This is a genomic window from Yersinia massiliensis CCUG 53443 (assembly GCF_000312485.1).
Classification (GTDB): Bacteria; Pseudomonadota; Gammaproteobacteria; order Enterobacterales; family Enterobacteriaceae; genus Yersinia; species Yersinia massiliensis.
The window spans coordinates 1-57,671 of sequence record NZ_HE997653.1 but is presented as its reverse complement, the minus strand read 5'-3'; the positions used below and the strand labels follow the sequence as shown (position 1 = coordinate 57,671).

Genomic DNA, 57,671 nt, shown 5'->3' with positions numbered 1-57,671 from the left:
AAAAAATAGCATTACGATGAACACTCATAACCTCCCATCGTTCTTATAAGTCAACATGATGCATAACAACTTAAGGGAGACATCTTGGTTCTGTCGCATTAGCGTAGGTCAGTCAGTAAAAGTTGCGTTGCCGGTTATTTAGGCAGCCAGCAGATAGAATTGTTGTGCAGGTGACAGTCCCTCACTTTGAGGATAATGGCACTGTCCTTTACGTATCATGTGCACTAACTCAATGCCCGTCAGTATCGTCTGTGCCCGTCGAAACGATTTGAAGGTTCTGTCGCGTTAGCGTAGCTCAGTTAGCAAAAGTTGCGTTGTCGGTTATTTAGGCTGCTAGCAAATAGAATTGTTCCGCGGCTGACAGTCCCTCACTTTGCAGGTGTCGATATTGCCCTTTGCGTATCATATGAATTAATTCAATGCCTGCCAGTATCGTCTGCGCCCGGCGAAATGATTTAAATCCCGTCATCAGTCGGGTTCGCCGCTTTATATTTCGATGGTCCTGCTCAATCAGATTATTCAAATATTTGCTCTGCCTGATAGTGATAGTTTCATCTTCGGCTTTATCGGCATTAAGCGTCGCCAGCGCTGCTGTATTGGCTCCACTTTTATCGATAGTGACCACTTCAGGTTCATTGTGGTACCGGATGGCCTTGCGGAAGAAGCGCAACGCCGCTGCCGCATCCCGTTTGGCCGTCAACAGGAAATCGATGGTCTGGCCTGCAGTATCCACCGCGCGATAGAGATATCTCCACTGCCCTTTGATTTTGATATAGGTTTCATCCATGCGCCATCGACTGCCCACAGAGCGTTTATGCCGGCGGAAGGCCTTGTCTAACAAGGGCACCAGGCGAATAACCCAACGATGAAGCGTGGAATGGTCAACAGCAATACCGCGTTCAGCCATCATTTCTTCGATATTTCGCAGGCTCAGGGCATAAGCCAGATACCAGCGAACACATTGTACGATGATATCAACGGGGTAATGCAAGCGTTTGAAGGCGTTTCGGATCAGAGGCATGGGTAGGCAACATCTTTAAAAAAACAGCATGTTACCTGATGATGTCTTAATGCGACAGAACCCGAATTCTTACGCCTAGCCTATCACACCTAAGTGTCATTTCGTTTATTGCGTTTTTCGTTTATTTCGACTAATCTGTGCATGACAGCTTCTTAAGATTGAAACTGAAACTCAAAACTGAAACCTTTAAATTGGATACTAAAATGACAAACTCAATTCTTGATAGCCTGAGCCTTCCAGCTCAAGGGGAGATTGAGGCAGCTGTACGTGGACAAAGGGAGCTTGCTGCCTACCTCTCCACTAAAATGGAAACACAAAAAATTTCGATTCAGGATGCAGATAACAACACTCACCAGATTGAGCTTCCAACATCGTCATTGACTTTGCTTATGTCTATTCTGGGAGAGTTGGCTGTTGGAAACGCGGTTCAGGTTGTTCCTGTACATGCTGAATTAACAACGCAGGAAGCTGCCAATATTCTGAATGTTTCGCGCCCTCATATGGTGAAACTCTTGGAGAACGGGAAGCTACCTTTCCACAAAACAGGTCGCCATCGCCGCGTACTTTTCGCCGATTTGATGAGATATAAAGATCAGCGAGATAATGAAAGCAGCAGAGCAATGCTGGAATTGGCAGACCATAGCCAGGAGCTTGGATTTTACTGATGACTCACTCACCTTATCCCGTAGTCTTAGATGCTTGCGTTCTCTACCCATCCTTACTACGGGATTTATTGATGCACCTGGGGCTAACCGGACTGTATCAGCCTAAATGGTCGACCATTATTGAGGACGAATGGCAGCGAAATTTGATTAAGAACAGACCAGACTTAAAACCTGACCAAATCAAACGAACCGGGGAGCTAATGAATCAGGCCTTACCTGATGCAATGGTTATAGGCTTCGAACCGCTTGTTGGCAGCATCGAACTTCCTGATGTTGACGACAGACATGTTGTGGCCACAGCCATTTTCAGCAATGCTGAAATCATCGTTACGTTCAATTTGAAAGATTTTCCGCAGACATATTTGGATAATTTTTTTATTGAAGCGATACATCCAGATGATTTTATTACTGATTTGTTCGATTTGAATCAGGCGCTTGTACTGTCAGCCGTAAACAAGCAGCGCCGCATTATGACAAAACCACCGAAATCGGTTGATGAGTATCTTGATACCCTACTTCGTCAGGGTTTACCACAAACAGTAAAAGAACTGAGTAAATTTCGCTCTCTAATTTAGTCCGCTTGGTGGTCGTTTCGGCCACTGGCTAAGTCTTAAGTATTTGCAAACATGGATTACCGTCATTTTAGATAAGCCTGCCAGGCGTCGCCGCCGGTCATTGCTCATATGAGAAGGATATTCCTGTCTGTAACTTTAATATTTCGAAAAATTCATTAATAGAACGCTTCTTTACGTTCAGCCGCTTTCACTCCCGTGATAGAGGTCCTATTTAAGTATCCCTATACCGAACTAGTGTAATCCGGTACTGTATTAACCTATAATACCAACCCTAATCAGACTGGTATCACAAAAGGACTCAAACAGTACCATGACAATGTTTGTTCGTGCTTACCTGCGGGCCTCGACCAGTGAACAGGATGCGCAACGTGCTCGCGACATGCTTGACCGTTTTGCTCATGAGCATAATGTTGTCATCTGCAACTATTATGCTGAGAATGAATCAGGGGCACACCTTGACCGCCCTGAGCTTTTTCGTTTGCTCAATGACAGCCGCGCTGGTGATGTATTACTGATTGAGGATGTTGATCGTCTGTCTCGTCTCAAAGGGGATGAATGGGAAAAATTGAAGGCGATTATTCGTCAGCGGGGCGTCTGGGTTGTGGCTGTAAATGTCCCTACGACCTGGCAGCATCTTTCCCCGAAGTCTAATGAATTTGATAACCGAATGTTTGCGGCCATCAATGATATGTTGCTCGATATGCTGGCCGCAATTGCTCGTCGTGATTATGAGCAACGTCGGGAACGCCAGCAACAGGGGATCATAAAAGCAAAAGCGGCAGGGAAATATCGGGGACGCCAGATTAACAAGGCTCGTTATGATGCCATCAATCGATTGTTGTTGAGTGGTAGTTCCTGGAGCCAGGTTCAAAAAACCATTGGTTGTAGTCGGAGCACTATCAGCAGTGCCATCAAATATGCTGAAAGACAGAACAAAGTTAGTCCCCTCCTCCAGATAACGGACGCTCCTGCCCCACTTTCCATGACGCTGTTTGTGTCGATAGAGAATGGCAGCAAATTTACCCGAGGGAAGAAAAAGACTCGAGAGTTGATAGACTGGTTCATTGAGGCTGAATTTGACGGCCAATCGCTAGGGGGGAATGAATATCGGATGCCATTGACCGCCGAAAACGATGAGCAGATGAAAGAGCAGGTAGAGTATTTGTTCAGTGAAATTAATATGATAGCGGATGTCCGTAACTGTCTGGTCATTGACTGCCTACTTACCAATGACCAAACGGGCTTGGGATGGGATGATTGTGCCGGTTGTTGGCAATAAGTCGGTGTAACACCCGGCATATTATGTATGAGCTAATTTATGTACTCTTCCCTCTTTCAAGTTCTCGTTTCAAAGCCGCTAATGCTCGCTTGAGAGTTTCGCCTAATGGCTCATCAATAATATCAGCGATGCGGTACAACTCGTCTTTGGTCTCTTGCTCACCCTTAATGTTGATTTGTATATTGCGTCCGGTTTTAAATCTCCGCTTTGAGCGTTCGACTGGGGGCGTTGGTGGTGTTGACTGGCGGCTGACAAAACCGTGTTCGTTGGCTAGCTCCTCAATTTCTGCGTTGCTTTGCCTTGGTTTCTGCTCGGCTGCTGATTTAGGCTCGAAATTCTTCAAGCTATCCAATGGATCTACACGACTCATAATGTAACCTTGTCTTGTTGCTGTGATGCATCTGAGGTAATTCTTGCTATCACTTCTCGAGTGAAGGCCTCTGCATTTTCAATTGCTTTATCTACATTTGAAACTTCGTCACGGGGAAGGGTTTCAAGAGGTTGGCGGTATGAAAACATCGCTTTGAAAGCGGCCCGTTCATTTAACTCTGTCTCAAAGAAAGGAATTCCCCCGGCTTTAAAGCTTTTACGGATATGTCTTGTATCCCGGCTCTGGATTGCGGCCGACGTACGTGTGAACAAAACAGCGTAAGGTAGTTTGTAATCAGGTTTATGCTTCTGAATACCACGTTCATGAGCCCTGATTAACCCAAAGGCTCTGCTAGCCTGTTCGGCGTCCAGTTGCGAGCCTTGTGTAGGTACGACTACAAAGTCTGATTCTGCAATCGCATATGCAACTATGGTCGCTGCTGTTCCCTCTAGGTCGACGATTACGAAAGGTGTTTTTGTCGCGGCCTCAGCGATAGTCTCACCGATCGTTTTATCCGTAACGTCTGAGATAATGGTCATGTTTTGTGGAGTATCTCCTCCCTCTGACCAGGTTTTAATAGGGTGGTTCGGGTCGGCATCAATAACGGTGACGGGAACGCGACGTGCGATCTGCATAGCTAATGCTAAAGCTGATGTAGTTTTCCCTGCCCCCCCCTTCGGTGATACGAAAACAATAACAGGCATACTTACGTCCTCTCGTTAATTTAGAATTCCTTTTTGAATTCCAAAAGAGTTCCATTTGAGAATTCTGACATAATTCTTTTCGGAATTCAATTAAGAATCCTTTATTGAATTCTGTAATGGATTCTTTATGGTTTTCTTTCTTGTAACCTGAATGAATTCAATGATGAATTCAAATTAAATTCATAAAAGAATTCATCATTGAATTCATGAAGGGATTCCATAATGGTACTTTTTCGGTGTTGGATGTGAATTCCTATAGGAATTCTTTAATGGTACCTTTGTTGGTTCCAATATGAATTCTTAACGAGTTGTATTTTAATTTACAATATAACTATGATATATATGATTTTATTTTTTTATGTCGGGGGAAGGGGAGGGCGTCATTTATATTCGCCTATTCTATGGATGTACAACGAATACCAGAGCCTTAAATCTTAGCCGTCGGAATTTCATTCCAATTAGTCGTGTATGCAGGAGAAAGCATTTCCCGTTTCATCTTCCAACCTTTATCTATTCCTTGCCCCGCAAACCACACCTTTCCTATCCCTTCTCGGTTTATGCGGTCGATAACTTTCATCAACTGCTCACTGTTGGCTCTTGGCGGTGTTTCGTCAAACATATCTATCTGACCAGGGCGGCTACAAAAATCATTCAGGATTATCCCTGCTTTTTGGTATCGATACCCATCACGCCAAATTTGCTCCAGTGCGCTCATCGAGGCTGCCACAATATCTCGTGTGTCCTGGGTGGCCAGCATTAATCGATGATTGGCATTGTTGCTGTAAAACGGTTCATTCGAATACGGACTGGTACGAATAAAAACACTGATATAACGGCAATATTGCCGTTCCTGCCGCAGTTTTTCCGCCGCTCGCTCCGCGTACTGGCACACCGCCTGGCGCATATCCTGTAAGGTTGTGATACGTTCCCCAAAACTCCGGCTGCATATGATTTGCTGTTTAGCGGGGAGTGCATCGATGGAAATACAGGGTGTGCCATTAAGCTCCCTCACGGTTCGCTCAACGACAACACCCAATGTTTTTTTTATCAGCTGAAGGTTGGCGTCAGCCAGCTGCAACGCCGTTTCTATGCCCATCGTCTTGAGTTTGATACTCAGCTGGCGACCAATGCCCCAGACGTCCTCGACCAGTAAAAGCGCCATCAGCTTGCGTTGCCTCTCTCTGTCTGACAAGTCAACAACACCGCCGGTAGCAGGCCATTTTTTCGCACCGTGGTTGGCGAGTTTGGCCAGAGTCAGAGTCTGGCCAATGCCGATCCCGGACAATAAGCCGGTTTGTTGAAATACGGTATCTCGCACGCGCTTCCCGTAACTGGCCAGCGGTTCACAATGTTCGATACCATCAATCCTCAAAAATGCTTCATCGATGCTATAAACCATCATCGATGCGGCCATCGATTCCAAAATAACCATGGTTCTGGCACTGAGATCTCCGTACAGCGAATAATTTGAGCTAAAACAAGTGACCTGGTGACGTTCTATCAGCGCTTTTATCTGAAAGTAGGGCGCTCCTCGTTTAATCCCCAGTTGCTTGGCTTCTTTATTGGCCAAGACGCAATTCCCGTCATTATTACTCAGACAGATAACCGGTTTCCCCTTAAGGTCAGGCCTGAAGAGTTGTTCCACACTGGGGTACATAGAATTAATGTCGCAGAGCAGGAACATACGCACCTCACTTAAAGGTATGAATGGCGTGCATAACAACGCCAAAAATGTCCAGATCATCGGGGTCAACATAGATTGGGCTGTAAGCGGGATTCATGGGTTGAAGGCTGAGCCGGGGATGAAGACTCAGCCTCTTAACCGTGAATTCGCCATCGATGGCGGCGATCACAATATCGCCATGTGCCGGTTTCACCGCTTTATCTACAACCAGCAGATCCCCAGAAAGAATGCCCGCTTCCGTCATGGATTCACCTTCAGCCCGTACAAAGTAGGTGGCGCTGGGATGACGAATGCATAAGTCATTTAAATCTAATGTTTTTTCTATGTAGTCGGAGGCTGGGGAGGGATACCCAGCCAGGCACATTTCGCCAAAAAGTGGGATCTGAAGGTGAGATCCTGTTTGCGCTGCAATGATTTCTACTTTCATAGCCAACCTAATTTAACTGTAATTATATACAGTTATACTGGTCGGAATATTCTGGGGTTGCAAGTAGGCAGTGTCGTCTTTTTTCTAGTGTCCTGTTTTGCGGTTGGAAATAGTTTCCTTTGGTCTTATCCACAGAATCGGTGGGTAACTCTGTGGAGGAAAAAAGGATATTTGGCCGTCCGGGCGGGCTTGTCATGCTGCGCACAGAGCCAGCGATGCTGTCTCTGCCCTGCGGGTTTCCATCCCATGACGCAAGGGCAACACCGGCTTGCAGATGGCCCATGGCCATCGCCGCTTTTACTGCCGGTAAAAAGCCACCGGCGCTAATGACGCCACACCGTTCCGCTGTGTCGGGTGTGTTCATGCTCGTCTGGCACTCAGTCCGCTATCCCCCGGTAAGCTCTTTCGCGGAGGGCTGCTTGTAGCACCCACACCAGGATAAATACAAGGGTAAATGGCACGCCGCAAGCGTCGCCCTTGTATTTCCCCTGCCGTCGTTGCTACCTCGCCCTTTGCCGCGACTGAACTGACCGAGAGATAGGATTAAGCACTGAGAGGGGAGAAGCAGCATGAACACACAGAACGTCAACGTCAAAACCGCCACGCCAAAACATCCCAAAAGATATGGGGAAGGGCAAAACAATCACGCTAAAACACGGGGCGTATTACGTCAGGCGTTAGAGGATGCGATTGGAGAGGTCGCGATGGCAGAAGAAGCACACATCCATTATGGAGAGCCGTTTGGTTTTAAGGATGTTATCCATTATTGGCTATCGGGTTTTTTCAGCAGTTTCAAAAAGCAGTAATAGGTGCCGGACGCGAGAACGTCCGGCAGACACAAATCAAAACCGCAGAGGTATTAACCATGTCAGTTACAGAGTCTAAAGCAAAATCAGTCAAGAAATCCACCCGTAAAGTGCCAGCGGCCGCACATGACGCACAGGCATTGGCTCAGGTGCTGGAACAGACGGCCATAGAGTATGTTCCGTTGTCCCGTCTGGTCAAATCGCCACTGAATGTGCGCCTTATTCCCTATTCTGTTGAGAGCATCACCAGCCTTGCTAACACCATTGTGTCTATGGGGTTGTTGCAAAACTTGGTGGCTCACGATCTTGATAGCGGTCTGATTGGCGTTGCCGCAGGGGGCCGTCGTTTGGCTGCGCTCAATATGTTGGTTGAACGTGGGGAATATCAGCCTGATACACCGGTTGCCGTTAAACGTGTACCGCAAGAACTGGCGGTTGCCGCCTCCATGACAGAAAACGGTGAACGTAAAGAGATGCACCCCGCCGAGCAGATTGTCGGCTTTAGGACACTGGCAGACGAGGGGAAAACACCGGCTCAAATTGGTGACTTGCTGGGCTATAGCTCACGTCATGTACAACGTGGTCTGAAACTCGCCCATCTGGCCCCTGCTTTGTTAGAGGCACTGGCAAAAGACGAAATCACCCTCGAAAAGTGTCAAATTCTGGCACTGGAAGACAGTCAGGAACGACAGGTGGGTGTATGGGAACAGGCACAACAAGTATTCGGTAGATCACCACAGAATTACCAACTGCGAAACTTGATCACCGAGCAGGAAGTCAGCATCAAAAATAACAAGAAGTTTGCTTTTGTCGGGAGTGACGAACTGGCGGCTGCGGGGGCTGTTGTCCGTACCGACTTATTCAGTGATGAAGACGAGGGCTGGATTGACCGCGCCTTACTTGATCGTCTGACACTTGAAAAGTTGGACGCTATCGCGGTGGCTATTCAGGAATGTGAAGGCTGGTCATGGTGCGCTCACCAAATGGACCCTATCGGTCATTGGGGCGAGGATGCGCGTCAATATAAGTTAGTGTCAGACCCCACGCCAGTCTATACCGAATCGGAGCAATCCCACATTGACACCTTGACGGCGGCGCTGGAAGCCACTGAAACCTACGATGATGAAAATGACATTCAGCAACAGATTGAAGACGTTGAATCTGCTGCTTCAATTCGTGGATGGACGGCAGAGCAGAAAACACAAAGCGGGGTAGTGGTATCGTTTGATAGTGGCGATTTGACCTTCCAGCGTGGGGTTATTCTACGCGAAACAGCAGTATCAAGTGAGCAACAGCAAGACAATATTACGCCTATCCCAGCGACCCAAAAAGAAAAAGGGTTGTCGTCAGCATTGATCTCCAGCTTGTCCTCCGAACGGACATTAGCGGTCATGGCGGCACTGGTACAAAATCCAGCGGTGGCATTAGCACTACATACTCACTCAATGGCCCTCAAAGTGTTCTTTGCGGAGTATTCCAGTTCCGTTCTAAAAACCCGTCTGGAAATTAAACGGCACACGTTATTGAGCAATGCTCCCGCATCGGAAGAAGGGGAAGCCCATCGCGTACTGGAGAATCTGCATAACCAATGGGAGGCCCGTTTACCCGAAGACTGGCAACTGGATTTTTCGTGGTTGCTGACATGGGATCAAGCCGAAGTGATCGCACTGCTGGCCTATTGTGTCGGTCAGTCACTGGATGCGGTAGGGTGTCATGCGAATTCGGGCGGCAAAATCGGCAATGAGCTGGTATCGGTCGAAAACGCGTTAGCTTTCGAACTGCGTGACTGGTGGCAACCGACCCAAGAAAACTATTTTGGGCGTATCAGCAAAGAGCAAATGAGCCAAGCATTAACCGCCATTGGGAAAGCGCCGCAAGCCGCCTCTGTGCTCAAAATGAAAAAGGGTGATGCAGCCCATTTAACGGCGGTTGAAATAGCACAAACTCGCTGGGTGCCGGAATGTTTGCTCCCGCTGGATGAAACCGTTTCGCTCTCTTCCACTGATGATTCAGCCGCTGCCTAATCGGAGATGTCGCCCGAAAGGGCGGCATAACATCATGACCCAAGAAGAAAAATTCACATTATTGAAGCTGCAAGCCTTTACCTCGACCGATTTTGAGCAGTACCGCGAACGGGGCGAGGGTTTTCGTCAAACGTTGTCCAGTGCCATCATCGCCTGTTTATCATTGCCGGAATACTGGGGTGTGGATTGCGAGTTTAGGCAGGAATGGGGCGGGGAATATCCGGTTCATTTACGCCTGAATAGCAAGATGGCCCCGACAACCCCGATTGAGTTAGTCAGTCCAAGCCATGGATCTCCTTACTGGTATGGGCGGCTGTGGTTTAACGGCGGTGAGTCAGTGGCATGGTTCTACAGCAGTGATTGTTTTGAACCTGATGCTATCAGAACGGCACTGGATACGCTGGCTGAATACATTCATGCCGGATATACGCAGCCAAATGAATTGGCGGTGGCGTTACGGCTGGGAGGGCATGTCGTATGATCCCAACCAATATGTCACTGGTTCCCGTCAACTCATACCAACGTGCCGCCATACAAGCCATCATGGCGGTAGAAGAAAAGAGACAGCGGGGCAGGCGATTAGGCCAATATCCCTACGCACGCGAACTCTTTCGTTATCTCTGTGGGACTAAAGGGAAAATATTGGCCTCGGATGTGCGCAGGGCCGCCAGTAATTATGACCCCAAAAATCGGGGAGGGCCGCCAAAGGCGCAATTTATCAGGGCACTGGATACCCTTATTGGGAGTCGAGGAGAAATGTGTTCACTGCCCCTTTTAACCAGTGATGGATATCTGTTTTTCCCTGAAGTGCGTTATCGCTTGCGTGAACGTCAATATCGCCAGTGGGACGTCAAAGCGGCACGCAAGGCCAATAACATCACTCGCGAGCGCCAGAAAAAACGTCGGCGTTACCAAACACAAGTCGCGCAAGCTGAAATTGACTTAGCATTTATCACGCTCAGCGAGTTATCGGCGTGGTACGAGCGGCAAGCAAAACGAGGCATCAATGATGATGACTTGTTTGACATGGTGCTGGCACGGGGGCTGCGGTTTGTGAATATGGACAGGGCAACATGGTATGGTTCGACGGATTTAGGCTGGCTTTTGGCCGATATCCGCGCCGAACTGGCGGGAAGGAGCACGGTTGAGCTGTGGCTGGATTCGTTGATACGACCCAATAAATTAGGGAGGCCGCATGGTCGGTAAATTGGGCGAATGGCGCTATTCCCTACGATGGTGTTTGCCCCATCTTCCCAGCCCCAGAGGGAAGATATTGATGTCTGAGGTGGTGCCTGCGGGTGATCCAACGCCCGCCAGTATCATGGACTTGTTTGTTCCCAGTAGCGGATATGCGGTGTGTATTGATTTTCTTGATATTCGCCCAATAAAACGGTGGACGCCAGAGCGTAAGGCACAAGCCCGACAGCGTAATATGCGGCGCAGGATCATGAACGCTGCCCCACTCTTGGCTGATGAGCTGATAGCCCGTGAGTTAGCCGCCAGACCGGAATACTTCAACGGCCAATAAGTTTCAAGGCTGCTGTGGCTTCGCCACGGCGGCCGTTTTACTTATTCAATGCTGTCATCACTCAATCCCAAAAGAAGGTATCAAGACTTCGCCGGTGAAGTCTGTTGCCTGTCCTCGGCGTTCTTGTCTCTTTTCTCATTGTTTTAGTCAGTTTTCCATCATCACGCTTTGATTGAACGTTGTTTTGGGCGTCCGGGCGGGCTGTCATGCTGCGCACAGAGCCAGCGATGCTGTCTCTGCCCTTCGGGTTTCCATCCCATGACGCAAGGGCAACACCAGCTTGCAGATGGCCCATGGCCATCGCCGCTTTCACTGCCAGTGATGAAGCCACTGGCGCTAATGACGTCCCGCCGTATCGGCGTGCCGGGTGTGTCCATCCTGTTCACTATCGGGGCGTTATCTCGCGGTCAGCTCTCTCGCGGAGGGCTGTTTGTAGCACCAACAACAGGATAAATACAAGGGTAAATGGCACGCCGCGAGCGGCGCCCTTGTATTTCCCCTATTGCCGTTGCTCCTTCGCCCTTTGCCGCGAAAGAACTCACCGAGAGATGTTAACCACCAACAGGAGAAAACTAGGATGAACACACACAAAGTCAACGTCAAAACCGCCGCTCTTGAATCTACCGAAAGATATGGGGAAGGGCCAAATCTGTACAGCATTAACATGGCAGAAGGGGAGAAAGGCACCGATTATGACGATTTTGAATGCTACGGATTTGATTCACTGAAAGCGTTACAGGCATTTCGTCAATCCTATCCGGAGAAAATGAAAAATGAATATGCCTACGAATTGAGCAAATTAGGGGTATCGAACGGCAGACACAAAAATATCACTCTTGTATCTGCAAGCCATTACAAGCAATTCATCAAACAAGTTAAAGCGTTAGGGATAGACATTTAGCGATATGCAGTCGCCAGCCGTTGGCTGGCGTTAACCCCACCAAGGAGAAACACGATGTACCAGACAACAAACGACACGACTGACCGCTTTAGCTGGGATGCCCGCGCGGAGGCGGCTTATTGGCAGTCGCGGGAAGTGTCAGCCAAAACCGAACCGGAAGCGATCACATTGACGGAGTTCATGGACGCCATCGGCACACTGTACCCGCTCGACTGGCAAGGAGACGCACACAGCGAATCGTTCAAACTGGCTGAAATGTATTGCGGTAACGTCACGTACATTTACGCCAAAGTGGGCGAGTGCTATTTCAAGTTTCGTGATGTGGTCACACTGAATCATACCGCGATTGTTCAACGACTGGAAAAGGAGGTGCAAAGCCAAGAAAGCAAGACGCAGAAATAAAAAAAGCAGACTTTCGTCTGCCCTTTTATGCCGGTTTAGCCCTGAGAAAGTTTAACCGGCGCTCAATCCACACATGGAGAGAAACCATGAAAATTGAAGTGAGCATCATGACACCCGCCGCCGATTTTGTAAAGCAGGCACCGAAAAAACAACGGCGGCTCAACCGTCCGGCGATAGCGATAAACGATATCACCGAAACCTGTAAAGCGCGGGGCCGACACATTGCCAAGTGTCAGCTAAAAAAACAGCCGGTCAGGATTCCGGCTATGCGTATCAGTGAGTTAGGACAAGTCCTCCGAACGCTGGAACTGAAACGGGCCTATGCCTGATTAATCGTGCCGCCCCTTTATGGGGCGGTATTCAACCCAAATCGGAGTTGATCATGCACCAAAAACCACTCAAAACCTGTGATAAAGGGGACGCATAACCGTGTCTCAATTGTCATTTGATGATCTATTCAGTGCGCCAGAAACACCGCATATAGAAACAGTCAAAAGCGCGGTTGTCGTCCCTGTGAATGTGCCAAAAGACGTCCCGCCGCGCATTGTTCCGCAATCGTATCCAGCGGTAGACCATTACCGGCGCGAGTTTGTGAACATTTTCAAAGAAACCGCGCGATATCATCACCGTTACGAGGTTTTCCGCGATTTTGTTACCGTGTCGGCGATTGCGCTTGAAAATGCTTGCTTGAAATCGCCCGAACTGGAGGAAGAATATTTCGCGGTGATTGCCCGTTATAAGCCTGAAGATCTGACCAGATTTGCACAGTTGCACGCGCAGATTGTCATGGGATTGGAAGCCTGTATGTGCGACTTTTTGGGCAGTATCTTTATGGAATTAGAACTAGGGAGTGACCATATGGGGCAATTCTTTACCCCGTCAAATATGTCTGATCTGATGGCGGCCCTGACGATTGGCGATCGGCTGGCAGCATTGGAACATACGCCCTATATCACGATGGATGAATGTACCTGTGGCGCGGGGGGCATGGTGATTGCGGCGGCTAAGTATATGCTGGAAAAGGGCTTTAACCCGCAAAAACAGCTGTTAGTGTCTTGTACTGACATTGATCCCGTGGCGGCGCGTATGTGTTACATCCAGCTTTCCCTATTGGGCATTTCAGCTTGTGTGCGGGTGGGTAACACAATAACGCAAGTTATCCAGTGCACCATGCTGACCCCATTCTGGTACATGCGATTTGTTCCATCACGGCACTAAGGAGACTGGCAGGGGCAACCCTGCCGGAAATGTGCAGCCTACCGACCCGCGCAAAAGGGCAGGGACTAAACGCCGCTGTGGCTTCGCCACGGCGGTTTTACGTCCAGCGTGACAAGGGACTTTTCTCTGTTCCTTGCTGACTCTGCTTCTTTCTCATTCTTTCCATCCTTATCTGACTATGCCCGCTGCGGCACATCCTTCTGTTGGGTTACGGTAGTTTTGTCTGGTGTTTTTGGGCGTCCGGGCGGGCTGTCATGCTACGCACAGAGCCAGCGATGCTGTCTCTGCCCTGCGGGTTTCCATCCCATGACGCAACACCCTGCGCTTGCAGATGGCCCATGGCCATCGCCGCTTTCACTGCCGGTAAAAAGCCACCGGCGCTAATGACGTCCCGCCGTATCGGCGCGCCGGATGTGCCCATCCTGTTCACTATCGGGTGCGTTATCTCTCGGCCAGCTCTCTCGCGGAGGGCTGTTCGTAGCACCGTCGCCGTTCATAAAACAAGGGAGGGTAAACGCCGCCAGCGGCCCCTTGTTTTATGCGCATCGCTGTCGCTACTTCGCCCTTTGCCGCGACTGAACTGACCGAGAGATAGGATTAACCACAGAGAGGGGAGAAGCAGCATGAACACACAGAACGTCAACGTCAAAACCGCCACGCCAAAACATCCCAAAAGATAGGGGAAAGGCACCCATCAATAATATTGAAAATATTGGCCTGAATAAGAGAGCGCAGGCAAAAACTCACATGGAAACTAATCATGAATATGACTAAAAATGAAGCCAGTAAAAATATTATCGTTGTCGGGCAAGTTATCAGCACGAATCTTTATGGGCGGGGGCGTGGTGTGGTTTATGGCATTCATGGGGAGCAGAAGCCCGACAGTATTCATTTATTTGGCGGTGGGGTAGGGGTCAGCGGTGGCAACGCTGAATTTGATATCGCGTTCGAATCAGGTTCATTAACCAAGAAATTGCCCGAATGTATTTTGCGTGGCGTACAATGGAAAATTCATGATGACGTTAAAACGGAAACGGATGTCGTGCGTATTTATCGTCATGCTTTAGCGGAAGAACTGTTAAAAAGAGAAAATGAAGAAGCCCAACAGGCGGCATTTAATCTGGCAGTGGAAAATATGAAAACCGCCCCCGAATATGCAACCTTAACACAAGGAAATAATGGCGCGGTTCAGGTGGCGAGTAATATTCGCAAAGAATTGAAAGCGGCTTTTTCTGGCGTCAAGTTCTCAGTGCGCAAAAATCATTATGATCGTGTTGATGTGAGTTGGACGGATGGCCCAACAGATGACGCCGTAAAAAGTATTGTTGGTAAATACAAAGAAGGGTATTTCAACGGCATGGAGGATATTTATGAATATCACGAGTCACCTTTTAATAAAGTGTATGGCGGTGTGCGTTATGTCTTTACCGACAGAGAATTTAGTGACGCCTTAACGGAGAAAGCCATTGCATTATTTATTGAGAAGTTTAAAAGTCGATTCAATACGGACATTACACTGGAAAGATATAAAAATGGTGAATTATGGTCAGTCGGTCATGGGGAGTTTTGGCACCATCACGGCGTGCAAGGTGAAATTAATAATATGCGTGCCGAGTTAAGTTCAGTTTAAAAAAAACGGCCTCTCTATGTATTTCTAGAGAGGCTATTTTATCAGGGTGATTTTTTTGCCGAGAGCGCCGGTAAGATATTCTCCCCATTGAGGGGCGAATATCTTATTCCCCGCCCACCCAATGCAAATGAAAAGCCATTTGCATTTCCCGTCCGCCCCAAAGGGGCTCCCAAAAGTTAGACAAACTTATCCACATACACACAATCAACGAATTTTTCCTTGTCCCGTCAAAAATCCGCTGGCGTTCATTTTACCCCTGGGTGGGGGTAAAATTTCTCTGGCTTTGTTTCATGTGCATATATGGATAAGTTTGATGACTCAGTAAGTCCGGCGATTATTTGCTGTTTTTGTAGCGCATGTAAATTTGATGAACTTCCTGCGCATATTGACGTCGCTTCATATCTTGCTTGTTGTCTTTTTTGAATCCGGCATTATAGGCACCCACCGCATCCCAATTCACGCCCCAGCGTTTAAATGCAATCGCAAGATAATACGCGCCTGTATAGATATTAAGACAACCGTCGGTGTAAAGGTGTTGTGGGGTAATACCAAAATCAGCCAGATGAGAAAAATTCTGAGAGTGTATCTGCATTCTCCCCACCGCATATTCCTGCTGTGATTTGACATTTAATGCCGTGTCCCTGTGTGATGACTCCCTGAATGCAATCGCCCGTAATAAGTCCGGATCAATATGATAATCCCGTCCCGCTTTATCGAAACAGTCCGAAGCCAAACTCGACATCGAGGAAAGCAAAAGAAACAGTAGACAAAACCCCTTCATCATATGAATCCATTCAAAATAGGCATAATAGAATACTGCCATTTTTGGCAGAAAAGGGATACCCCGAATATTGCAAAATCCAAACCAAAGAACGGGGAGTAAATAGTCTCTTCTAAAGTCAACTTCTCACACACCACGCAAAATTTCATTTTGCCTGATTTGCCTTTAAAATGAGTGAGTTAACGTAAGTTGTGTTGATGTATGTTAACGAGAACTGACAATTCAAAGCCACAATTAGCGCTGTAATGTGGCTTTAAGGGATGGTGATAAGGCGTATTAGGTGTGTAATGACTATTATTCAGTCAGTTATAAATTATGTAGCTGGTTTGTGGCTGCTTTAAGTGTGTGGATTGGTGCTGCATTTGGCGGTTAAATGCTCGTTTCAGTGAGGCTGATTTCAGATTTGCGGGGGGGAGGGTGTGGCTGTTTGTGTGCTAATCGTTGCTTCATACGGCGCTATAGATTGAGTGATTTGACCTTTGGTGTGCGAGTAAGTGTCTTTAAGTTGCTTAATGAGTGCTTTAACTGTGCCTTTACAGTGCTGAATAAAATATCATTGCACACCTTTATGGCTTGATAGCGGGCTAATTGGTGCTGATAAATCTAAATTCGGTGCTTATTGGTGTGTGGGTGATTTGCTGGTATTTTAATCAATTCGTTGATGTGGCTGCATGGTGTGGGGGTAAATTGCTGCATTGTGTGGGGTTTTTATCGCTGAAATGTGCTACGGTGCTGGATTGTGCGCTATGGGCTATTCGATGGGAGAGATATATCGTGCCAAGACAAAATATTTATATGAAACAAAAGACGCTGGATGGAATAAGGCAATTGGTCGATGAACGAAAAGCAGAAGGGGCTTCTTCTTCTGAGGTTAATATGTCCAGTATGGGAGCCGAACTCCTTGAGATAGGATTGCGTGTGACGCAGAACATGAAAAAGAAATCGGCAGGTGAAAGTCCGGAACAGATATTTAATCGTATGCTGATGGAAGAGTGTGTGAAAAGTCGGGTTGCCATTCAGGAAATACTCACCATGTTCTTTAGCATACAGGAAATTAAAGATGATTCCCGTTTCAGTTATTCATCACAGGTGGAGAAGATGAAAGATGATGTCGCGAATATCGTGAATAGAGCCTTCCCCAAAAGCGAATAATCATTATATTTGGCACCTTGCAAAGGCGAGGTGCTCACCGACATAATGAGTAATTAACTAATCACTTTAATTAAGGTGAGATAATTAATCTAATAAAGCCATGTCACTTTCATAAAAGGTGGTTTAAATGATTGGGGGTATTAATACTTCATCATTCAATGAGTCGATACTCTGACATTGGGTATAGATATCTTGGTTGAATAAAAAAAGAACTAACGCCACCCTAGTGTAAAGTGTATTAGCTCCGATTTGACCTGACATAACTATGGCGCAGAGCCAGACCCAATCTGACAGTCCGCTCTGTGCCAGGAGCGGACATTAACGGCCTACTTATCTAGACTAATGAGTTTGAAACCTCTCAACTGATGTGGAATATTGTTTTATAAGGCTGAACTTCTTAGGCATGTACATGCCAGAGCATAGTTAGATAATTTGAGGTGAGTAATGGACGCCGTATCAGTTGACAAAAAAAAGACTGAATTATCTCTAGATAACAATGAGTTGTTAATTCTCTATTCAGCGTTGAATGAAGTTTGCAATGGTATTTCTGTACCTGAATTTGAAACTAGAATCGGGGCGTCAAAAGAAGCCGCTTTTACGTTGTTAAATGATTTAGGGCGAATTTTAGATAAAATCAGACTCTAGACAACTACTTCGTCAGCATGGGAATTAATGCCATCATTCCGCTCCTCGCTCATAGCGGACTGTCAGATTTGATTGCATTCTGTCTGCGGAAACTGCCAGGTCGAGTCTGAGCTAATACATATAAAGGGTAAATCAAAATGATGATTGCTTTTGGCATCTCGCAAAGGTGAGGTGTTCCCTTACAGATTGACCTATTACCCATTGTTAATTATTCATCACTGATTATTGCCATGATAGATTAATCAGTATCATGGTTTGATGATAGCACCCTGTTATTCACTTAAAACATAGTGGGAAGGGAGCGTATTATATCAATGCTCATTCATTCAATGGATTGATATTCTAGATTTTAGTGTTGGACACAAATGGTTGAGCAAACTTAAAAATTATCGTTAATACTGTTATGAGATCATGTCAATAGCAGGTTGCCTATGGCGACAATGAAAGATGTGGCAGAGCGAGCAGGGGTCTCTATAGCGACAGTCAGTCGTGTGATTAATAATACGGCGTATGTGGACCCTGGCACTCGCGAACGTGTTGACCGGGCAATGCGCGATATCCATTATCAACATAATATCACCGCACAGCTATTGGCTAAACGGAGTGGGAGTATATTGGGTTTATTAACCGGAAATCTGTCAGACCCTTTTTTCGCCCGATTAGCAAAAGGCGTCGAGGAAGTGGCACGAAAGAACGGTTGCAGGTTAATGGTATGCAGTGGAGAACATCAAGCTGAGATTGAACAATCAGGATTGGATTTTTTAATTAACCAGGGCTGTGAAGCCATTGTGGCTCATATTACACGGATGAGTGAGCCGGACATATTACGTTATGCGGCGCATAATCCAGGATTGGTTTTGATTAATCGTTATTTACCGGGGATCGCAAATAAATGTGTGTGGCTGGATAATTTTAATGCCTCTCGATACGCCACCAAATACCTGCTGAAGAATGGACATAAGAATATCGCTTATGTGTCGGCTGATTTAATGATTGATGATCAACAACATCGACTTGAAGGTTATTTGTCCGCGATGAGATGTGCAGGAATTAAAGTTCCCCCCGAGTGGATTATCAGTGTGCCTTTTGATGAAGAAGGCGGTGAAGTTGCAGCACAAATACTTTTATCCAGCCAGAATGAATTTACAGCGGTCATGACCTTTAATAATGTGATGGCAGCGGGAATGATGAGTTTATGCCATAAAAGAAATATTCGTATACCAGAACAACTGTCAATAATCGGCTTTGATGATATTGCATTAGCCCGTTATCTTCACCCCGCCTTAACGACAATTCATTATCCCATCGAGAGAATGGCAAAAAGAGCCGCCACGCTTGCGCTGATATTGAAAGATAAAGGGAGTACCTCGCCGCGGGCCAATAAGTTCTCCGCTGAATTTATCGTGAGAAATTCTGTACTTTCTTTAGTTACAAAAGCGGAAATACGGCCCATTTAAGCGAAATAACGTGATCTGCATCACAAGTAAAAAACCCATGTAACAGTTTACATGAGACAGTATCGGCGCTCACATTCAATGCTTCATATATTAATTATCCTGTTGTAACGGAACGTTTCAACTGGAGCTTTACATGGACAACAAAAAGGATTTGGGCCTGGGACTGGCATTGCTACCGATTATTTCAATGTTGGCACTTTTGGTGATTGGGTATGGTCAGTTTGGTTTGCGTATTGAGCCTTTACTGCTTTTATCTGCTGGGGTGGCTGCTACCTTGGCGTTTTGGCAAGGGTATCATTGGAATGATATTATTGATTTGATAGTGGCGAAACTGGCTAAAGCGATGCCAGTGATCCTGATTTTAGTTTGTGTCGGGGGACTTATCGGTACGTGGATGATAAGTGGCACTATCCCTTATATGGTTTATTGGGGATTAAAACTGATTAGCCCCCAATACATTCTCATTACTGCCTTTTTTATCACCAGTGTTATCTCAGTGTGTACAGGCACGTCATGGGGGGCTGCGGGAACGGTGGGTGTCGCTTTAATGGGCGTCGCGGCAGGCTTGGATGTGCCATTAGCGGCGGCGGCTGGAGCCGTTGTTTCCGGTGCCTATTTTGGCGATAAAATTTCGCCCTTGTCGGATTCCACTAATTTTGCCGCGATTGTTGCTGATACGGAGCTTTACGGTCATATCAAGCACTTGATGTATACCACTCTCCCCAGTTTTGTCTTAGCCGCCATTGTGTATCTCATTGCAGGCCATTCAAGTTCAGTCGGGAGTTCTGCGACACCGGAAAAAGTCTCGGAAATCATACAGGCGCTGGAAGGTCTGTATGATTTCAATGCGATACTTATCTTTCCCGCCGCGTTGGTTCTTGCGGGGCGCTATCTCTAAATGGCCTGTCATTCCGGTGATGCTTGCCGGTTGCGTCTCAGCCATCGTGATCGCGGTTGCTCTGCAAGGCTTCAGTTTAAATCAGGGACTGGAAGCCTTGATGGATGGATTTAATGTGTCGATGTTTTCCGCTCAAGGACAAAACGTTACAGGGATCGTCAGTGATATTCCCCGCTTATTGAATCGGGGTGGGATGTTCTCAATGATGAGCACCATTCTTCTGGTGTTCTGCGCTTTTTCATTTGCCGGCGCATTAACATTAACGGGAGCACTGACTGTTATCATCAATCGGCTGCTTAAGATAGTTCATACTACGGGCCAACTTATCGCGGCAACGGTCGCGACGACTATCTTGGTTACTGGGGCCACCAGTGATGGAAAATTAGCCCTCCTTATTCCCGCTGAATTGTTCAAAGATGCCTATCGACGCATGGGGTTAGACACTAAGAACCTGTCAAGAACGGTTGAAGATGCGGGAACTGTCATTGAACCCTTAATTCCGTGGACAGCCGCCGGCATTTATATGGCGACCACATTGGGGGTCAGTACGTTAGATCTGTTGCCCTGGGCCATCCAGTGTTACGCCGCTGTCTTTTTTGCGCTGATATACGGATTCACTGGTTTTGGTATAGCGAAAGTGAAACCGGAGAACGTCGACAGCCATCAAGAGGTGCAGCATGAAACAGCCTAACTTTAATCAGGTTATCAATCGCCATAACACCTCATCGTTGAAGTGGGACTTCATCGACCAAAAACTTCAGTTAGATGGCACCGATTTGTTGCCAATGTGGGTATCAGATGTTGATTTTAAATGCCCAGATGAAGTCATACAGGCTTTGCATGCGCGTGTTGAGCATGGGGTGTTTGGTTACAGTGAGCGAGATGACGATTACTATCAGTCTGTGATGAATTGGTTTACCAGCAGACATCAGCTCGACATTGGTCGGGATTGGTTTACCACGATTGAGGGGGTTGTTCCTGGACTGGCTTTACTGGTCCAAATGTTGAGCGAACCCGGTGATAATATTGTTATTCAGGGGCCTTACTACGGTTCATTTGCCAATGTCATCACAATGAATCATCGCGTGTTAGTGGAAAACCCACTTCTGGAAAGCATCGATGGCTATCAGTTTGATTTTTGCCATCTGGAGGCGGTGTTTAAAACATCCAGTCCCAAATTATTAATACTCTGTAATCCCCATAACCCGACCGGAAGATGTTGGCGTCGTGACGAACTGGTCCCGTTACTGGACCTGTGTAAACAGTATAAGGTCATCGTCATTTCCGATGAAATTTGGGCTGACTTGACGTTGCCTGGAGAAAAATACACGTCAGTATTACATTTAGGCCACGAATACCATGACTCTATTATTGTCGCAACGTCAGCAAGCAAAACATTTGGTTTATCCTCACTCAGGATCGCCAATTTTTTAATTCCCAATCCCACTATTCGTCAAGCATTTATCAACCGACTGAATGCCCATGGATTGGATGTTTTTAATTCTTTATCGATGTCGGCGGCCACGGCGGCCTATCAATATAGTGGACAATGGTTGGATGCATTACAGATATATTTGGCAGATAACCGCCGTTGGCTTAAACAAAAGTTAGAGATTGTCGCGCCATGGTGTCGAATGGTTAACGCTGAGGGAACATATCTGGCCTGGTTAGATTGTCGTGCGTTGAAAATTAATCAGCATGAATTAAAGAATAGGCTTCTCTATCAAGCCAAAATGGCTGTTTCCATGGGGGAAAGTTTTGGTGTCATGGGAAAAGGTTATATCCGATTAAACTTAGGGTGTCCGCGTGAATATCTGGAGGTGGCCATCAAGGGATTATCTCTGTTGAATGAGTTTAGAACTAGGCGATAGTTAAAGTGTAACCTTTTATCGCCCTAAATAAATGTTGAGTTCACTGTCTAATAGGTTGGAATACTCCAGCCTATTATTTGATTTTTAACATTCAACTTTAGAATTTGTTAGTTTTAGCACCAAATAAACAACCTCTCTCGGAGCGGGAGGGGTTTCTGTGTGAGTAAAATTTTTATGCAGTCAACTGATGAATGGATTTTTATCATTCCATTCGTTTTTCGTGTGTGCTTTTTGTAGCGTGATGAATTTAACATTATTTCAATAAAATGAGCATTTATAAATAACTTATTTTTTAGGTGATAACTATTGCCTATTCAAACCAGGGAAAGAGAAGAGTCTGAACTTCGTTTAGAAGGGAGGGGCTTGTTTTCTAATTAATAACTGCATCTAAAGGATTTGATGTCAAAATGGTTTTCTCATACAAAATAATGACGATTTTGAATGCAATAAAAGATTGCGGAATAAATGTAACATTGCTATATTTTGAGTTATATGCAGATCATTTATTAATGTTATCGCATGACAATTTAAAAGAAGCGTTCATGCAAGGAGCGTCTAACTCCCTGCATGAACTAACCACACAACCCTCAGTGTAAGAGGCAGGTTATATGGCTATTCGCGATCCTATTGATCCGCATGAAAGATCACAAGCTTTTCATGAAGAATTTTTCCTACATCACATGGTAGGCGCGGAATCTTGGTATATCAAAGATTCTGAATCATGCTATGTGACAGCCAGTAAGTCATGGATTAAATTAATTTCTTTACCTATAGACATAACTTTAGCGGGTAAGAGAGGGCGCGATAACTTCTCTTTGATGTTCTCTCTTGAGCAAGAAATAAGCGCACATGAAAGGTATGTTATAGAAAGTGGTAATCCAATTGAATTATTAGTGATAAATAAATTTATTGAGGAAAGATGTTTCACTCCTCTTGTTTTTTTTATTAGAAAGTTCTCAACGAATATGACTATCACCAAAGTCATTCAACCATCAAACTTTAAAGTGGATCACTATCTTCTTGATTCTATATCAAACTTTTCTTTAATAAGAAGAGGTGAAAAACTATCAATTCACCATTTCATTGACTCTCTTTCAGAAAGGAATCCACTAAATATTTTCACCCAGCGAGAGTGGGATATTGGGTGGCTTCTACTTATGGGGTATACACACAAGGAAATATCGCATCACTTAGATATAAAAAAAGGTTATGTCGATAATATGGTTTTAAAAATTTACTCATCTTTAGGCAGTGGAGTTAATCGGGATATATTTATATTTATATCTACTTCGTTGAATTGGGGGCAATTCATCCCTGTAGTGTTTACTCATAAACCTAGAGTATTCAGGATACATAAAACACTGTTTATTTAATCAGTGCACAATGTACATCTTTTTAATAAATAAAAAGTATGAAACAATCAATCAGTGTTCACTGAAAAGATATATTTAACTTTTAAGTAACTTAACCAACACCAGGGAAATTTAGTATGGATGCCAAAAATAAAAAATATAAACCAATGTCTATACTTCTCGTGCTTAGCGCCGAGTCTAATAAGCTTTTGACTGAATCCGCTTTAAAGTCTGGACGGTCTAAACGCATCGAAGGCATGTTACGTATCGATCATAGTCTTAAGAATATCCCCTTTGTTGACGGAGACTACTGGGAGATTGCCCCTAATAATAAATCTGAATAATTTATTTTAGGATAATTCTTGCAAATAAAATTCTGTTATTCCCCGAAATAACAGCCGGGTAAGGCTTGCCTAAATTCAGGGTAAGTATTTTCCGTGCGGTAGCCATGTCTGTCTATCACCACGCTGGATATTTCTTTTTACAGGAATATCCACGGTGGAAATAGTTCTGCCGATGAAGTTTTTTATTATTTTATACGGAGATAAAAATGTCAGAAATTTCAATTATGAACGGGACCGATATCAAACCCGCTAAAAAAGGTTTATTGACTCGTTTGATGTCGGCAGCCAACAACAAAACCGCCAAAACATTGATGAAATACTTCGCTGCTCCTCTGGCGGTCTGGATGTGTGCACAAGGTTTTGCGCGCGCTGAAGACCTGGCGGCGGCGGGACGTACTGACGTGGAAGATACCTTTGGTACTAACTCCACCATGATGTACTACTTCATGATTGCGGAAGTGGTGTTGGTTTTCCTGCTGTACCTCAAAACCCATAACCCCGCGACGTTCTTGTTGATCCCTGTGTTCATCGTGGTCACCAAAGTTATCTTCTCAATGATTGGTGGCGGAGCCTAAGTCGCGTTCTCTGGATGAATGGTTATGAATGAGGATAAACACAGTCGTTATCAGTTTCCTCAGACATTCTCAGAACAACGCCGCATCATCGGCATACCGCTGGATGAAGCGATTGCAGCCCTAACCCCCCTCTGTTGGGGGGTTATTTATAATCATCACTTTGCTGGGATGATGATGGGCGCGGTGCTCTGGTTTGCGCTGAACTGGTTTAAGAAAGGACGCGGTTCTACCTGGTTGTACAACATGTGTTACTGGTATCTGCCGTCCTATTTATTCAACGGGATTTACAAAATTCTGCCCGACTCAAGCTACCGCTTGTGGTTAAAGTAACAGGAGACAAGGTATGGAATTGAGTGCACGTCGCTCAACCACAAAATTTGTTTCTCTGGTGTATATTCTTCTGCTGTTTTTTCTTGGATTAAGTCTTGCAGGCAACCTCTTTGCCTGGATGCAGATAGAGCGTCTCATTGACTCGCGGGAAGAAACCTATATTCCCATGATGTTTGATGCCCCGTTTAAGCTGTCACGCAACCATGCGGACAGTAATTATCTGCAAGCGACCGCCGAATCCTTTTTGTTCCTGCGACTCAATGTCACCCCTGAAAACGTTGCTGCGCAACACACCTCTCTGCTGAGGTTTTTCGCCTCAGAAGACCGCGTGGAAATGGCCAAAACCCTGAAAGAAGAAGAAACCCAGATAGTAACCAATAATGTGACCTCCGCTTTTTATGCCTCTGGATTTAAGGTTTATCCCGCCTCCGGCGTGATTGACATTCAAGGGGAACTCAAGACCTGGCTAGGCCATAAACCCTTGCCGCCAGAACCTAAACGCTATCGGCTGACACTTCACTATCAGAACGGTGTGACCCAGCTCAACAGTTTCAAGGAGATTGTCGATGCAAAAACGAAATAGCCCGCTTCAGTTATTGCTCGCCAGTGTGTGTGGCACGGTCCTGTGTGCTGCCGCACAGGCTAATGTTGCCCCGCAGCAAATCCCTTTTACGCCCGATGCTCAGGTCAATCTGGTGTTGAGTAACACGAACCCGAACATGCTGGTTGTGCCGGGTGACCGGATTGTCGCCATTGACAGCAATGAGGGCATGTTAGGGAACAGTAACGGGAAAACAGGGCAGCAAAATGGGGGCGTTGTTTTAACCACCTTGCAGGATAAACCCTTTACGTTTTATCTGCGTACCGAGGCGGGACAATCCCTGTCTGTGGTCGCAACCCCCCAAAAAAGCGCGGGCAGAACCTATCATTTGATGTCGCAGCGTCCGGTGAAACGTCCGGCGGCGCAGAAGTGGGAAACTTCACAACCTTATGTTTCCACATTGGTGGATATCCAAAAAGCCGTTTCTCGTGGTGACATCCCGCCCCATTTCACGGAAGGCCCAGCGACCCAATTACCGACGTTTATGACGTTGCCAGCGGTGTTACAAGCTCAACCTGAAACCATGTGGACGGGGGGCGAGCTGCGGGTATATCGCTATCGCGTGCGCAATATCGGGACTGTCGGTATGGCGCTGCCTGAGCGGCTTTTCTCTGCCCCCGGAGTCCGGTCAGTCATGATTTCGCCCTATACCGCCACGTTATTACCTTCCGGCCAGGCCACGGTCTTTATCACAATGTCGGCAGGATAAGGGGGGAGCATGGCGAATATTAATATCATCACCAAGCGAAAACAGAACCTGACGCTGTTCGCGGTAGGGGTAGGATTAACGCTGGTTGCCGGTGTGGGCTACTACCTGAGCCAACCGGCCCCAAAGTCGGTCAAGCAGAAAACCACCAAAGAGCCAGTGCCTGATATGACCGGTGTCGTCGATACCACCTTTGACAAAAAAATTGGTCAGAAAGCGATGGCCGATATCCAAAATACCGCGAACCAGGCCGATAAAAAAATCAGCAGTTTTGAAGCCCGCTTGAAAAAGTTGGAAGAAGAGAAACTCAGCAGTCAGGAGAAAATCGTCTCACAGGAAAATGAACTGCTTCAATTACGTTCACAGCTGGAGAGTGTATTAGGTGAGGATGGCGGCTCCCCCGCGGGGATGCCTCAACCCAACTTTGGTTCCAACAAGGGCGCGGTTCCCCCGCCAACGGCCTTTTATCCTCCAGGCAATGCACCTGCCAATTACCAGATATCGCCACAACCGCGTAATACGCTGTCTTCCATGACCATTTCTTATGATACGGACAAGGAAACGGGGCCGACATTGCCGTATGTCCCTTCAGGGAGTTTTGCCACGGCCGACATCATTGAAGGGGCAGACACCAATGCGTCGGTCACGGGCAGCAGTGACCCGTCGCCCATGCAGTTCCGGCTCACCGGCAAAATCATCATGCCGAATGACCGTGAGTATGATGCGAGAGGCTGCATGGTCACCGCAGCAGGGTATGGCGATATCTCCAGTGAACGGGCGTTGATCCGCACGCAAAACCTGTCCTGCCACCTGAACGGTAAAACGGTCGATATCCCCTTTAAGGGACACGTCTCTTTTGCCGGTAAAAATGGCATCAAAGGCGAGCCGGTCATGCGTAATGGCAAGATCATTGGTTGGGCGTTTGCCGCCGGTGCGGTGGACGGGATAGGCAACGGTGTGGCCAATGTGGGGAGCCAAACGGTAGGGCTGGGCGCAGTGGCCAGCACCAGCGGTTCGGATGTTGCCCGTGGAGCCTTGGGGGGCGGTGCTTCTCAGGTCGGTAAAACCCTCAGTGATTATTACATCAAGCGGGCGGAGCAATACCATCCGGTGATCCCTATCGGGGCGGGTGCTGAAGTGACCGTGGTCTTTCAGGAAGGGTTCCAGTTGAAGTATGTGGAGGATAAACCGAAAAAAACCACGCCAACAGAACAGGCTAAAGAGGTGGCCAATACCGGCATTACCGTTACGGCCGATGCCCTGAGAGACATCAATATGGGCGACTATATTCCCAAATCGGCACCGTAGTCACCGCTCGACATCCTATTTTTATTCTGCCTGTAAGGGATCAGATCATGCAAAACACAATAGCAGCCGTACCGGTTAAGCGCGACACACTGGGTTACTGGACTCACCCTGATTTTTTCACACCGGCCAATGGCAGTGAATTGGGTGTGGACGGTGAGTTTGATGCCTGGCTGCAAAAAAATCACCTCCGTGCCTGGCACACCTTTATGACCGATGAAGATGATAGTGAGGAGTCAATGTATCAAGTCTATGAAAAGAGTGGCCAAGGCGATTGCAGCCACTGGACACCCTCAGAGGCGGTGGGCAAAGGCTGGTTTATGGCCTCCATTCATGACAGTGACTATGGCCCCGTCTGTGTCTGGTTAAGGCGCAATAACGCTGACGCAGTATCAGATGAATTATCCTCTCTATCAGACAAAACTCGCGGGAGTGAAAAATAATGAAAAACATCCTTTTGACTCCCTTATTCGCAAGTGTGCTGCTACTGACCGGGTGCGTCGGGATGAACAGTGATTTTACCTGTAACGAAACCGTACAAGATCAGTGTATGACCATGGAACAAGCCAACAGCAAAGCCCGTTTTAAGCAAGAGGGGGCAGCGGTCGTCAAGGGAAAGCCGGTTTCGCCGGTGGCATTACCGGCTGTCGTTAACCCACAATCTTCACCTGCGCCAGTGACATCTCGCGCGGTGCCTGCGACTCATTCGTCATCGTTGCTGAAAACCCCGACCGTTCCGGCTACCACTCACGCTCAAGCAAATACCATTGCTCAGATGAAACCGACCGTCACGGCACTGCGTCCGAGTGTTACCCCTCAAGCCGTGACGGCGTATCGGGACACGTACAGCGATATCGGGATGGTGCCGCCTGTGCGACAAAATGCCACGACATCTCGTCTGTGGATCGCCGCCTGGGTCGATGAACATGACACCTATCATCAACCTTCCGTCGTGTCCTTTGTGGTCACGCCGTCTCACTGGGCCGGCGCAGGAGCCGCTCAATGAACATTGAAAATTTGTTCTCCGGTTTGTTAGGCGACTGGCGTAAGCCGGACGGGGCCAACAAGGCCAATCAGCAACTCGAAGAAATGGACTATCCGCAGTTCAGCAGTCTGTTGAAATACCGCATGTATGATCGCGAATCCGGGTTATTCATCAATGATAAAACCGTGGGCTTTGTACTGGAGTGTGCCCCGTTGGTGGGGGCCAATGAAAATATTGTTGAAGCATTAGATCACTTTCTACGCAATAAATTACCGCGCAAAACCCCGCTGACTTTTACGCTATTGGGGAGTAAATGTGTCAGCCATTTACTGGCATACGGGTTGTCGGATGCCAGTTGGACAGGCCCGATGCGCGATAAATTCAACCTTATCACTCAGGCGTATTACGAAAGTGGTGCCCTGAATGGCTTGCCGAATAAAAAAGATTATCCCTTAACACTGCGTCACTACCGGTTGTTTGTCAGTTACGCCGAAGAACACAGCCATCCGAACGAGAGTACCCTTCAGGGTATTCAACAGACACTCAGCGCTATCCAACAGGCGCTGAATGCCGCTCAACTGTTCTCCCGCGAGCTGGATGCGCAGGCGCTGTTGTCCGTGGTACACGAAATGGCCAACTTCCGGCATGACCAGATATCGCCCTCCTCGGTTAAATACAACCCCTATGAAGAAATCAATATCCAGTGTGTCGACCGTTCCATCAATCTGGACATCCAGGCTGACCATATCGTGCAGAGCCTGTCCTCGGCGTCGGGGCGTCAAACGACCCGCATCAAGAGTTTTATGCTCGAGAAGAACCCGGATAAGTTCTTTCTCTGGCAGCAGGGTGACAATATCAGCCGTTTGCTGGACCCGACATCGAGTATCCCCTGCCCGTTTGTCATGACGCTGACGGTCGAAGTGGAGGGGCAACAATCGGCTCAGAACGAGGCCAACGCCAAGTTTATCAGTCTGGATAAAAAGGCCAACTCCGCCTTTGCCAAATGGGTGCCGGGCGTTAAAGATGCCTATAAAGAGTGGGGCGGATCTCGTGAACGCCTGAATAAAAATCAGACCTCACTGGCCCGTTACTTTTTCAACATCACGTTATTTAACGAAGATAATGACGCTATCGCGCAGAAAAATGAAAATGCGGTGCTCAATACCTACCGTAATAATGGATTATCGCTGTTTAGCCCCACGTTTATGCAGATTAGAAACTACCTCAGTCTCTTCCCGTTTCTCCCACAAGAAGGGCTTTGGAGCGACCTGAAACGGACGGGGGCGACCCTTCGGGCTGAAGCGTTTCATGTGGCCAATATGTTCCCCATCATCGGTGATAATCGGGGCAATGCCAAAGGTCTGCCTATTCCGTCTTACCGTCACCAGCTCGCGTTCCTGAACCTGTTTGACCAACAATCTCCCTACGGTAACGATAACTACAATCTGGCGATTGCCGGTTATTCCGGCAGCGGGAAGTCGTTTCTGATGCAGTCGATTATCCGACAAATCCTCGACAGTGGGGGACGGTGCTGGGTCTTTGATATGGGGGACTCATACAAAGGATTGTGCACCAACGTGGGCGGTGTCTATCTGGACGCCACTGAATTGAGATTCAATCCGTTTGCCAACATTGTCGATATTGGCGAGTCCGCAGAGAGTATCCGTAACTTACTGGTTGTGTTAGCTAACCCGTCAGGGGATATGGATGACACCCATCAGGCCATCATGCTGAAAGCCGTGCACGAAGTCTGGAAGAATAAGGGAAATGCGGCGCTGATTGATGATGTGGTGGATTACATTAAACAAGAGATTAAAACAGGGGATTACAAAGACTCCATCACCGTGCGGGGACGCATGGAAGAGATTGTTATCTCACTGGATAAATACACCACTGGGGGGATTTACGGCGATTACTTCAACAGTGCGAAACCGTCACTGGATGATGAGGTCAGATTCTCCGTCTTGGAAATGGGGAAATTGCAGAACAAGCCCGATTTGCTGGCGGCCATCATGTTCTCGATGATGATCTACGTTGAGCAGCGTATGTATCTTGCGCCGCGCAATGAAATCAAGGCGTGCGTGATTGATGAAGCCTGGAAACTACTGTCCAACGACAACAAACGGGCGGAATCCTTCATCGAAGATGGCTACCGAACGGCCCGTAAATATCTGGGGGCCTATATCACCATCTCACAGGGGATAGAGGATTTTGACGGCGATAAAGCCAGTGGCGCGGCGCAAGCCGGTTGGGGTAACTCGTCGTTTAAAATCATCATGCGCCAGGACATCGACACGTTCAAGAAATACAACCTCAGAAACAAGGGGCAATTCAATCAGCTTGAACAGGCTCTGATTGAACATTTCCCGCCCGCCAAACACTCTGGTTTTAGTGCCTTTATGCTGCGTGTCGGCGGACAGTCCACCTTCCATCGTCTGATGCTCGACCCGCTAAGCCGGGCCATGTGTTCATCCAATGGCGACGACTTTGAATTTCGTGAGCAGTGTCTGCGGGAGGGGATGGACATTGACAGTACGATTTACCAACTGGCACTCAAAGAATACCCCGAAGAAATGGCCAGATTGGAAGCCTGGGGCAAAACCCTTTAACTCATCGCATGATTAACAGGAGGTCCTATCCATGAATGCTGAAACCACCCCTGATGAAATACTCCCTGACCGTAAAGTTAAACGCAGTAAACGGCGTAATCGCTGTCTTCGACAGGTCGCCATAGTGGCATTTTGTATGCTGTGTCTGAATACCGGCGTCACACTCTTGGTGAATCAGTGGCTGACACCGAAAACCGTCACTTTTGATATGAAAGGCACCATTGATAATTTCATGACCCAAATGACCGCCAAGGCCCTGAGTGAAGAAACCACGCACGTCTTAACGCGCCGTTTTAACGAGGCTTTGGTGGGGAGTCTGGACGAGTACCAACGCAATCACCGTGCCATTGTCCTGGTCAGTTCTGCGGTGGTCAGTGGGGCGGAAGATGTCACTGAAGATATTCAGGCGGTTATCGCGACCCGTATGGCGGGAGGGCAGTAATGCTGACGGCGCGAATGAAAAAGCAAAAAGTCAGACAACTGAATGATATCGTAGCCACCATTCACATGAGCAGAGAAGGTGCGACCCCACCGAGAATGACTCAGGCCACGGTATACCTCTTCTGGAGTAGCATCATGATACATGCTGTCTATGTGTTGTATTCCTCCGCCCCGCTCTATGTCTATGCAGTGCCCGTGCTGGTTTTTATTCTGGTGCTCAAATATGGTTGGAAAAGCAAAAGCTGGCTGGATGATATTCGGGAAAAGTTGCAACGATATGACCCCGTAGACAAAGCGGCTTATCAGCGGTTGCAAGAAACCCTCGACAATCCCCATAGCTATTATGCTGATACTATTCTCGATTGGGTGCGTTGGGAGCGTTATCAGATTTCGAACATCATTATTTAATTCCTTTATTATTTGAAATTAAACCATTCAGGATATCCGATGAAATCCATTATATTAGGCCTTGCTGTTTTTATTTCTCATTGCGCGGCGGCTAACATTCCACAACCTCATGACTTTCTAGCGTCCCCGCCGATGAATGAAACCGTCAAAATAGAGCCTCGACAATTTTTAAAACAAGTTGGGGAGCATTTAAAAGGCAATGAACGAGGAAGTACTCAACAAGAACGTCTGTTTGCACTCATTGAGAAAATATCAATCAGCGTTGACATTATTCGTGATGCAACGCTTCGTCATAGTGAATACTGTTTATTTGATGGTAGGGCTTATTCATTGGGGGCTATTCATCAGAGTATGACGATAGAATGCCGTAAATATCATGATGGCGTGTATTACTGGTCGAAATAAACCTTTTATATCTCTCTCTTATTTTTTTGATCTACAAGGAGGTTTTAATGCCCGATATGGCTGACGTTGCACAAGAGTACACCGATATCCAACTTCATCATGCACTGACAAACATTCGCGCGCCACTGAAAGTACCCAGCCTCAGCGCTTGCCAATACTGCAATGCATCTATCCCGCCAGCACGGCAAGCGTTAGGCGGCGTGACAACCTGTGTGACGTGTCAGGAACGGTGGGAGTTGACACAGCGTACTGTTCTCGGCGGTAAAATCAGGTATTAACCTGATATTGGTGTCAGGGGATGACCTGTATTTTCATTATTTCAGTATTTTTTTCAAGTAACCCACACTAAGAGGTATTAACGATGTTAACTGAATTAACGGACCTGGGTATGCGTATGACGCGTCAGAATATTGTTGCTGATAAGCTGCTCCGTAATGAACACTGGCGAGAAACCTTCGTAGAGTTGTCCGTGCGCGGCAGAAAAGACGGCATCCAATTTTATTACCCTGTCGATAAACCTGATATTGATGTGGTTGATTTGTTACTGTTTTATGACTTCTCACAGGAGCAAGTTCGGATATTTATGCATCATGTTATTAGCGTGCCGGGACACACCATTCGGTATTTTCAGGATAAGACGAAAAGCAGTCACTTATTTCATTATGATGACAGTTTAGCCTGTATTGTTTTGAATTAATGTTTTCCTGGCTTGCTCTCTTTGCACTTAATCTCTCGATGGAATTATGTCTAATATTTTGAGATGGTTTTTATTTGCGTTGGGGTTAATCAATAATGAAAAATACTCAACTTAAGCGAACGACAGTCGCAATGTTCTACTTGTTAGCGTTATTACTTCTATTAGGACTATCATCGTTAATGCCGCTAATATATGACGCACCTCCCGATATCGAAAGCATGTATTGGCGGATGTTGTGTTTTGTTGCCCTGGTTTCTATTACCCCTATGGGGCTGTACTTATTGGCGTTATTCATTGTTCATTTGTTAGGTAAGAAATAGCCTTCACTGCTCTGAGTTACCCTTGCGACGAAAATATCTTTTATTTTTCTGATGACATCTCTGGTCATCAAGTCATTTGTTTTATTGAAATGGCAACGCCCTCTTTATTACGAGTCAATTATCATGCGTCTATTTATTGCCATCACACTTCTGTGTTGTCCGCTACTCACCAGCGCCCGTGATTTAGGTAAATGGGGCGATATTTATCCGGTGCAGGAGCAGAGTTTTTTAAACCTGATACAACAACGTTTGGGGGCGCTGGAGAAAAGCGGTGAAATGGCTGAACTCCAACAGCGTTTCAAAGATAACGTCATCGAGAACACCCTGCGACCACCTGCGGTGCAGGGACTCAGCACAGACACACAATCCCATACGCTGTGGTATGACCCGACCTTTACCGTCGGTCAAACGCTCAGTGACCCCAAAGGCACCGTTTTTGCGCGTCAAGGGGACAAAATCAACCCACTTGATACCGTTCCACTCAACAGTACGTTGTATTTTATCGATGCTGACGACCCGCGCCAGATAACGTGGATGAAAGCGCAAAAGCCATCCACGGTGAGCTACAAGATCATTTTGGTCAATGGCAACATCAAAACAGCCACCGAAATACTCAATACTCGCATCTATTTTGATCAGGGCGGTGAACTGACCCGCCGCTTTGGTCTGACCCATGTCCCTGCGACCTTAACGCAGGATAACAAACGGCTGAAAATTATCAGCGCCCCGATGCAGGAGAACCGCTAATGGCCTGGCGTCGATGGCTGATGGCCTGTTTGTTCCTCTTTCCCGGACTGGCCAACGCCGATGTCATGTGCGAGGGGCGCTTTGTTAACCCGATCACCGATATCTGCTGGGAGTGCATTTTCCCCCTGAGTATCGGCAATATCCAGATTGCCTCGGGACCGGCGGCGGATACTGAAAACCCCTCCAATCCCATCCAGATATGCCCGATGGGCATACTGTACCGCGTGGGGCTGGCTATCGGTTACTGGGAACCCTTTGCACTGACGGATGTGACCCTTTCCCCTTACTGCATGGTGAATTTGGGCGGGTTTAATCTCAATGTCGGCAAAGTCGGCACCGGCATGGCCGGGCAAAGTGACAAGACGGCAGCGGGGGCGATGTATCACGTTCACTGGTACAAATACCCGCTCACCTACTGGCTGAACATCATTACTTCGGTGGGCTGTTTGCAAACGGGTGATATGGATATCGGCTATCTCTCAGAGCTGGACCCCATGTGGGACGACGACACGCTCTCTCTTATCATCAATCCGGAAGCACTGCTGTTTGGCAATCCGATTGCACAGGCAGCCTGCGCCGCTGATGCCGTGGCGGCGAGCTGGAAACCCATCAATGCGTTGTTCTGGTGTGCCGGTGCGCACGGCAGTATGTATCCCTTTACCGGCTTTGCTTCCGACGAATTTAGCCAGCAACAAACGTCCATCCTGCTCTCTGAGCGCATGGCCTTCAAGCTGCACCGGCAGGGGTTGATCATGAACAGCGTCGGCCAAAATAACGCCGTGTGTTTTGAGTACCCGTCGCCCATCATCCCCAAAGATCGCTACCGCTATCAGATGGTCAATATGCATGCCGATGCCCGGATGTGTCACCCCTTTGGCCGCACGGTCATGAGCTGGGAAGCCGGTCATACCACGCCCGCCAGTCGCAAAAACTTCGGTTATCTCATCTGGCGTAAACGTAATTGCGTCTTTTTATAAAAGGAACACGCCCTTGAAATCACTTCTCTGCGCCTCGCTACTTAGCGTTGTCATTGGCGCGATGCCGGTACTGGCACAAACACAAGAAGAGAACCAGGCTTTCATTGAATCGATGCGCGATAAAAATGATGCGCTGCAAAAACAAAAAGCCCCGGCCTCACTGCCCTTTACCGCCCCTCGGCAGGGGGCGTTTGATGAGCAGTGGCTCAATTCACTGAAAAAACAGCAGCAACAGACGCTCTCTGGCCCGGAGAAACCCCAGCCTAAAGCGCTCTACTTTGTGTCGTTTTCTATTCCCGAAGCCGGACTCAAGCTGATTTTGCAGGAAGCCGCCGATGTGGGTATTCCGTCGGTTTTAAATGGCTTGATTGATGATGACTTTGCCAAAACGGCTCGCGCGGTGTTTAACCTGGTCAAAGAGGATAATCGCGGCGGCGTCCAAATCGATCCCGTCCAGTTTCGCACCTACAACATTACCCATGTCCCGGCTCTGGTGGTGATTTGCGGGGATAAATCCGATGTTATCAGCGGCACTATCCGGATCAAAAGCGCGCTGGCGCAAATTGTTCGCGAGGGGGAGTGTCCACAGGTTGCACGGGAATTACTGGGGGAGGCATCGCATGACGCCACACAGTAAGTTCCTCTTTTTACCCCTGCTTATCAGTCTGGTGATGATGACAACCAGTGGTGCCAATGACAAATACAAGGAGGGCGCTGATTTTGGTCACTCCATTCAGGGACAGGGCACTGAGGCATTAAATGCCTTTAACGCCCCTGATACCTTCCCCGGATTTACCGCTACGCCGCCAGAAACCGGTTATTACGGTGGGGAAACCTCGATGTCGAATGCCGATATTCTCAATGCCGGTAACAAAGCGCTCAACACCTCCGAAGTGGGAAAGGTGGCGCAAGAGTCTTTATTAAACCGACCTGATGACCAAATTTCCCTCGATGCGCCCTTTATCGATAACGGTTTTCAAATTCAGGATAAGGCCGACATCATCACCAAGGGCACGGACGAATTCTGTGAGTCGGTGAACGTCAACAAGACTGAAATCAATACTTACCGGTGTGACCGTTCACCGGCCATCGAAGTCGCTTGTACCCGAACCGCAGTGATTGACGGTGATTGGGTCGACAGTACGAAGGATGTCGATGTCATCATTGATTCCACACAACTGAGCTTTTATGCCTATGGCAGTGGCAATAACCGTGAAGATGGCGCACGCACCACCTATATTGTCACGGCCAACGTTCATGGTCCTATTTTGAGTGCCACCATGACCAACAGTGGCCATGGCTCGACCTATATGATGATGCAGATCTTGGGGGTAGAAGTGAATGTGAGTGACGGCACAAAATCGTTTTCCCCCGGCGTGAGCACACTGACCACCGGACAACAGATCCCCATCAACCTGATTTTGTCAGCAATGCCCAGCGGCACGACGAATTTCTACAACAACAAACAAGGCCGCTTTACGATTGTGTTGAGAGTGCGCACCGGCAGTCGTGAATACAAGCCTAAAGTGGTCTGGACAGAAAGTTGTCCTTTTAACAAGGCAGAAGAGGTGCTGATCACCAGCCAATGTGTTGAAGCCGGTGGCAACAGAACTATCACAGTAGAGGGCAAGCAATACCCGGTTTACAGTGACTGTTGGAAGTACAAAGACACCTACTTTTCCCAAGTGGCCGATAACGGCACCTGCGGTAAATACATGGCAGACCGTGCCTGCACATTGTCCTCGCAAAAATGCCTCACCTCTATTGGTAATATCTGCACGCAGGAGCAGGTGTATTTCTCCTGTGAAACCAAAATCAGCGGTGAGGCGCAGTTGTGCGCCGGTGAACTGGTCTGCAATGACGGTGCTTGTGATTTATTGAACAACGATAAATCGAGCAGTTTTGGTCAGGCTGTCTCTGGACTCGCGGCATTGGCGGCGGCTGGGGAAGATGTGGCAGCCCTGAACGGCGTCAATGTGACGGCGTTTACCGGTGCCCCTAAATCCTGTCGTCAGGCAGCGGCCGGCTTTAGTAACTGCTGTAAAGACAGCGGCTGGGGAGCCAGTGTCGGTTTGGCGCACTGTGACAGTGAAGAAAAAGCGCTGGGCGAGGCCAAAGAGCGGCTGCTGACAGTGTATATCGGTGACTATTGTTCCAGAAAAGTGCTGGGTGTGTGTCTACAGAAGAAAAAAAGCTACTGCCAGTTTGATTCTAAACTCGCTCAAATTATTCAGGAGCAAGGGCGTGGCTGGCAACTTGGCATTAATTTTGGCAGTGCAGAGTCACCGAACTGTCGGGGAATAACCGTCGATGAGCTGCAACGTATCCTGTTTGATAAGGTGGATTTCAGCAACTTCTACAGTGATTTGACGGACGGCACCACGATACCGGTGGATGCCGACATTATTTCGCGCGTCAAAGAGCAGGTTGCAGCGAGCATGCAACAGCAATCCACGGGGGGCCAATAATGAGATATTCCCTGTTAACGCTGGCGTTATGTTGCCTGATAAGCCCACTGGCACTGGCGGCAACGAAACCTGAAACCGCCACCAAAACCTATACGGACGAACCGATAATAGGCTGGCACTGGTACAACGAACCACAGCCTGAAGAGGACGAGGAGGAAGAAAAAGCCCCCGATGTGCCCCTTTCTCAGTTACCCCCCAATGTGCAAATGCGGTTACTGCAAAAACTGACTGAAACGCAGCTTAATACCGCCATTTTGCATCCCTCAGCGGAGAACGTGGGTAAGTTCCTACGTTTGCAACAGTTCTGGACTAACCAAGCCAGCGCATTCCGACAAGGGGGTAAAAAGGCGCTGCTGTCCTATCCTGAGCTGGATTACAACCTGCAATACAGTCATTACAACAGTACCGTCCCCGCCCAACTGGCAGCGGATAAGGCCAAGCAGGTGGAGGCTATTCGTTCACTGACGCAGCAATACGGGGTGTTCTTCTTCTACCGAGGCAATGAGCCTCTGGATAACTTGCTGGCCACGGTGGTACGCGATTTTGCTCACGCGCAAGGTGTCGCCATTATCCCTATCAGTGTGGATGGTGCGCGTAGCGCCGCATTCCCAGCCAGCCGTATTGATAGCGGTCAGGCCAAGAATATGGGCGTGACCCATTTTCCGGCGCTGTTTCTGGTCAATCCCACGACGCAAGAATTTAAACCGCTGGCTTATGGCTTCATGACCCAGGACGACCTCTCTAAACAATTTCTCAATGTGGCGACGGATTTCGCGCCCGTCTCTTAAAGGAATAACGATGAAAAACGAAAACTGCTCGAAAATGTCATGCTCTTTTTTGGGTGTGCCTTGATGTGTGCCGCCGTGGCGTTTCACTTTCTGGCCAAACTGGCCATCAGCTCGCGGTTACTGACGCTTTCGCTGTCCGGACAGGAAACTTTGCACCTGATATCGGTGGGCGGGGCCTTGTTCCTGTTTGTGATTGGGGCGGGACTGGTGATAGCCGGCTGGCTTTATTCGGGCATGAATGCCTGGAAAACCTTTATGACCGTCAATGCCCATCGGGAGGAAAAACCGTGAAAACAAGGATGATGTGCTTATTGGTGACGCTGCTGTGTGGTGATAGCCTCGCTCATGCGTCGGTGCGTGACGAAATCGCCCAATTGGAGGCGCATAAAACGCCCTCAACGGCCCCCCAAATCGAAAACATTCCGTCACCGGTCAAAGCGCCTAAAGCGGCCAAGATGATACGCCTGTCCAGTGGTGCATCGGTCAACCTGAATGATTTCAATATTGTGCTGTTTATGCAGCAAAGTTGCAGTTACTGCAAACAGTTTGATCCGGTGTTGCGCGGGGTGAGTGAATCGACCGAACTGAAGGTTTTCCCTTACACGCTCGATGGTCAAGGGGATGAGAGCTACCCGAATGCGCTACCTGCGCCCCCAGAAGTGGTGGTGAGCTTCTTTCAGGAATTACCGGTAGCGACCCCCACGGCGTTTTTGGTGAATGTGCATACCATGCAGACCTATCCGTTGTTTCAGGGGGTGATGACGTCAGAGCAGCTGATGGCCCGCTTAGATGAGGTCTTGGTGATTGCCCAGCGACCACAATAGCGTCATGTCGCTGTCAGTCCGAGGGGGATTCATTCCCCGAAAAAACACGGTTTAGGTTAATTATGCGGCAGCCTTTGATTGTCCATTCGCCTATTTGTTATTTCTCCCTATTCACCTCCCCGAGGTCAACTATGTTTGTCTCGCATCAACGCTTCATGACGACCGAAAACCAGTTGCAAGACTGCCAGCAATTGCTCGCCAGCCGTTCCGACGAGCTGGAGTGTATTCTGGCTGCTGCCAAAAATGGCAGTGGCATCTATAAACGCATCCTTGAATGCAGGGAAATGGCCGAACGCGTGCGTCGCCTGATGCCATCGACCTCATGCCGTGACAGCCTTATGTTGCTCGATCATCTGGCATATATGGATGGTTGGTTAACTCACTTGGCAAAGACACTACCACTGGACACCAACGCAGGGCTTCTGGAAAAAACGGCACTGGCGGGGAATGTAGCCATGATTTATCTGGTGGAGAAATGAGGCTGCCCAAATCGACTACTATCGAACACGATTAGTTATGCCGTTGTCAGTCTTATTGTATTAACGCCCCGAAAATACCTCTTTTATCGTACTCAATGAATTCCATATTGCCATGGAAAGGAATTAAATATGTTTACATGTAAACGGAAGTCTATTTCTTTAGAACAACTGAAAGAAAATAGAGAAAAACAGATTAAGTCGTTAGATATAAATTTGGATTTTCCGACAAAGCTTTTATTTACGGGCATGGCTTTTTTTGTTACGTATTTAATGAGTGATTATGTTTTAAAAACACTGTTTGATACATTAACCCGCGTTGATGGATTTGACACCAGAGCCCAGTTTGTTCTGAATATGGTGATGTATCTCATGCCATGGTTTTTTGGGTTTATCAGCCTTGGACTCATGAGTGTTGCCGTATTCATTGTCTCGGTTGAGATTGGGTATTCTGCTCTCGTATTTTATTGTTTGAATAAGAGAATAAAAAAACGTCAGCAGGAAGAAAAAAACACAAATGAACCTCAGCAAACACAACCTCATGATATTCAATATCAAGAGAGTGGGGCTCTTTCAGTACGGGATTTGCATCATAAGGCAGCGGCGCTGGCGGGCCATGCCAATACCACTTATTGGGAGTCTCTAATGTGTGCCTTTGGTGACGAAGCCCATGCTCGTGGCTTTATTGTCCTGACGATTGATGAGTACCAACAGCAGATAGTGACCTGGGAGATTGAAGACTTGGATGCTCAGGATAAATCACATCTGGGCTGTACAGTTATTAAAGCCCGGCAGAAGCTCTTCTCCCCGACAATTTCGCCAAATATTGTAGACCGCATTGTGACCACGGGAACTGAGGATGGATATAACACTTACTGGGCTGACGCTATTTTGAGCGCACTTGAAAAAGAAGGTTTAGTGATTGTCAAAACCACCAAGACAGAACTTATCCACAACGGATAATCGTTATTTATATTATTTCTCCCTATTGATGTTTGAATTTTATTAAAGGACGCATTCGCATGTTTAATTTTAAAAGGAAATCACTTTCGTTAGCGCAATTAAAAGAGAAAGAACAGGATTTAATAAAATCAAATGATGTTTGCGGTGTATTTGCCATACAAATGGTTTCTATTGCCCTTGCGTTTATGGTGACATCCATCGGGATTGATATCGTCCAGCATAAAGAAATAACACCGCAGAATATTATCGATGCCCTGTATATCATTTCACTGGTATTGCAATTAATGGGGGTAGGGTTGATTTCGTCCGCCGCTTTTCTGGGGGCGAGTAATATTTACACTTATCGCTCTTTACGAAAAATCACCCAAACCATTGAAGCCCTCTCTGTACAGGAGGACATTCCCCATGCGGAATAAGTCACGCTTGTTTGGCTCACTACTCCTTATCGCCTCACCACTCCATGCCGATGTGAATAATGACCTCAATAACTTCTTCAATAAGCTGGGCTTTGAGGGCAATGCCACGGCGGCGCAGGTCTGGCAAGGGCAGGCCGCAGGTTATGCGACCGGTGGCTCATTGTATTTGCGCAGCAACGTGAAACAAATCCAGATGATATCCATGACCGTTCCCAGCATTAACGCCGGTTGCGGCGGCATCGATGCCTATCTTGGCGCATTCTCCCACATCAACAGTGAACAACTGGAGCGGTTCGCCAAACAGATTATGGCCAATGCGGCAGGTTATTTGTTTGATTTGGCATTGCAAACCGCCGTCCCTGGCATGAAGCAAGCCAAGGACTTTGTGCAAAAACTGGCAACCGATGTGAACAGCATGAACATGTCTTCGTGTCAGGCGGCACAAGGGATTATCGGGGGACTGTGGCCCAAGACCCAGTTAGGCTCTGAGAAGATTTGTCAGGATATTGCCGGTGAATCCAACATCTTCAGTGACTGGGCCGCGTCACGTCAGGGTTGTACGGTTGGCGGGCAACTCAGCGGCATTCTGACCAATGCCCCGGAGCAGTACAAAGACCAAATCGTCACCAACAAAAACCTGATGTGGGATGCACTGAGTAAAAATGCCATGTTCAGTGGCAATCAGCAGCTGAAAGAGTTTGCGATGAGTATCACCGGTACCCTGATTTTTGATAATGACGGCAAAGTCATTCCCTTGCTGTCACTGGCAGATAATCAGGACATCATTAAAGCCCTGATGCACGGCGGACAGGCCAAAGTCTACGCCTGCAACAGCGATGCATGCTTAAGCCCGACGCTCTCAACGATGACCATCAGCGCCAGCAACGGGTTAGATAAGCGTGTTCAAACCCTGATTGACGGTATTTATAGCAAACTGAGCAGTGATGAACCTTTATCGGATGCCGAAAAAGGCTTTATCGAAAGCACTTCCGTTCCCATCCTGAAATACCTTGTTGATCCGCAGATGGCCGGTATTGGCCCCAACATGCTATCGAGCCTGTCTGAATATGTCGCCTATGACATTTTGCTTCAGTACCTGAAAGAAGTGCTGCAACAGGCCCGGATGATGGTCGCGGCCAAGAACTTCCCCGAAGAAACCGCCAAGAACCTGAAAGAGAGCATGGATATCGCCGGTCGTCAGCTGAATTCGTTGCAGGGTGCGGTACAGGTGAAATCCAATGCGCTGATGGAACTTGACCGCCAGATGAGTTATCTGCGCCAGCAGGTGTCGAGTCAGTTGCTCGAGCGCTATCAGCAAAACTACGGTTACGAGGGGAAATAATGGACGTTCAAACGGTGTATGTGCTGGCTTCCGGGGATTACTTTCAGGCGGCATTTAATGGGGTTGCGGCCCTGATTGGCTCGAGTTCGTGGGACTCAATGTTTCGTATTGTGCTCTTTGTGGCGGCGTTCGTCTTTTTTTTCACCTACATCCGAAATCATGACCCGCTGGAATTTATCAAGTTTATTGCGGTGTTCGTGATTGTCAGCAGTCTATTGCTCATTCCCAAAGCTACGGTGCAGATTATTGACCGAAGTGACCCCGCGAGTGTGTATGTGGTCGACAACGTGCCTGTTGGTCTGGCCGTGCCTGCGCGTCTCATTACCTCGATAGGGACAGACATGACGGAGCTGTATGAACTGATTTTCCGCACGCCGGATTCTGCGACTTACAGCAAAACGGGCATGTTGTTTGGGGCGACGCTGGTTCAGCGAGCCAATGATGTTTTCCTGCAAAACGGGGAGTTGGCGAACTTGTTCGGCGAGTACGTCAAAAACTGTGTGATTGGCGACATGATGCTCAACCATAAATACAGCATGCAGGATTTGATGAACTCAACTGACCCTTACACGCTGATTTTCTCGCAGCCCAGCCCGTTACGGGGCGTGATGGTGCCGCGCGGCAGCACGCTGGCCTCAGCTGGATTTCATACCTGTGAGGCGCTGGCCAGAAATGTTCTGCAACCGACATTACAGGCAGACACCACCAATGGCGGCGCAACATGGGTGCATTATGTGAGCCGTTTTTTTGGCAAGAAACCGGATGCCAATGTGTTGTTCGCCAATTTGGTGGGGGAGAGTTACGACTTTTATTACGCCGGCGGGAAATCGGCCAGTGAAATCATGCGTAAAAACGTGACCATGAGCGCTATACGGTCAGGCATTGCCGGTACGGCGTCCCGCAACGGGGATACGGCCAGTCTGGTGAATATGGCCTCGGAGTCGTCTTACAGCAAAATGCGCATGAGCTGGGCGGCGTCCAGTAGCATCAGCATGACCTTTTTACCGGTGATGCATACGGTGCTGATGGCGATGTTGATTGGCATGTTCCCGCTGATGATTTTGCTGGCCTCCATCCATACTTTGACGGTCGGCATTTTGAAAGGGTTTGTCTTTACGCTGGTTTATCTGCAAGCCTGGCCACCGCTGTATGCCATCCTAAATTATGCCATGACGTTCTACCTGAAGGGCAAAGCGAGCGGGATGAGCATTACCCTGTCCAATATGGCCTCCGTTCAGCAGATGCACAGTGATGTGGCCACCATGTCAGGGTGGCTGGCCAACTCCATCCCGTTCCTGGCGGGGGCCATTGTGTTTGGCTTGTGGAAAGGGGTGTCTCAGGCGGGGAGTTATTTGGGGACGGCGACCAACAGCTCGACCAGTGCTTCCGCCTCCAATGCCACTGACGGCACCTGGGCGTTTAATAATATGCAGATGAATAATGTGAGTGGACAAAAGTGGGATACAAACTTTGCTCACCGTGATGGACAAATGACTTCCCAGCACACCAGTGGCGCAACCTCAACTCGAACGGGCAGCGGTCAGACGGTGTATGACGCTTCTAGCGGCATATCCAGACTGCCGGTCGATGTGCAATTCGCCAAAGGTCTGAGCAGCAGCTATCAGGCCCAACAGCGTGAAACCATGAGTCAGGTGCAGAGTTTGAGTCAGGGCATTAACCAGAGCGCCAGTGTGGGGGCGAGTCAACTGACGCAGTGGAGTCAACAGCGCGGCAACAGTGACACGACCACTTCTGGCACCGACAGCAGCCGTGGCAGTAATTTCAATCAGGCGGTGAGCAAGCTGGCCAATATCACCTCGCGCTTCCAACGTGACAACAATGTGACAGGGACTGAAGCGGTGCGTGAGGCGTTAGTTAAGAGTCAAAATATGAGTGCAGGCATGGGAGCTAGCGGTCAACTCAAGGTAGATACGGATCGTCAAATCCTGGGTAAAGTGGCGTCATTAACCACAGGGGGGAGCCTAGTAGGGGAAATACATGTCAAGGGTGATTATACGGGCAACAGTGGCTCGTCTCACGGCACCAGTTCGGACACCACCAACCAGACCGCGCACAGTAAAGGCTACTCCGCACAGGAACTGAAAGATATTCGTGAGGCCGTGGATGTCATCAGTAGCCAGCGGGTTACGGACAGTGGCAGTCATACACAGAACGAGTCGGGTTCACTCGCCAATCAAATGTCCAGCACCTTCAGTGAGATGCGTACTCAGGTCAGTCAGTATAATGATGCCCTTAATCGCAGTCATGAATACGGTCAACTGGCGAGTTATGCCGAAAATAACAGTGCGAATATTCAGAGCAATTATGCACAGGAGTTTGTGGGGTATGTCCAGACCAAACAGCCTCAAAACGCCGACGCCCTCTTGACCGACACCGCCAGTCCAACGGTTCGCGCGGAGCGAGAGCAACTGGCGAAGCAGTTTGTGGATGAAAAACTCAAACCGGCGTTAGAGCAGGAGTTTGCGGACAACAAAGTCCGAGCCGCGGGCGGCATGGGTGGCGTGTCTGCGCCAGATGAAGGGCCGATGGGGATGCAGGCTCAGTTTGCCCACAACCAAGGCATTATTAATGAACAAGCGAAAAGTCACGATGTGCAGGACAGTGGTGTGATTGCCGCGTCAGTACAGGAACAGCGACAAAATGCGGCACAACAGATTGATTCGACACAAGGAAAGGTGGCAGAATCAAGACAGGGCGTTCAAAAAGAATACAATACGTTAGAAAAAGAACATCAGGGGAGTGAGAAAGCCTTTGATACCGCACTTGCCAATGAAAAAATTCGCCAGAATGACAGGTTAATCTTTGATGGCGATGAAGCAAGGGCCGTAGAAGATATGAAACAACAAGTTAAGCAGGGGACGAAAGACTTACTCAAAGGAGAGGATAAATGAAGATAACTCGAAATGTAATTGAGTCGGATATGAATATGATTTTAGAGTCGGTGAGAAGTTATGACTATGAAATACCGTCAACAAAAGAGATCATGAGCTATCCATTAAAGGTTTTGGGTGTCTTTTATTCGACGCAGATTGTTTTATTTGTTGCGAGTCTTTTTTTACACTCTACCAGTAATATTGGTATTCGCTCATTGGAGTCTATTATATTAATGATAGGAGGGGGAGCTTTTGCTTCTTTTCCAATTATAATGGCAAGTTATAGTAATGCGGCAATGTATTTATGTCTGGATAAGGAGGTTCGCGAGCGTTCAGTATTGATAAGTCTTTTAAAAACCAAGTTGAAAGGCTATCTAAAAGTCTATTTTTTACTGAATACAATTGTGGCAACTATATTCACCTTTTATGTGGAATGGGGTTTTCTCGTCATTAACTTCTCCTATTTTGCCACCACGATAATTTTTTGTGTGGTTTTTAATATGTCAATCGGTCGATATTTTACACCTGGTGTATTTGCGGTTATTGGCAAGATTAAAGAGATACTTTCACCGTCAGCCCCAGTGACAGTCGAGAAGTAGTTGTACATTCCCGATTGAATAGTCGGTAAGCGTAGGATTTGCATCAAAAGATCGTTAGAATGGCGGCGCGGTGCTTGAGGCTTTTTGTCTCAAGCATGATGCAAGGGACAGAAAGACGAAAGCCTCGCAAGTTAAATCCTTTAACCCACGAGGCCGACGATGAATCTCAACAGTTCAATTGTAAGCCTCTTTCTCACTCGGAGGCAAGTATGTTTAGTAAATTCACCCTATATGGGCTGGGGATGGTGTGTATCACCATCCTAGTGTTCACGCTGTTGGTGCGGGATTCACTCTGTGAAATCCGGGTTCAACAGGGGGATGTGACGATGCTGGCAACACTTGCCTACGAAGTAAGGAAGTAGCCGATGTGCGGGGGAGTTATTCCCCCGCATTTTCGCGGCGCGGTTGTGTTGTGTATTCATGTTCTTCAGGCACCGCGTCCTCAATATTCACCCCAGACTCAAGCAGATACCGTTATTCGGCACGTCGTGTTCCATCGAGCATCTATTTAAATAAACCTTATACCGCCTAACGCACTGCGTTTGTTGACTTGTTCCCGTCACCATCATCAATGATGGCGAACGTCAACAAGTGGCATAACGTCATCTTAATCCCTGTATTTCAGTCTATTACACTCATTTATAAGGATGTTCTATGTGTCAATCTCATGATAAAAATAGTGTTGTGACTCCCGCAGGAAAAACGGACCATTATTCCCGTAAAATAATCGGTCCGTTAATCCCCTTCGCGAAATTCGGTATTGGGTTATTCATAACAGGTTTAAATATTGCCACAAGGATTTTCATTGTCATCCCCGTCTATTCCTTTTGGTTGATGGCGTTTGTTTATTTCAATGAGGGGCTTTTTAATATTCATGCGTATTTTGACGGGATATTAAAGACGTCATTTGCCGCGGCGATATTGTATGTGGCTATCTATATCACTATGTGTCTGATGTTCGGTCTTTCATGCCGTATTATCCATGGAAATTTGCGCCATATAAGATAATCCTCCACCTCATTTTATTCTTTTATTTCTGACAGGTAATATTAAATGACCTCTTCCAGTAAGCATATTACTCAGGGAGGCCAGGTATTCAGCTATATGCTGGGTATGTTTATGCAGGTCAATAAACGTATCTCTTTCTGGCTTATTCTCTGCTTTATCCTTTTTATGCCCGCTATTTTCTATTTCCGCTTACCCAATCAGGAAATCATTAACGGGGGAAAATACTGGTGGTTATATCTGACCCATAAAAGTGAAGGGGCCATGTACCGCGTCCCGCCAGTGTATGACATCCATTACAACGATATGGTGCTGAAATTCACCTCTGAAAATATCCTGAAAGACCCTTATATGACCTATGCCGGTCAAATGGTGTTGCAGGAATTGGGACTGGCCGCATTCTGGACGTCAGTCATCGTGTTATTGCTCGCCTATCTGGTCTACCGCTTCTTGCACCGTCTCGGTGAGAAACAAGCGCAAGATGAGCTGATTGGGGGGCGTGCCCTGACGGAGGATGTAAAAGCCGTCGCGGGCCTGATGCGTAAACGCAATGATGCGTCCGAAATCCATATTGATGATTTACCGCTGAAAAAAGACAGTGAAGTCCAGAACATCGCCATGTTGGGTTCGCCGGGAACCGGTAAAACCAATGCGCTGAACAAGCTGATTAAACAGGCTCGTGAACGTGGCGATATGGTCATTATTTATGATAAGGCGGGGACCTTTACCGAGAAGCATTACAACGAAAATACCGACAAGTTACTGAATGCCATGGACAGCCGGTGTGAGAACTGGGATTTATGGCGTGAGTGCCGCTCTATCCCTGAATTTGACAGCATGGCCAGTACCCTTATTCCCATGAGTGCCAAAGAAGACCCCTTCTGGCAAGGCTCTGCCCGGACCATCTATACCGGTGTGGGCTATCAGATGGGCAAAGACCCCAAGCGTAGCTATAACAAGCTGTTGCGTACTTTACTCGCCATCAACCTCAAAGACCTGCGCGAATTTTTATCTGGTACGGAAGCGGCCTCCTTGATGGAAGAAAAGGTGGAAAAAACCGCCATTTCCATTCGCAGCGTGCTCACCAACTACGTTAAGGCCCTGCGCTATTTGCAAGGGATTGAAAAAAACGGGAAAAAGCCGTTTACCATCCGGGAATGGATGAAAGGCGTCAACGATGGTGGCCGCAACGGTATTTTGTTCATTACCAGTCATGATGAGTATCACGAATCCGTCAAACCCCTGGTGTCTGTCTGGCTCGCTTTAGCGGCCAAAAATCTGATGTCGATGACCCCTAATCCCAATCGTCGAGTCTGGTTTATTTACGACGAGCTGATTTCCTTGCATAAATTGGCCGAATTGCCGGATGTGCTGGCTCAGGCCCGTAAGTTTGGCGGTTGCTTTACCTTGGGTTTCCAGAATAAATCCCAGCTGGATTACACCTATGGTGTGGATTATGCCAACGCCATGTTTGATTTGATCAACACTCGCTTTTTCTTCCGTTCGCCCAGCGAACATGAAGCCTCATTTGTCATGAAAGAACTGGGTCAGCGACGGGCAAAAATCTTTAGCGAGCAATACAGCTACGGGGCCGATACCGTCCGGGATGGGGTGTCATTCAGCAAGTCGGAAGAAGATGTGTATTTGGTCAACTATTCCGATATCCAGTCGTTACCCAATCTGAGTTGTTACATCACGCTACCTGGTGAGTATCCGGTCATTAAAATGACCATGCGTTACGAAAAACTCAAAGACTGCGCCCCGTCGTTATTACCTCGCAATATGGACATCAGTCTCGATGCTGAAATCGAAGAGCAGCTGGCGCAACGCGACCTTGAAGATCCGGGTTTAACGCGTCTACTGGCAGGGGCCGGACTCATTCCAACGGATAATCCGCCAAACACGGGGGAGGCGACTTCAACGGCTGGCGCTGACCTTACCCCCGCGGTGAAGCCTGGCGCTTCCCCCATCAATCCTCCGTCAATATCCGCCCCAACATCCACCAATACAACACAGACCGTGACGACCGCTGCGGCCGTCGTGGCATCGGCCACCGTTTCAACGGCCGGTCGAGAGCAGGAGATCCCCGGATTTGAGTATTTGGACAAGGAGACGGGCGAGTTGGTGCGTGAAGGGGACGATGGCTATCACGACATGCACGAAGCCTACGAGCAGTCGCTGTACGGCTTGCAGGCGGACGAGAAAAACATTCTGGTTCACCGTCATGATGATTCACCGGAAGTGGGAGACCGCTGGTAATGCTGAGTATTGCACCGATAGCGGCAGGGGCCGCCCAATATTATACCGATGCCGATAACTACTATTTCCTGGGGTCGATGGATTCACGTTGGTTAGGGGAAGGGGCGGAAAGTTTAGGCTTATCAGGCCGTGTAGAGGACGTGGCGTTTGCGGAAGTGTTAGCCGGTCGTTTGCCTAACGGCGACAGTCTGGAGCGCATGGAGAACGGTAAAAATGTTCACCGTCCGGGTTATGACCTGACGTTATCTGCCCCGAAAAGTGTGTCTGTTCTGGCACTGCTCTATGGGGATACACGGCTCATTGAGGCTCACAATCGTGCTGTAGAGGTGGCTGTTGGGGAAATTGAATCATTGATTTCTTCACGTTTGATGCGGGAGGGAGTCAGTGAGACCGTGTTAACGGAAAATGGTGTTTTTGCCGTTTTTAACCACGATACCTCACGGGCACTGGAGCCCCATATCCATTCTCATGTGATCACCATGAATGCAACACAGACGGAGGCGGGATGGCGGACATTATCCAGTGACACGGTAGATAAATCCGGTTTTATTGAAACCGTCTTCTCCCTTCAGATAGCGATAGGTCAAATCTACCATAATGCACTGCGAACTGGCATTGAACGGTTAGGAATGAGTACGCACGAGACGGGTAAAAACGGATTGTGGGAGATTGACGGTGTACCCACCGAGCCGTTTTCCAGTCGTCGCAAGGAGATCGTGGACGCTGTCGGGCAAGATGCCTCACGGCATTCACGGGATGTTGCAGCCCTTGATACCCGCGAGGTCAAGCGTACCCCAGATAAGGATGAACTATTAACTGAATGGCATGAACGTGCAGACAAAGCCGGTTTTGATTACAAAACATTTGTACAGCAAACCGTTGAACGGCAACAGCAACAGACCCAAAACGATCCGTTACTGACCGCTGCACCTTCCGCCGACATGACACTGGCGGTCAATCAGGCCATCTCACATCTGAGTGATAACAAAACCCAATTTACCTACTCCGAGGTGTTGAGCAAGACACTGGGGGGTATCCGTGCTCAGGCTGGGAGTTTTCAGCAGGCCAGAGACGCCATTGAAGCGGCCATTGAGTCGCAACAACTTATCCCCCTCGACCGTGAAAAAGGCACTTTCACCTCTGCTATCCATTTGCTCGATGAACTGAGCGTGCAGCAACTGGCAGGGCGTATCCAGTCTGAAAACCGTACCGTGGCGTTTAGTGCGCCGGAGCAGCGGCCACAAGGCGTGATGGGGAAGATTGCCGATGTGATGCCAAATCTCGCGATTATCAGCGGCAGTGGTGGCGCGACCGTTCAGCGAGAGCGGGTGATAGACGCGATCAATATGGCCAGCGGGCAGGGGCGGATTGTCACTGTACTGGCGACCGACAAGTCCGGGCAAGATTTTCTGGAGCAGGACGGTACGTTGTCTGGGCGCGTGATTGACCGTCGCGCCGTGGCTGAAGGTGTTCAGTTACCCACTAATAGTACATTGGTTGTCGCCAGTGCGGAGAAACTGTCGGTGAAAGAGACATTGCACCTGTTAGATCATGCGCAACGTAGCAGCGTCCAGGTTCTGTTTATGGATACGCAGGGGCGCAAAGGCACCGGTAACGCCCTCGCGACGCTGGAAGACGCAGGTGTGGCACGATTCAAAGCGGCTAATGAAACGCCGGTCAGTGTGGACATTATCAGTCAGGGGGATAAACGCCAGCGCTATGCCGCCTTGGCCGAAAAATATGCCGAGCTCACGGCATCTTCCGTCCCGGTCAGCGCTCAGGTTTCCGGCCCGCGTGAACAGCAACTGCTGACGCAGACCATCCGTGACACCTTGCAGACGCAAGGCCAGTTAACCGCCGAGCGTGTCTCTGTACAAAGTCTGGTGCCGGTCTGGCAGGACAGTAAAAGTCGCCGGCAGATGGACAGTTACCGCGAAGGGATGGTGATGGAGCGCTGGGATGGCGAAAAACGTCAGTTGGAGCGCTATACCCTCGACACCGTGGCCGAACAGACCCGTAAACTGGTGTTGCGCGACAGTGACGGCAACAAGCGCGTGATGCCGGTCGGGCAGCTTAACAGTGAATGGCGATTGTATCAGTCACGCGCTATCGACGTGGCGGTGGGGGAGCGGCTTCAGTGGCTCACTCAGCAAGAGGGGATAAAATCGCGTGACACTGTCACGGTAACGGCGATTGAAAATGACACGTTGCATGTTGAACATCAGGGCAAAGCACGAAAAATCCCTCTCAATGACGGCATCAAGGCGACCTACGGCTATGTGACGACGCCGGGAAGCCAGGTGCAGGAAAAGGGCGTGGTGCTGGCGGCGGTGGCCGGGCGTGATACGAATGCCACCCAACTGAACACGCTGGCTCGCAGTGGTGATAGCATTTTGTTGTATACCCCCCTGAGCGAAAACGAAGCCCAGGTGCGGTTGTCCGGCTCACCGCTTTATCGCCCCACGCTGTCACAGGTCAATCCTGACAAGCAGCCGTTGCCCGCCGTGTTGGATGAGGCGCGCGATAATCTGATGTCGGTGGCTGAAAAATCCGTGCGTCAGGCGATAAATGTGACACAAGGCAGTGACGTGACCTTTTCCCGTCTGTCAGTGATGGCCAAGGCCCTGCCGATGCACCCCACCATGACACCGGCACGGGTCGACGCTGAAATCAACCGCCAGATTCAATCCGGTGAACTGTTACCGGTGGAGACGCCGAGCGGAAAAGCCCAGCAAGTGTATGTCACCGCCGCCAGTTATGCGATGGAAAAGCAGATTTTGCACACGATTTTAGCGGGTAAAAACAGTGTCGCCCCCCTGATGTCCGAGGCAGACCCGACGTTGTTTGCCGGATTGACCGCCGGTCAACAGGCCGCCAGTCGTTTGATGCTGGAAAGTCCGGACCAGTTTATCGGTATTCAGGGCTATGCCGGTGTGGGGAAAACCACCCAATTCAAGGCCGTCCTGGGCGCACTCAATACCCTGCCTGACGCGCAACGCCCGGAGGTTATCGGTCTGGCACCGACACACCGTGCAGTGGGTGAAATGGCGTCGGTCGGCGTCAAGGCCCAAACCATCGCCTCATTTTTGATGGACACCGAACGGCGAATGCAAAGCGGCGAAACGTTAGATTTCTCGCGCACGCTCTTTTTGGTGGATGAAAGCTCAATGGTGGGCAACCGCGACATGAGCGATACCCTGACCCGCATTGCGAGCGGCGGGGGGCGGGCGGTGCTCAGCGGCGACACCCAACAGCTCTTGTCCGTCGAAAATGGTGCGCCGTTCTCGTTAATGCAACAACGCAGCACCCTCGATGTGGCCATCATGAAAGACATTGTGCGCCAGTCACCCGAACTGCGACCGGCTGTGGACGCCATCATTGCGCGCCAGATAACGCCCGCACTCCACATCATCGCTTCTGTCACGCCAGAACAGGTTCCCCGCGAGGCCGGAGTTACCCCGCCCACATCGTCGGTCGAAGAGTATCAACAAACCTCGGAGGATAAAGCGGATAACGGGGACTTAGTGATTGAGGCGATTGTCCGTGATTACACCGGACGCACCGACGCGGCGCGGGCACAAACCCTTATCGTGACACAAACCAATACCGACAAACGGGCGGTGAACAGGGGAATTCACGATGAGTTGAAAGAGCAGGGGGTATTGGGGGCGGCGACCGTCAGTATTGAGGTGTTTGACCGTGAAAAAACCCATGTCGATGCCCTGAAATCGGTGGCTGGAATGGCGGCGTTTAACGGAGGAACGGTTCTTATCAATAAAGAGTATTACACCCTGACCGTCGGAAACGAGGGGAAACAGCAAGGGGTGGTGACGCTTATCGATGCCGAAGGGCAACCGCGCCTTTTATCTGCCTTTGAGAGCAGTGTTCGGGATGTGGCCATTTTTAAATCACGCGACATCGAGTTGTCTGTTGGGGATAAGGTCAGCTTCAGCCAGAACGATAAAGAGCGGGGACGTGACGCGAATACGCGCTGGACGGTGAGTGCTATTGCGGAAAATCAGGACATTACGTTGACCCATAACGGGCAACGTCGGGTGATTAATCCGTCAACGGACCCCGCTGACCGCCATCTCGATTACGCCTATGCCGGCACGGCGCACAAGGCGCAGGGGGCCAGTGAACCCTTTGTTATCGTGCTGGCCGGTGTGACCGGCACGCGAAAATATCTGGCCAGTCACAGCGATGCGTATGTGGCCTTGTCGCGGATGAAATCCCATGTCCAGGTGTATACCGACGACCTGACGAAATGGTCAGAAGCGGTGAGTCGTACCGGCAGCAGAAAGACAGCGCATGATGTGCTACACGCCGATGATGATCGCCAGACGCAGACGGGCAACCGGTTATGGTCGCAGGCCAGGCCGCTGGCAGATAACGGTCTGGGACGGACGTTGCTGCGAGACAGTGGACTGAGTGAGCAGGGGGAAGCCCGGTTTATCAGTGGCAGCAAAAAATACCCGTCCCCGCATGTGGCCTGGCCCGCTTACGATGCCAATGGCCGTCAAAGCGGCGTCTGGCTCGATGCCGTGGGACTCAATGATGACGGCTACCTGCAAGGATTGGCGGGAAAAGGCCGCTTGCTGGGCAGTGACAGCAGCAGTTTTGTGGTCCTGCAAAAGAGCCAGAACGGCGAGACGCAGCTTGCGACAGAGGTCGATACCGCGATGGCCATCGCCCGTGCCGCCCCCGACAGTGGGGTGATTTTACAGATAGGAGAAACGCCACCGGCCTACCGTGTTGAAGCGGCGACACAGGGCAGACTCCCGGTGACATCACCCGCCAATGCGACCACGCCGCCGCCCGCCGATGCCCCTCTGAGCCTGAAAAGCCCACAAGAGCAGGCGCGCGAACAGGCTGAAAAAGCCGAAATCGACCGCCAACGCGGCATGCCCCCTGACGCCGATAAATCGACGCTCACCCCGCAGACAACGGAGGCTGAAAAACAGCTGGCCCACGAGATACAACAGGAAAAACAGGCGGGGACACAACAGCAACAACAGCATACGGAGCAGGAAACGCATCTCGAGCGACAACATCAGCAACAGCAGGCGTTGCAACAGCTGGAGCGGGAGATCGTCAAAGAGAAAACCCTGGGAGAATCGTAATGAAAACACTTTTTGCCCTCATCGTGCCTTTGCTTGTTTGCCCCTCACTGGCGTATACCGAGGTACAGGTGGGCTTTTCACCGGATGGTGGCGCACAACCCTTGGTATTGAAGACGTTAAGCCAGGCAACAGTATCGATTGACCTTGCGGCGTATGCCTTTACCAGTCAACAGGTGGCCAAAGTGCTACTGGTGGCAAAGCGGCGCGGGGTTAGTGTCCGAGTTCTGGCTGATAAACAGTCAGGGCGTGAACGCTACAGTGCCGTGACGTTTTTGGCCAATCAAGGTGTGCCGGTTCGTTTGAACGGTCGCTATGCGATCCAGCATTCCAAATTCGCGCTGATTGACGGTGAGACTGTGCAAACCGGCTCCCTGAACTACACGCATTCAGCCTTTACGCGAAATGCAGAGAATGTCGTCGTGATACGCGGTGAGCGTGCCATTAGCCAGGCCTATCAGCAGGAGTTTGAGCGTTTATGGGCTGAGGGAGTGCCACTTAACGCTCACTACTGACTCTTTTTTTCAACCTTATTGATTTGCATACCGTGAATGCTTATGCGCCAACATGAGCAGCGGATCACGATCATTTACTGCCAACGTTCAGAAATTGTAGTAATCTTTGCCTAATCGATCCTTTTTAGATCCTTGAGGAGGTAAATATGTCACAAATCGTAGATGCAGTTACTTCCCCATCGAAAGCGAAGCGTGGTTACCGTAAAGGTAATCCGATGTCGCCGTCAGAAAGACAGCAAGCATTGGTAGCCCGTAAAAAAGAAACGCATAAAGAAATACGTGTGTATATCCAGAACTCACTAAAGAACAGTTTTCAACGCTTATGTGAGGCTGAAGGAGTAACGCAGTCTGAAATGATTGAAACATTGATCAAGTCAGCAAGTCAGCGAATAGAATAAACGTCACGGAATAACTTTATTGAGTGTTTGCAGTTACGGTGTTAGATTGTTGATCGTTTGAGATATTCAGGTGAGCCACGCCGCTAAGTGGCAAGGACGGGAACCGTTGAGATAATTCTCCGGAACCTGAAAAGCAAAAACCCCGATAACCTTCTTCATACTTGGCGGTGCGAAAAGGTTACCGGGGCCCACTAAAACTGTATAGAAGCTGTTGCTCTATGCAGGGAGTATAGAATTGTGCCAAAAATAATTCAACTCCTTCCGTGCAACATAAGCACGGGTAGGTTTGGCTAACACTGCCTCTTCTCAGAACTTTGCTGAGATATCAAATATATCCCGTCGTGGTGAGTCAAACTCTCTGCGCAAAGGGACATCAAAAATTCATCGGCGCTACACGCCTACACTGACTTGTACCGTGCCTCGCGGCATGGCCGCTAAAGTGGTTGCGCGTCTCAGTAGCCATAATTGGCACCGTAATCACGAACTGATCGAACTGCGCCGTCAGGGTTATGTGCCCTACACCAAACGTCATGATCCGCACTTTTTGCCAAAGCCCATGCGTATTTCCGCACGGTCGGAAAGCTGTGAAGCGCTGACGGCGCTCTCGATGGCACTGGCGGCAAATTGTGACTACAACCCGGACAGTGACTATCCGTTCGAGATCATGGCCCCGTTTGAGCAAATAGCGGCCTCGATGGGGATGTTGCATGTTTATGATAACGGCCGCAAAGCGTACGACAGTCCTTTGCATGCGTTATCTGTGCAAGAACAGCTGGGCTACGTGATAGCGCTTCACGGTAAAGACACGGACAGTGGCCAGAACAAGCCGCTGCGGTTGTGGCTGACGGAGAAGTTCTTCATTTCCAGAGGCATTGCCGTTGAAGAGATCCGCCATTGGCTGGGCCAGTTTAAGACATGGGCGATAAAAAACGGGTTAACGGAAAGTTTGCGTCAGAAATATGAACGGCATCTGTTGCGTGTTGAGCGTATCGGTATTGATTTGACAGACAAACACTCACTGCGAAATCGCTTAAAGCAGATCAAGCGGTGGGTGGTGAGTCCTGATCTGGCGAAAGAGAAACAGGCCAAAGTCGATGTACTGGAGCGCGGACTGGAAACACTCGAACGTGACGAGTCTCAACGACTCGATTTGATACTGGATGAGACACAGCAAAAGATCCGCAGCTTGGCCAAGGCGAAGCATCAACGGCAAAACCCGTATTATCAGGCGTATGTTAAATGGTCAACCAGTGGGGCGGTCATGACACATGACGTTATGATGCAAGAACAGGCGTTACAGAAAGAGCAGCCAGGCCTTAAACACAGTGCCCCTGAAACCTATTACCGACAGCTGCTTGAGCGTGCTGGCATAATCTAGCCCCACGATTCCCACATTCTGAACCTTACCGTGCCTGGCGCGGTTTTTGTGTTGGTTTGCCGGTATAAAACGGGGGGTATTTAGCTGCCAGGTCACGTCCCATTCTGCATTATTCCCCCGAATTCATGAGCGATATTGGCGCAATGCCGAGAGTGCTGAATATCTGTACGCTTAACTTCGAATCAATGTTATTAACTTCGTAACCTGTTTGATAAATATCCTTAATTTCGAACGTTATTCCTGAACAAAATAAGCCTCTAAAAAGAGGAGTACTTTTCGAGCGGCTAAAGCCTGCTCTCTAAAGTAGCTCCCCTCGCGTTGCTCAGGGCAAATGAACTCCCCAGCATCTAGGAAATACGACATGATTAATAGGTAGCTCCCGACTCACGTCGGGCAAAGGAACCGTGCTATTGCAAACCTAAGCGTTCGTCACGCTTTGCGTGCCAACCGCTAAGGTCCCGGAAATCACGCTCAGCGCGTCGCTATGCGCCGCACTGACCGCTCACCGGGATTATTTGCAGTGTCACCACAACATTGTTTGTCAGCCTGTCTGGCTCAACAGGGCGGGAGGGTTATCAAGATCTCTGATGATCCACACCGGCGTTGCCGGGCTTCAGCGGTTCAATTTCGGGAAACATGTCACTTCCGTGTGCCGCTTTCTATGCACTGCGTGCATGAGGATTGGTGCTGATTGCGGTATACTGTGAACCAAAACAAGGTGTTACTAGGGCAATATCAGGAGACAGTGATGAGCGGTGAACGCAAAATATTAACGCTAAAGCGTCAATCCCCCCCTGAACATCAGGATAAAACCCGCGAGATACCGGTTCGTTCAACGCGTAAGAAAATGATGGTGGAAGCCACCCCTCACCGGCGTAAGAAGAAAAAAACGACGGCTCCTGAGACTGAAACTGCTGTTCAACTCCCGGTTCCTCCAAAACCCCTGCCCGAGCTTCGCGTCCGCGAGCCTAAACGCGTCAGGCCACCGAAACCGCCGCGTACACTGCCGTACCATGAAGCAGTCAGTCTCATGCAGGGGTATTGGCCGGATATTTTTGATGGCCAGCAGCCACGATTATTCAAAATTCATATTCGTGAGGATTTGTATCACGATATTGAACAACGAGAATTACCGTTGTCACGTAAAGTGTTGCGGCGCTGTCTGAAATCCATCACCCGATCAGCGGATTATTTGTCACAAATCCAGAAGGATGCGCCCCGATATAACCTTAAAGGTATCGTTGATGGCCATGTGAATGAGCAGGAATATCAGTTTGCAATAGAGAAGCTGAATATAGCGACTACATCTAGGGGGGCCGCTTGGAAAACGGACCCAGATGGGGGGGCGTAAGGATTCATACGTAAATGTGTAATAGGGGTCAGTTT

At 48.6% G+C, this 57,671-nt stretch carries 59 protein-coding genes and 3 pseudogenes; 54 read left to right on the top strand and 8 right to left on the bottom strand.

Annotated elements, in window-relative coordinates; genetic code table 11:
• Positions 1-138 precede the first annotated feature (138 nt).
• Together BN68_RS24060 and BN68_RS22500 are read right to left on the bottom strand one after the other, a co-directional pair.
• Positions 139-273 (bottom strand): annotated as a pseudogene (locus BN68_RS24060) (IS6 family transposase); the annotation flags it as partial.
• Between the two features lie 52 nt (positions 274-325).
• Positions 326-1,021 (bottom strand): IS6 family transposase, encoded by a 696-nt coding sequence (locus BN68_RS22500; protein ID WP_019213420.1) that lies wholly within the window; start codon positions 1,019-1,021, stop codon positions 326-328.
• A 203-nt stretch (positions 1,022-1,224) separates the two neighbouring features.
• Here BN68_RS22500 and BN68_RS22495 point away from each other — a divergent pair, with 203 nt between their 5' ends.
• The 3 genes and pseudogenes from BN68_RS22495 to BN68_RS24515 all read left to right on the top strand — a co-directional run.
• Complete coding sequence (locus tag BN68_RS22495) at positions 1,225-1,686, top strand: helix-turn-helix domain-containing protein (protein ID WP_019213419.1); 462 nt, start codon at positions 1,225-1,227, stop codon at positions 1,684-1,686.
• Positions 1,686-2,261 carry a PIN domain-containing protein gene (locus BN68_RS22490; RefSeq protein WP_042807110.1) on the top strand — a complete coding sequence of 192 codons (576 nt, stop codon included), beginning with the start codon at positions 1,686-1,688 and terminating at the stop codon, positions 2,259-2,261. The genes BN68_RS22495 and BN68_RS22490 overlap by 1 nt, the downstream gene beginning before the upstream one ends.
• A 310-nt stretch (positions 2,262-2,571) precedes the next feature.
• Positions 2,572-3,195 (top strand): annotated as a pseudogene (locus BN68_RS24515) (recombinase family protein); the annotation flags it as partial.
• Between the two features lie 382 nt (positions 3,196-3,577).
• Here the strand turns inward: BN68_RS24515 and BN68_RS22480 are convergent.
• The 4 genes from BN68_RS22480 to umuD all read right to left on the bottom strand — a co-directional run bounded on the left by BN68_RS22480 (position 3,578) and on the right by umuD (position 6,725).
• Positions 3,578-3,910: a hypothetical protein gene (locus BN68_RS22480; protein ID WP_019213416.1), complete on the bottom strand. Its 333-nt coding sequence runs from the start codon at positions 3,908-3,910 to the stop codon at positions 3,578-3,580.
• The gene (locus BN68_RS22475) at positions 3,907-4,614 is read right to left on the bottom strand and encodes a ParA family protein (RefSeq protein ID WP_019213415.1); all 708 of its coding nucleotides are present in this window, start codon (positions 4,612-4,614) and stop codon (positions 3,907-3,909) included. The genes BN68_RS22480 and BN68_RS22475 overlap by 4 nt, the downstream gene beginning before the upstream one ends.
• Positions 4,615-5,041: 427 nt before the next feature.
• Positions 5,042-6,298, bottom strand: a complete 1,257-nt coding sequence (gene umuC, locus BN68_RS22470) for a translesion error-prone DNA polymerase V subunit UmuC (protein ID WP_019213414.1) — start codon at positions 6,296-6,298, stop codon at positions 5,042-5,044.
• A 7-nt stretch (positions 6,299-6,305) separates the two neighbouring features.
• Entirely contained in the window at positions 6,306-6,725 is a 420-nt protein-coding gene (gene umuD / locus BN68_RS22465) for a translesion error-prone DNA polymerase V autoproteolytic subunit (protein WP_019213413.1), read from the bottom strand.
• A gap of 569 nt (positions 6,726-7,294) precedes the next feature.
• Here umuD and BN68_RS22455 point away from each other — a divergent pair.
• The 10 genes from BN68_RS22455 to BN68_RS22410 all read left to right on the top strand — a co-directional run bounded on the left by BN68_RS22455 (position 7,295) and on the right by BN68_RS22410 (position 13,604).
• Positions 7,295-7,531: a hypothetical protein gene (locus BN68_RS22455; RefSeq protein WP_019213411.1), complete on the top strand. Its 237-nt coding sequence runs from the start codon at positions 7,295-7,297 to the stop codon at positions 7,529-7,531.
• Between the two features lie 59 nt (positions 7,532-7,590).
• Positions 7,591-9,555, top strand: a complete 1,965-nt coding sequence (locus tag BN68_RS22450) for a ParB/RepB/Spo0J family partition protein (protein WP_019213410.1) — start codon at positions 7,591-7,593, stop codon at positions 9,553-9,555.
• 34 nt (positions 9,556-9,589) lie between these two features.
• Positions 9,590-10,036, top strand: coding sequence for a conjugation system SOS inhibitor PsiB family protein (locus BN68_RS23050; RefSeq protein ID WP_019213409.1), 447 nt, complete (start codon positions 9,590-9,592; stop codon positions 10,034-10,036).
• Positions 10,033-10,761: a plasmid SOS inhibition protein A gene (locus BN68_RS22440; RefSeq protein ID WP_019213408.1), complete on the top strand. Its 729-nt coding sequence runs from the start codon at positions 10,033-10,035 to the stop codon at positions 10,759-10,761. Before BN68_RS23050 ends, BN68_RS22440 begins: the two co-directional genes overlap by 4 nt.
• On the top strand, positions 10,751-11,083 hold the full coding sequence (locus BN68_RS22435) for a hypothetical protein (RefSeq protein ID WP_042807109.1): 333 nt from the start codon (positions 10,751-10,753) through the stop codon (positions 11,081-11,083). The genes BN68_RS22440 and BN68_RS22435 overlap by 11 nt, the downstream gene beginning before the upstream one ends.
• 258 nt (positions 11,084-11,341) lie before the next feature.
• Positions 11,342-11,536: a hypothetical protein gene (locus BN68_RS22430; protein ID WP_042807108.1), complete on the top strand. Its 195-nt coding sequence runs from the start codon at positions 11,342-11,344 to the stop codon at positions 11,534-11,536.
• Between the two features lie 124 nt (positions 11,537-11,660).
• Positions 11,661-11,984: a hypothetical protein gene (locus BN68_RS22425; RefSeq protein WP_019213405.1), complete on the top strand. Its 324-nt coding sequence runs from the start codon at positions 11,661-11,663 to the stop codon at positions 11,982-11,984.
• Positions 11,985-12,038: 54 nt separating this feature from the next.
• Positions 12,039-12,386: a hypothetical protein gene (locus BN68_RS22420; RefSeq protein ID WP_019213404.1), complete on the top strand. Its 348-nt coding sequence runs from the start codon at positions 12,039-12,041 to the stop codon at positions 12,384-12,386.
• An 86-nt stretch (positions 12,387-12,472) separates the two neighbouring features.
• On the top strand, positions 12,473-12,715 hold the full coding sequence (locus BN68_RS22415; RefSeq protein WP_019213403.1) for a hypothetical protein: 243 nt from the start codon (positions 12,473-12,475) through the stop codon (positions 12,713-12,715).
• 100 nt (positions 12,716-12,815) lie between these two features.
• Positions 12,816-13,604 (top strand): N-6 DNA methylase, encoded by a 789-nt coding sequence (locus tag BN68_RS22410; protein WP_019213402.1) that lies wholly within the window; start codon positions 12,816-12,818, stop codon positions 13,602-13,604.
• Positions 13,605-13,812: 208 nt separating this feature from the next.
• Here BN68_RS22410 and BN68_RS22405 read toward each other — a convergent pair whose 3' ends face one another.
• A complete protein-coding gene (locus BN68_RS22405) occupies positions 13,813-14,025 on the bottom strand; it encodes a hypothetical protein (RefSeq protein ID WP_019213401.1) in 213 nt (70 codons plus the stop codon).
• A gap of 339 nt (positions 14,026-14,364) precedes the next feature.
• On the opposite strand from BN68_RS22405, the gene BN68_RS22400 reads away from it, so the two are divergent.
• Positions 14,365-15,234 (top strand): LPD29 domain-containing protein, encoded by an 870-nt coding sequence (locus BN68_RS22400; protein ID WP_019213400.1) that lies wholly within the window; start codon positions 14,365-14,367, stop codon positions 15,232-15,234.
• Between the two features lie 334 nt (positions 15,235-15,568).
• Here BN68_RS22400 and BN68_RS22395 read toward each other — a convergent pair whose 3' ends face one another.
• Positions 15,569-16,018 (bottom strand): transglycosylase SLT domain-containing protein, encoded by a 450-nt coding sequence (locus tag BN68_RS22395; protein ID WP_455685168.1) that lies wholly within the window; start codon positions 16,016-16,018, stop codon positions 15,569-15,571.
• A gap of 726 nt (positions 16,019-16,744) precedes the next feature.
• On the opposite strand from BN68_RS22395, the gene traM reads away from it, so the two are divergent.
• The 40 genes and pseudogenes from traM to BN68_RS23045 all read left to right on the top strand — a co-directional run bounded on the left by traM (position 16,745) and on the right by BN68_RS23045 (position 57,636).
• A complete protein-coding gene (traM, locus tag BN68_RS22390; protein ID WP_391592546.1) occupies positions 16,745-17,167 on the top strand; it encodes a conjugal transfer relaxosome DNA-binding protein TraM in 423 nt (140 codons plus the stop codon).
• Positions 17,168-17,611: 444 nt separating this feature from the next.
• A complete protein-coding gene (locus BN68_RS22385) occupies positions 17,612-17,812 on the top strand; it encodes a hypothetical protein (RefSeq protein WP_019213397.1) in 201 nt (66 codons plus the stop codon).
• Positions 17,813-18,243: 431 nt separating this feature from the next.
• A complete protein-coding gene (locus BN68_RS22380; protein ID WP_019213396.1) occupies positions 18,244-19,269 on the top strand; it encodes a LacI family DNA-binding transcriptional regulator in 1,026 nt (341 codons plus the stop codon).
• A gap of 133 nt (positions 19,270-19,402) precedes the next feature.
• Positions 19,403-20,858, top strand: a pseudogene (nhaC, locus tag BN68_RS22375) (Na+/H+ antiporter NhaC).
• Complete coding sequence (locus BN68_RS22370) at positions 20,845-22,038, top strand: MalY/PatB family protein (protein ID WP_019213395.1); 1,194 nt, start codon at positions 20,845-20,847, stop codon at positions 22,036-22,038. The pseudogene nhaC and the gene BN68_RS22370 overlap by 14 nt, the downstream one beginning before the upstream one ends.
• Positions 22,039-22,646: 608 nt before the next feature.
• Entirely contained in the window at positions 22,647-23,411 is a 765-nt protein-coding gene (locus BN68_RS22365; RefSeq protein WP_019213394.1) for a helix-turn-helix transcriptional regulator, read from the top strand.
• 116 nt (positions 23,412-23,527) lie between these two features.
• A complete protein-coding gene (locus BN68_RS22360) occupies positions 23,528-23,734 on the top strand; it encodes a TraY domain-containing protein (protein ID WP_019213393.1) in 207 nt (68 codons plus the stop codon).
• A 206-nt stretch (positions 23,735-23,940) separates the two neighbouring features.
• Positions 23,941-24,309 (top strand): type IV conjugative transfer system pilin TraA, encoded by a 369-nt coding sequence (locus BN68_RS22355; protein WP_019213392.1) that lies wholly within the window; start codon positions 23,941-23,943, stop codon positions 24,307-24,309.
• A gap of 24 nt (positions 24,310-24,333) precedes the next feature.
• Entirely contained in the window at positions 24,334-24,639 is a 306-nt protein-coding gene (gene traL, locus BN68_RS22350; protein WP_019213391.1) for a type IV conjugative transfer system protein TraL, read from the top strand.
• Between the two features lie 13 nt (positions 24,640-24,652).
• Positions 24,653-25,222: a type IV conjugative transfer system protein TraE gene (traE, locus tag BN68_RS22345; RefSeq protein ID WP_019213390.1), complete on the top strand. Its 570-nt coding sequence runs from the start codon at positions 24,653-24,655 to the stop codon at positions 25,220-25,222.
• On the top strand, positions 25,206-25,949 hold the full coding sequence (traK, locus tag BN68_RS22340; RefSeq protein WP_019213389.1) for a type-F conjugative transfer system secretin TraK: 744 nt from the start codon (positions 25,206-25,208) through the stop codon (positions 25,947-25,949). Before traE ends, traK begins: the two co-directional genes overlap by 17 nt.
• A gap of 9 nt (positions 25,950-25,958) precedes the next feature.
• Entirely contained in the window at positions 25,959-27,254 is a 1,296-nt protein-coding gene (traB, locus tag BN68_RS22335; RefSeq protein ID WP_019213388.1) for an F-type conjugal transfer pilus assembly protein TraB, read from the top strand.
• A 47-nt stretch (positions 27,255-27,301) separates the two neighbouring features.
• Positions 27,302-27,694: a hypothetical protein gene (locus BN68_RS22330; RefSeq protein ID WP_019213387.1), complete on the top strand. Its 393-nt coding sequence runs from the start codon at positions 27,302-27,304 to the stop codon at positions 27,692-27,694.
• Positions 27,694-28,257 (top strand): type IV conjugative transfer system lipoprotein TraV, encoded by a 564-nt coding sequence (traV, locus tag BN68_RS22325; protein ID WP_019213386.1) that lies wholly within the window; start codon positions 27,694-27,696, stop codon positions 28,255-28,257. Before BN68_RS22330 ends, traV begins: the two co-directional genes overlap by 1 nt.
• Positions 28,254-30,845: a type IV secretion system protein TraC gene (traC, locus tag BN68_RS22320; protein WP_019213385.1), complete on the top strand. Its 2,592-nt coding sequence runs from the start codon at positions 28,254-28,256 to the stop codon at positions 30,843-30,845. The genes traV and traC overlap by 4 nt, the downstream gene beginning before the upstream one ends.
• Before the next feature lie 31 nt (positions 30,846-30,876).
• A complete protein-coding gene (trbI, locus tag BN68_RS22315; protein ID WP_019213384.1) occupies positions 30,877-31,287 on the top strand; it encodes a type-F conjugative transfer system protein TrbI in 411 nt (136 codons plus the stop codon).
• Entirely contained in the window at positions 31,287-31,694 is a 408-nt protein-coding gene (locus tag BN68_RS22310) for a hypothetical protein (RefSeq protein WP_019213383.1), read from the top strand. Before trbI ends, BN68_RS22310 begins: the two co-directional genes overlap by 1 nt.
• A gap of 39 nt (positions 31,695-31,733) precedes the next feature.
• Complete coding sequence (locus BN68_RS22305) at positions 31,734-32,099, top strand: hypothetical protein (RefSeq protein WP_019213382.1); 366 nt, start codon at positions 31,734-31,736, stop codon at positions 32,097-32,099.
• Positions 32,100-32,146: 47 nt separating this feature from the next.
• On the top strand, positions 32,147-32,377 hold the full coding sequence (locus tag BN68_RS22300) for a TraR/DksA C4-type zinc finger protein (protein WP_019213381.1): 231 nt from the start codon (positions 32,147-32,149) through the stop codon (positions 32,375-32,377).
• A gap of 83 nt (positions 32,378-32,460) precedes the next feature.
• Positions 32,461-32,796: a hypothetical protein gene (locus BN68_RS22295; protein WP_019213380.1), complete on the top strand. Its 336-nt coding sequence runs from the start codon at positions 32,461-32,463 to the stop codon at positions 32,794-32,796.
• Between the two features lie 443 nt (positions 32,797-33,239).
• A complete protein-coding gene (gene traW, locus BN68_RS22290) occupies positions 33,240-33,863 on the top strand; it encodes a type-F conjugative transfer system protein TraW (RefSeq protein WP_145566355.1) in 624 nt (207 codons plus the stop codon).
• Positions 33,863-34,840, top strand: coding sequence for a conjugal transfer pilus assembly protein TraU (gene traU, locus BN68_RS22285; protein ID WP_019213377.1), 978 nt, complete (start codon positions 33,863-33,865; stop codon positions 34,838-34,840). Before traW ends, traU begins: the two co-directional genes overlap by 1 nt.
• A gap of 13 nt (positions 34,841-34,853) precedes the next feature.
• On the top strand, positions 34,854-35,477 hold the full coding sequence (gene trbC / locus BN68_RS22280) for a type-F conjugative transfer system pilin assembly protein TrbC (RefSeq protein WP_019213376.1): 624 nt from the start codon (positions 34,854-34,856) through the stop codon (positions 35,475-35,477).
• Positions 35,461-37,308, top strand: a complete 1,848-nt coding sequence (traN, locus tag BN68_RS22275) for a type-F conjugative transfer system mating-pair stabilization protein TraN (RefSeq protein ID WP_019213375.1) — start codon at positions 35,461-35,463, stop codon at positions 37,306-37,308. Before trbC ends, traN begins: the two co-directional genes overlap by 17 nt.
• Positions 37,308-38,096 carry a type-F conjugative transfer system pilin assembly protein TraF gene (gene traF, locus BN68_RS22270; RefSeq protein WP_019213374.1) on the top strand — a complete coding sequence of 263 codons (789 nt, stop codon included), beginning with the start codon at positions 37,308-37,310 and terminating at the stop codon, positions 38,094-38,096. The genes traN and traF overlap by 1 nt, the downstream gene beginning before the upstream one ends.
• Before the next feature lie 63 nt (positions 38,097-38,159).
• Positions 38,160-38,387, top strand: coding sequence for a hypothetical protein (locus BN68_RS22265; RefSeq protein ID WP_155965405.1), 228 nt, complete (start codon positions 38,160-38,162; stop codon positions 38,385-38,387).
• Positions 38,384-38,920 (top strand): type-F conjugative transfer system pilin assembly thiol-disulfide isomerase TrbB, encoded by a 537-nt coding sequence (gene trbB, locus BN68_RS22260; protein ID WP_231294053.1) that lies wholly within the window; start codon positions 38,384-38,386, stop codon positions 38,918-38,920. The genes BN68_RS22265 and trbB overlap by 4 nt, the downstream gene beginning before the upstream one ends.
• Before the next feature lie 131 nt (positions 38,921-39,051).
• Positions 39,052-39,399, top strand: a complete 348-nt coding sequence (locus BN68_RS22255; RefSeq protein ID WP_019213371.1) for a hypothetical protein — start codon at positions 39,052-39,054, stop codon at positions 39,397-39,399.
• 129 nt (positions 39,400-39,528) lie between these two features.
• A complete protein-coding gene (locus tag BN68_RS22250) occupies positions 39,529-40,359 on the top strand; it encodes a hypothetical protein (RefSeq protein ID WP_019213370.1) in 831 nt (276 codons plus the stop codon).
• A gap of 59 nt (positions 40,360-40,418) precedes the next feature.
• A complete protein-coding gene (locus BN68_RS22245; protein ID WP_019213369.1) occupies positions 40,419-40,775 on the top strand; it encodes a hypothetical protein in 357 nt (118 codons plus the stop codon).
• Positions 40,765-42,117 (top strand): conjugal transfer pilus assembly protein TraH, encoded by a 1,353-nt coding sequence (traH, locus tag BN68_RS22240; RefSeq protein ID WP_019213368.1) that lies wholly within the window; start codon positions 40,765-40,767, stop codon positions 42,115-42,117. Before BN68_RS22245 ends, traH begins: the two co-directional genes overlap by 11 nt.
• Positions 42,117-45,029 carry a conjugal transfer mating-pair stabilization protein TraG gene (gene traG / locus BN68_RS22235; protein WP_019213367.1) on the top strand — a complete coding sequence of 971 codons (2,913 nt, stop codon included), beginning with the start codon at positions 42,117-42,119 and terminating at the stop codon, positions 45,027-45,029. The genes traH and traG overlap by 1 nt, the downstream gene beginning before the upstream one ends.
• The gene (locus BN68_RS22230) at positions 45,026-45,610 is read left to right on the top strand and encodes a hypothetical protein (RefSeq protein ID WP_019213366.1); all 585 of its coding nucleotides are present in this window, start codon (positions 45,026-45,028) and stop codon (positions 45,608-45,610) included. Before traG ends, BN68_RS22230 begins: the two co-directional genes overlap by 4 nt.
• A 59-nt stretch (positions 45,611-45,669) precedes the next feature.
• Positions 45,670-45,972, top strand: coding sequence for a Hok/Gef family protein (locus BN68_RS24510; protein ID WP_019213365.1), 303 nt, complete (start codon positions 45,670-45,672; stop codon positions 45,970-45,972).
• Positions 45,973-46,663: 691 nt separating this feature from the next.
• On the top strand, positions 46,664-48,874 hold the full coding sequence (traD, locus tag BN68_RS22215; RefSeq protein WP_019213363.1) for a type IV conjugative transfer system coupling protein TraD: 2,211 nt from the start codon (positions 46,664-46,666) through the stop codon (positions 48,872-48,874).
• Positions 48,874-53,997 (top strand): conjugative transfer relaxase/helicase TraI, encoded by a 5,124-nt coding sequence (gene traI, locus BN68_RS22210; protein WP_019213362.1) that lies wholly within the window; start codon positions 48,874-48,876, stop codon positions 53,995-53,997. Before traD ends, traI begins: the two co-directional genes overlap by 1 nt.
• Positions 53,997-54,509 (top strand): phospholipase D family nuclease, encoded by a 513-nt coding sequence (locus BN68_RS22205; protein ID WP_019213361.1) that lies wholly within the window; start codon positions 53,997-53,999, stop codon positions 54,507-54,509. Before traI ends, BN68_RS22205 begins: the two co-directional genes overlap by 1 nt.
• Positions 54,510-54,655: 146 nt before the next feature.
• Positions 54,656-54,907 (top strand): replication regulatory protein RepA, encoded by a 252-nt coding sequence (locus BN68_RS22200; RefSeq protein ID WP_019213360.1) that lies wholly within the window; start codon positions 54,656-54,658, stop codon positions 54,905-54,907.
• A 427-nt stretch (positions 54,908-55,334) separates the two neighbouring features.
• A complete protein-coding gene (locus BN68_RS22195; protein WP_042807117.1) occupies positions 55,335-56,285 on the top strand; it encodes a hypothetical protein in 951 nt (316 codons plus the stop codon).
• A gap of 748 nt (positions 56,286-57,033) precedes the next feature.
• The gene (locus BN68_RS23045) at positions 57,034-57,636 is read left to right on the top strand and encodes a ProQ/FINO family protein (protein WP_019213358.1); all 603 of its coding nucleotides are present in this window, start codon (positions 57,034-57,036) and stop codon (positions 57,634-57,636) included.
• Positions 57,637-57,671 lie beyond the last annotated feature (35 nt).

Bases quoted from the DNA above. Each gene is read 5' to 3' on its own strand.
- traI (WP_019213362.1), top strand. From the start codon at position 48,874: ATGCTGAGTATTGCACCGATAGCGGCAGGGGCCGCCCAATATTATACC.
- BN68_RS22490 (WP_042807110.1), top strand. From the start codon at position 1,686: ATGACTCACTCACCTTATCCCGTAGTCTTAGATGCTTGCGTTCTCTAC.
- traD (WP_019213363.1), top strand. From the start codon at position 46,664: ATGACCTCTTCCAGTAAGCATATTACTCAGGGAGGCCAGGTATTCAGC.
- traV (WP_019213386.1), top strand. From the start codon at position 27,694: ATGAAAAACATCCTTTTGACTCCCTTATTCGCAAGTGTGCTGCTACTG.
- traF (WP_019213374.1), top strand. From the start codon at position 37,308: ATGAGATATTCCCTGTTAACGCTGGCGTTATGTTGCCTGATAAGCCCA.
- BN68_RS22195 (WP_042807117.1), top strand. From the start codon at position 55,335: ATGGCCGCTAAAGTGGTTGCGCGTCTCAGTAGCCATAATTGGCACCGT.
- traU (WP_019213377.1), top strand. From the start codon at position 33,863: ATGGCCTGGCGTCGATGGCTGATGGCCTGTTTGTTCCTCTTTCCCGGA.
- BN68_RS22495 (WP_019213419.1), top strand. From the start codon at position 1,225: ATGACAAACTCAATTCTTGATAGCCTGAGCCTTCCAGCTCAAGGGGAG.
- traW (WP_145566355.1), top strand. From the start codon at position 33,240: ATGCGTCTATTTATTGCCATCACACTTCTGTGTTGTCCGCTACTCACC.
- traK (WP_019213389.1), top strand. From the start codon at position 25,206: ATGCAAAAACGAAATAGCCCGCTTCAGTTATTGCTCGCCAGTGTGTGT.
- traN (WP_019213375.1), top strand. From the start codon at position 35,461: ATGACGCCACACAGTAAGTTCCTCTTTTTACCCCTGCTTATCAGTCTG.
- BN68_RS22380 (WP_019213396.1), top strand. From the start codon at position 18,244: ATGGCGACAATGAAAGATGTGGCAGAGCGAGCAGGGGTCTCTATAGCG.
- traL (WP_019213391.1), top strand. From the start codon at position 24,334: ATGAATGAGGATAAACACAGTCGTTATCAGTTTCCTCAGACATTCTCA.
- BN68_RS22230 (WP_019213366.1), top strand. From the start codon at position 45,026: ATGAAGATAACTCGAAATGTAATTGAGTCGGATATGAATATGATTTTA.
- BN68_RS22475 (WP_019213415.1), bottom strand. From the start codon at position 4,614: ATGCCTGTTATTGTTTTCGTATCACCGAAGGGGGGGGCAGGGAAAACT.
- BN68_RS22400 (WP_019213400.1), top strand. From the start codon at position 14,365: ATGAATATGACTAAAAATGAAGCCAGTAAAAATATTATCGTTGTCGGG.
- BN68_RS22455 (WP_019213411.1), top strand. From the start codon at position 7,295: ATGAACACACAGAACGTCAACGTCAAAACCGCCACGCCAAAACATCCC.
- BN68_RS22355 (WP_019213392.1), top strand. From the start codon at position 23,941: ATGTCAGAAATTTCAATTATGAACGGGACCGATATCAAACCCGCTAAA.
- BN68_RS22265 (WP_155965405.1), top strand. From the start codon at position 38,160: ATGTGTGCCGCCGTGGCGTTTCACTTTCTGGCCAAACTGGCCATCAGC.
- BN68_RS22500 (WP_019213420.1), bottom strand. From the start codon at position 1,021: ATGCCTCTGATCCGAAACGCCTTCAAACGCTTGCATTACCCCGTTGAT.
- traG (WP_019213367.1), top strand. From the start codon at position 42,117: ATGGACGTTCAAACGGTGTATGTGCTGGCTTCCGGGGATTACTTTCAG.
- umuD (WP_019213413.1), bottom strand. From the start codon at position 6,725: ATGAAAGTAGAAATCATTGCAGCGCAAACAGGATCTCACCTTCAGATC.
- BN68_RS22300 (WP_019213381.1), top strand. From the start codon at position 32,147: ATGCCCGATATGGCTGACGTTGCACAAGAGTACACCGATATCCAACTT.
- BN68_RS22310 (WP_019213383.1), top strand. From the start codon at position 31,287: ATGCTGACGGCGCGAATGAAAAAGCAAAAAGTCAGACAACTGAATGAT.
- BN68_RS22200 (WP_019213360.1), top strand. From the start codon at position 54,656: ATGTCACAAATCGTAGATGCAGTTACTTCCCCATCGAAAGCGAAGCGT.
- umuC (WP_019213414.1), bottom strand. From the start codon at position 6,298: ATGTTCCTGCTCTGCGACATTAATTCTATGTACCCCAGTGTGGAACAA.
- BN68_RS22420 (WP_019213404.1), top strand. From the start codon at position 12,039: ATGTACCAGACAACAAACGACACGACTGACCGCTTTAGCTGGGATGCC.
- traB (WP_019213388.1), top strand. From the start codon at position 25,959: ATGGCGAATATTAATATCATCACCAAGCGAAAACAGAACCTGACGCTG.
- BN68_RS22305 (WP_019213382.1), top strand. From the start codon at position 31,734: ATGAAATCCATTATATTAGGCCTTGCTGTTTTTATTTCTCATTGCGCG.
- traH (WP_019213368.1), top strand. From the start codon at position 40,765: ATGCGGAATAAGTCACGCTTGTTTGGCTCACTACTCCTTATCGCCTCA.
- BN68_RS22395 (WP_455685168.1), bottom strand. From the start codon at position 16,018: ATGATGAAGGGGTTTTGTCTACTGTTTCTTTTGCTTTCCTCGATGTCG.
- BN68_RS22255 (WP_019213371.1), top strand. From the start codon at position 39,052: ATGTTTGTCTCGCATCAACGCTTCATGACGACCGAAAACCAGTTGCAA.
- BN68_RS22415 (WP_019213403.1), top strand. From the start codon at position 12,473: ATGAAAATTGAAGTGAGCATCATGACACCCGCCGCCGATTTTGTAAAG.
- BN68_RS24510 (WP_019213365.1), top strand. From the start codon at position 45,670: ATGGCGGCGCGGTGCTTGAGGCTTTTTGTCTCAAGCATGATGCAAGGG.
- BN68_RS22205 (WP_019213361.1), top strand. From the start codon at position 53,997: ATGAAAACACTTTTTGCCCTCATCGTGCCTTTGCTTGTTTGCCCCTCA.
- BN68_RS22480 (WP_019213416.1), bottom strand. From the start codon at position 3,910: ATGAGTCGTGTAGATCCATTGGATAGCTTGAAGAATTTCGAGCCTAAA.
- BN68_RS22365 (WP_019213394.1), top strand. From the start codon at position 22,647: ATGGCTATTCGCGATCCTATTGATCCGCATGAAAGATCACAAGCTTTT.
- BN68_RS22330 (WP_019213387.1), top strand. From the start codon at position 27,302: ATGCAAAACACAATAGCAGCCGTACCGGTTAAGCGCGACACACTGGGT.
- BN68_RS23050 (WP_019213409.1), top strand. From the start codon at position 9,590: ATGACCCAAGAAGAAAAATTCACATTATTGAAGCTGCAAGCCTTTACC.
- BN68_RS22360 (WP_019213393.1), top strand. From the start codon at position 23,528: ATGGATGCCAAAAATAAAAAATATAAACCAATGTCTATACTTCTCGTG.
- BN68_RS22370 (WP_019213395.1), top strand. From the start codon at position 20,845: ATGAAACAGCCTAACTTTAATCAGGTTATCAATCGCCATAACACCTCA.
- BN68_RS22440 (WP_019213408.1), top strand. From the start codon at position 10,033: ATGATCCCAACCAATATGTCACTGGTTCCCGTCAACTCATACCAACGT.
- BN68_RS22250 (WP_019213370.1), top strand. From the start codon at position 39,529: ATGTTTACATGTAAACGGAAGTCTATTTCTTTAGAACAACTGAAAGAA.
- BN68_RS22405 (WP_019213401.1), bottom strand. From the start codon at position 14,025: ATGGGCACATCCGGCGCGCCGATACGGCGGGACGTCATTAGCGCCGGT.
- BN68_RS22430 (WP_042807108.1), top strand. From the start codon at position 11,342: ATGACGCAAGGGCAACACCAGCTTGCAGATGGCCCATGGCCATCGCCG.
- BN68_RS22435 (WP_042807109.1), top strand. From the start codon at position 10,751: ATGGTCGGTAAATTGGGCGAATGGCGCTATTCCCTACGATGGTGTTTG.
- traE (WP_019213390.1), top strand. From the start codon at position 24,653: ATGGAATTGAGTGCACGTCGCTCAACCACAAAATTTGTTTCTCTGGTG.
- BN68_RS22425 (WP_019213405.1), top strand. From the start codon at position 11,661: ATGAACACACACAAAGTCAACGTCAAAACCGCCGCTCTTGAATCTACC.
- BN68_RS22245 (WP_019213369.1), top strand. From the start codon at position 40,419: ATGTTTAATTTTAAAAGGAAATCACTTTCGTTAGCGCAATTAAAAGAG.
- BN68_RS22450 (WP_019213410.1), top strand. From the start codon at position 7,591: ATGTCAGTTACAGAGTCTAAAGCAAAATCAGTCAAGAAATCCACCCGT.
- BN68_RS22295 (WP_019213380.1), top strand. From the start codon at position 32,461: ATGTTAACTGAATTAACGGACCTGGGTATGCGTATGACGCGTCAGAAT.
- traC (WP_019213385.1), top strand. From the start codon at position 28,254: ATGAACATTGAAAATTTGTTCTCCGGTTTGTTAGGCGACTGGCGTAAG.
- trbI (WP_019213384.1), top strand. From the start codon at position 30,877: ATGAATGCTGAAACCACCCCTGATGAAATACTCCCTGACCGTAAAGTT.
- BN68_RS23045 (WP_019213358.1), top strand. From the start codon at position 57,034: ATGAGCGGTGAACGCAAAATATTAACGCTAAAGCGTCAATCCCCCCCT.
- BN68_RS22385 (WP_019213397.1), top strand. From the start codon at position 17,612: ATGGACGCCGTATCAGTTGACAAAAAAAAGACTGAATTATCTCTAGAT.